45 protein-coding genes and 1 pseudogene (1 of these 46 only partly in view) are annotated in these 57,345 nt (G+C 68.4%); 30 read left to right on the forward strand and 16 right to left on the reverse strand.

What is annotated here, in order from left to right:
- Window positions 1–1,049: the 5' portion of a hypothetical protein gene (locus tag QHF89_RS01915; protein ID WP_136965358.1), read on the reverse strand. It extends 253 nt beyond the left edge of the window; 1,049 of the gene's 1,302 nt are visible here — the first part of the coding sequence; its start codon is at window positions 1,047–1,049; the stop codon falls past the left edge of the window.
- A gap of 603 nt (window positions 1,050–1,652) precedes the next feature.
- Between QHF89_RS01915 and QHF89_RS01920 the strand changes: the two genes are divergently transcribed.
- Window positions 1,653–2,360: a hypothetical protein gene (locus tag QHF89_RS01920; protein ID WP_136965359.1), complete on the forward strand. Its 708-nt coding sequence runs from the start codon at window positions 1,653–1,655 to the stop codon at window positions 2,358–2,360.
- Window positions 2,361–2,468: 108 nt separating this feature from the next.
- Window positions 2,469–3,095 (forward strand): Uma2 family endonuclease, encoded by a 627-nt coding sequence (locus tag QHF89_RS01925; protein WP_284719916.1) that lies wholly within the window; start codon window positions 2,469–2,471, stop codon window positions 3,093–3,095.
- A 12-nt stretch (window positions 3,096–3,107) separates the two neighbouring features.
- Here the strand turns inward: QHF89_RS01925 and QHF89_RS01930 are convergent, their stop codons facing one another.
- From QHF89_RS01930 to QHF89_RS01945, 4 genes are all read right to left on the reverse strand, one after another.
- Window positions 3,108–4,013 (reverse strand): TauD/TfdA dioxygenase family protein, encoded by a 906-nt coding sequence (locus tag QHF89_RS01930; protein ID WP_136965360.1) that lies wholly within the window; start codon window positions 4,011–4,013, stop codon window positions 3,108–3,110.
- A 19-nt stretch (window positions 4,014–4,032) separates the two neighbouring features.
- Window positions 4,033–5,013: a quinone oxidoreductase family protein gene (locus QHF89_RS01935; RefSeq protein ID WP_136965361.1), complete on the reverse strand. Its 981-nt coding sequence runs from the start codon at window positions 5,011–5,013 to the stop codon at window positions 4,033–4,035.
- Window positions 5,014–5,036: 23 nt separating this feature from the next.
- Complete coding sequence (locus tag QHF89_RS01940; protein WP_136965362.1) at window positions 5,037–6,095, reverse strand: beta-keto acid cleavage family enzyme; 1,059 nt, start codon at window positions 6,093–6,095, stop codon at window positions 5,037–5,039.
- A 61-nt stretch (window positions 6,096–6,156) separates the two neighbouring features.
- The gene (locus tag QHF89_RS01945; protein WP_284719917.1) at window positions 6,157–7,362 is read right to left on the reverse strand and encodes a choice-of-anchor L domain-containing protein; all 1,206 of its coding nucleotides are present in this window, start codon (window positions 7,360–7,362) and stop codon (window positions 6,157–6,159) included.
- Window positions 7,363–7,576: 214 nt separating this feature from the next.
- Between QHF89_RS01945 and QHF89_RS01950 the strand changes: the two genes are divergently transcribed.
- The 11 genes and pseudogenes from QHF89_RS01950 (at window position 7,577) to QHF89_RS02000 (ending at window position 25,625) form a co-directional block, all read left to right on the forward strand.
- Window positions 7,577–9,199: a hypothetical protein gene (locus tag QHF89_RS01950; RefSeq protein WP_136965364.1), complete on the forward strand. Its 1,623-nt coding sequence runs from the start codon at window positions 7,577–7,579 to the stop codon at window positions 9,197–9,199.
- Between the two features lie 20 nt (window positions 9,200–9,219).
- Window positions 9,220–9,621 (forward strand): hypothetical protein, encoded by a 402-nt coding sequence (locus QHF89_RS01955; RefSeq protein WP_136965365.1) that lies wholly within the window; start codon window positions 9,220–9,222, stop codon window positions 9,619–9,621.
- Window positions 9,622–9,625: 4 nt separating this feature from the next.
- On the forward strand, window positions 9,626–12,373 hold the full coding sequence (locus tag QHF89_RS01960; RefSeq protein ID WP_284719918.1) for an OmpA family protein: 2,748 nt from the start codon (window positions 9,626–9,628) through the stop codon (window positions 12,371–12,373).
- The gene (locus tag QHF89_RS01965; RefSeq protein ID WP_284719919.1) at window positions 12,370–13,128 is read left to right on the forward strand and encodes a hypothetical protein; all 759 of its coding nucleotides are present in this window, start codon (window positions 12,370–12,372) and stop codon (window positions 13,126–13,128) included. The genes QHF89_RS01960 and QHF89_RS01965 overlap by 4 nt, the downstream gene beginning before the upstream one ends.
- 40 nt (window positions 13,129–13,168) lie before the next feature.
- Window positions 13,169–13,771: pseudogene (locus QHF89_RS50105) on the forward strand (AAA family ATPase); the annotation flags it as partial.
- A gap of 2,039 nt (window positions 13,772–15,810) precedes the next feature.
- Window positions 15,811–18,399: a VWA domain-containing protein gene (locus tag QHF89_RS01975; RefSeq protein ID WP_136965368.1), complete on the forward strand. Its 2,589-nt coding sequence runs from the start codon at window positions 15,811–15,813 to the stop codon at window positions 18,397–18,399.
- 70 nt (window positions 18,400–18,469) lie between these two features.
- The gene (locus QHF89_RS01980) at window positions 18,470–20,872 is read left to right on the forward strand and encodes a type VI secretion system Vgr family protein (RefSeq protein ID WP_136965369.1); all 2,403 of its coding nucleotides are present in this window, start codon (window positions 18,470–18,472) and stop codon (window positions 20,870–20,872) included.
- On the forward strand, window positions 20,869–23,508 hold the full coding sequence (locus QHF89_RS01985; protein ID WP_284719921.1) for a DUF2169 domain-containing protein: 2,640 nt from the start codon (window positions 20,869–20,871) through the stop codon (window positions 23,506–23,508). Before QHF89_RS01980 ends, QHF89_RS01985 begins: the two co-directional genes overlap by 4 nt.
- Window positions 23,505–24,551: a pentapeptide repeat-containing protein gene (locus QHF89_RS01990; protein WP_136965371.1), complete on the forward strand. Its 1,047-nt coding sequence runs from the start codon at window positions 23,505–23,507 to the stop codon at window positions 24,549–24,551. The genes QHF89_RS01985 and QHF89_RS01990 overlap by 4 nt, the downstream gene beginning before the upstream one ends.
- Before the next feature lie 14 nt (window positions 24,552–24,565).
- Complete coding sequence (locus QHF89_RS01995) at window positions 24,566–25,228, forward strand: DUF3540 domain-containing protein (RefSeq protein WP_136965372.1); 663 nt, start codon at window positions 24,566–24,568, stop codon at window positions 25,226–25,228.
- Window positions 25,229–25,232: 4 nt separating this feature from the next.
- Window positions 25,233–25,625 (forward strand): DUF4150 domain-containing protein, encoded by a 393-nt coding sequence (locus tag QHF89_RS02000; RefSeq protein ID WP_136927428.1) that lies wholly within the window; start codon window positions 25,233–25,235, stop codon window positions 25,623–25,625.
- 9 nt (window positions 25,626–25,634) lie between these two features.
- On the opposite strand, the gene QHF89_RS02005 is transcribed toward QHF89_RS02000, so the two are convergent.
- The gene (locus QHF89_RS02005) at window positions 25,635–26,126 is read right to left on the reverse strand and encodes a cytochrome c oxidase assembly factor Coa1 family protein (RefSeq protein WP_136965373.1); all 492 of its coding nucleotides are present in this window, start codon (window positions 26,124–26,126) and stop codon (window positions 25,635–25,637) included.
- Window positions 26,127–26,412: 286 nt separating this feature from the next.
- Between QHF89_RS02005 and QHF89_RS02010 the strand changes: the two genes are divergently transcribed.
- From QHF89_RS02010 to QHF89_RS02035, 6 genes are all read left to right on the forward strand, one after another.
- Window positions 26,413–27,531 (forward strand): hypothetical protein, encoded by a 1,119-nt coding sequence (locus QHF89_RS02010; RefSeq protein WP_136965374.1) that lies wholly within the window; start codon window positions 26,413–26,415, stop codon window positions 27,529–27,531.
- A gap of 100 nt (window positions 27,532–27,631) precedes the next feature.
- Window positions 27,632–28,543 carry a sulfate adenylyltransferase subunit CysD gene (cysD, locus tag QHF89_RS02015; protein WP_136927534.1) on the forward strand — a complete coding sequence of 304 codons (912 nt, stop codon included), beginning with the start codon at window positions 27,632–27,634 and terminating at the stop codon, window positions 28,541–28,543.
- A 1-nt stretch (window position 28,544) separates the two neighbouring features.
- Entirely contained in the window at window positions 28,545–30,464 is a 1,920-nt protein-coding gene (gene cysN, locus QHF89_RS02020) for a sulfate adenylyltransferase subunit CysN (protein WP_136965375.1), read from the forward strand.
- 58 nt (window positions 30,465–30,522) lie between these two features.
- Window positions 30,523–32,097 (forward strand): DUF2330 domain-containing protein, encoded by a 1,575-nt coding sequence (locus QHF89_RS02025; protein ID WP_136965376.1) that lies wholly within the window; start codon window positions 30,523–30,525, stop codon window positions 32,095–32,097.
- 54 nt (window positions 32,098–32,151) lie between these two features.
- Window positions 32,152–33,045 carry a ferrochelatase gene (gene hemH, locus QHF89_RS02030; protein ID WP_136965377.1) on the forward strand — a complete coding sequence of 298 codons (894 nt, stop codon included), beginning with the start codon at window positions 32,152–32,154 and terminating at the stop codon, window positions 33,043–33,045.
- Between the two features lie 138 nt (window positions 33,046–33,183).
- A complete protein-coding gene (locus tag QHF89_RS02035; protein ID WP_136927422.1) occupies window positions 33,184–33,783 on the forward strand; it encodes an SRPBCC family protein in 600 nt (199 codons plus the stop codon).
- Window positions 33,784–33,832: 49 nt separating this feature from the next.
- On the opposite strand, the gene QHF89_RS02040 is transcribed toward QHF89_RS02035, so the two are convergent.
- A complete protein-coding gene (locus QHF89_RS02040; RefSeq protein ID WP_136965378.1) occupies window positions 33,833–34,777 on the reverse strand; it encodes a hypothetical protein in 945 nt (314 codons plus the stop codon).
- A gap of 347 nt (window positions 34,778–35,124) precedes the next feature.
- Window positions 35,125–35,358 (reverse strand): hypothetical protein, encoded by a 234-nt coding sequence (locus QHF89_RS02045; RefSeq protein ID WP_136927420.1) that lies wholly within the window; start codon window positions 35,356–35,358, stop codon window positions 35,125–35,127.
- 177 nt (window positions 35,359–35,535) lie between these two features.
- On the opposite strand from QHF89_RS02045, the gene QHF89_RS02050 reads away from it, so the two are divergent.
- The 3 genes from QHF89_RS02050 (at window position 35,536) to QHF89_RS02060 (ending at window position 37,168) form a co-directional block, all read left to right on the forward strand.
- Window positions 35,536–35,982, forward strand: a complete 447-nt coding sequence (locus QHF89_RS02050) for a hypothetical protein (protein ID WP_136965379.1) — start codon at window positions 35,536–35,538, stop codon at window positions 35,980–35,982.
- A 123-nt stretch (window positions 35,983–36,105) separates the two neighbouring features.
- Window positions 36,106–36,540: an STAS/SEC14 domain-containing protein gene (locus tag QHF89_RS02055; protein ID WP_136965380.1), complete on the forward strand. Its 435-nt coding sequence runs from the start codon at window positions 36,106–36,108 to the stop codon at window positions 36,538–36,540.
- A 13-nt stretch (window positions 36,541–36,553) separates the two neighbouring features.
- Window positions 36,554–37,168, forward strand: coding sequence for a hypothetical protein (locus tag QHF89_RS02060; RefSeq protein ID WP_136965381.1), 615 nt, complete (start codon window positions 36,554–36,556; stop codon window positions 37,166–37,168).
- Window positions 37,169–37,174: 6 nt separating this feature from the next.
- Here the strand turns inward: QHF89_RS02060 and QHF89_RS02065 are convergent, their stop codons facing one another.
- Window positions 37,175–37,858 (reverse strand): DJ-1/PfpI family protein, encoded by a 684-nt coding sequence (locus QHF89_RS02065; protein WP_136965501.1) that lies wholly within the window; start codon window positions 37,856–37,858, stop codon window positions 37,175–37,177.
- A 236-nt stretch (window positions 37,859–38,094) separates the two neighbouring features.
- On the opposite strand from QHF89_RS02065, the gene QHF89_RS02070 reads away from it, so the two are divergent.
- On the forward strand, window positions 38,095–39,057 hold the full coding sequence (locus QHF89_RS02070; protein WP_136965382.1) for a LysR family transcriptional regulator: 963 nt from the start codon (window positions 38,095–38,097) through the stop codon (window positions 39,055–39,057).
- A 6-nt stretch (window positions 39,058–39,063) separates the two neighbouring features.
- Here QHF89_RS02070 and ligD read toward each other — a convergent pair whose 3' ends face one another.
- Complete coding sequence (gene ligD / locus QHF89_RS02075; protein WP_136965383.1) at window positions 39,064–41,643, reverse strand: DNA ligase D; 2,580 nt, start codon at window positions 41,641–41,643, stop codon at window positions 39,064–39,066.
- A gap of 30 nt (window positions 41,644–41,673) precedes the next feature.
- On the opposite strand from ligD, the gene ku reads away from it, so the two are divergent.
- The 5 genes from ku (at window position 41,674) to QHF89_RS02100 (ending at window position 48,235) form a co-directional block, all read left to right on the forward strand.
- On the forward strand, window positions 41,674–42,585 hold the full coding sequence (ku, locus tag QHF89_RS02080; RefSeq protein ID WP_284719923.1) for a non-homologous end joining protein Ku: 912 nt from the start codon (window positions 41,674–41,676) through the stop codon (window positions 42,583–42,585).
- A 54-nt stretch (window positions 42,586–42,639) separates the two neighbouring features.
- Window positions 42,640–44,487 carry an ABC transporter ATP-binding protein gene (locus QHF89_RS02085; protein ID WP_136965385.1) on the forward strand — a complete coding sequence of 616 codons (1,848 nt, stop codon included), beginning with the start codon at window positions 42,640–42,642 and terminating at the stop codon, window positions 44,485–44,487.
- A gap of 42 nt (window positions 44,488–44,529) precedes the next feature.
- Window positions 44,530–45,324: a DUF4339 domain-containing protein gene (locus QHF89_RS02090; RefSeq protein WP_136965386.1), complete on the forward strand. Its 795-nt coding sequence runs from the start codon at window positions 44,530–44,532 to the stop codon at window positions 45,322–45,324.
- A 134-nt stretch (window positions 45,325–45,458) separates the two neighbouring features.
- Entirely contained in the window at window positions 45,459–46,445 is a 987-nt protein-coding gene (locus tag QHF89_RS02095; protein WP_136965387.1) for a hypothetical protein, read from the forward strand.
- Window positions 46,446–46,516: 71 nt separating this feature from the next.
- Window positions 46,517–48,235 carry an amidohydrolase family protein gene (locus tag QHF89_RS02100; protein ID WP_284719924.1) on the forward strand — a complete coding sequence of 573 codons (1,719 nt, stop codon included), beginning with the start codon at window positions 46,517–46,519 and terminating at the stop codon, window positions 48,233–48,235.
- Between the two features lie 4 nt (window positions 48,236–48,239).
- On the opposite strand, the gene QHF89_RS02105 is transcribed toward QHF89_RS02100, so the two are convergent.
- Complete coding sequence (locus tag QHF89_RS02105) at window positions 48,240–48,836, reverse strand: DUF938 domain-containing protein (RefSeq protein ID WP_136965390.1); 597 nt, start codon at window positions 48,834–48,836, stop codon at window positions 48,240–48,242.
- Window positions 48,837–48,867: 31 nt separating this feature from the next.
- Here QHF89_RS02105 and QHF89_RS02110 point away from each other — a divergent pair, with 31 nt between their 5' ends.
- The gene (locus QHF89_RS02110; RefSeq protein WP_136965391.1) at window positions 48,868–50,091 is read left to right on the forward strand and encodes a phage head spike fiber domain-containing protein; all 1,224 of its coding nucleotides are present in this window, start codon (window positions 48,868–48,870) and stop codon (window positions 50,089–50,091) included.
- Window positions 50,092–50,116: 25 nt separating this feature from the next.
- On the opposite strand, the gene QHF89_RS02115 is transcribed toward QHF89_RS02110, so the two are convergent.
- The 5 genes from QHF89_RS02115 to QHF89_RS02135 form a co-directional block, all read right to left on the reverse strand.
- A complete protein-coding gene (locus QHF89_RS02115) occupies window positions 50,117–50,485 on the reverse strand; it encodes a hypothetical protein (RefSeq protein ID WP_136965392.1) in 369 nt (122 codons plus the stop codon).
- Window positions 50,482–51,825 carry an amidohydrolase family protein gene (locus QHF89_RS02120; RefSeq protein WP_136965393.1) on the reverse strand — a complete coding sequence of 448 codons (1,344 nt, stop codon included), beginning with the start codon at window positions 51,823–51,825 and terminating at the stop codon, window positions 50,482–50,484. Before QHF89_RS02120 ends, QHF89_RS02115 begins: the two co-directional genes overlap by 4 nt.
- Complete coding sequence (locus tag QHF89_RS02125; RefSeq protein ID WP_284719925.1) at window positions 51,822–53,450, reverse strand: amidohydrolase; 1,629 nt, start codon at window positions 53,448–53,450, stop codon at window positions 51,822–51,824. The genes QHF89_RS02120 and QHF89_RS02125 overlap by 4 nt, the downstream gene beginning before the upstream one ends.
- A gap of 66 nt (window positions 53,451–53,516) precedes the next feature.
- Window positions 53,517–54,728 (reverse strand): DUF2062 domain-containing protein, encoded by a 1,212-nt coding sequence (locus QHF89_RS02130; protein ID WP_136965394.1) that lies wholly within the window; start codon window positions 54,726–54,728, stop codon window positions 53,517–53,519.
- Window positions 54,729–54,731: 3 nt separating this feature from the next.
- Window positions 54,732–55,487 carry a tetratricopeptide repeat protein gene (locus QHF89_RS02135; RefSeq protein WP_136965395.1) on the reverse strand — a complete coding sequence of 252 codons (756 nt, stop codon included), beginning with the start codon at window positions 55,485–55,487 and terminating at the stop codon, window positions 54,732–54,734.
- Window positions 55,488–55,588: 101 nt separating this feature from the next.
- Here QHF89_RS02135 and QHF89_RS02140 point away from each other — a divergent pair.
- Window positions 55,589–57,345: M23 family metallopeptidase (locus QHF89_RS02140; protein WP_284719926.1), on the forward strand; the 1,757-nt coding region annotated here is incomplete at its 3' end.

Below are 57,345 nucleotides of genomic sequence, written 5' to 3' on the forward strand. Positions count from 1 at the left end.
TCACCCATCTCGAATGCCCACTGGGCACCACAGATCTCGGCCTGTGCGGAATCCTTTCCCACCCCGAATTGCGAGCAGACGTGCAGGCATAACTCGATCAACTCGAGGACGTCCTCGTCGGGCTTCTGATTGCGCGCACGGAGCTCCGTCCACCGGCATAACGCGAGGTTGAAGAGGGCAGCTTGAAGCGATTGGTGGTCGCCTACCAGCCCAAAGAGAGCCGCCGCACGCATGTGATGCGACGTCGAAAGCTCCGTCTTGCCAGCACGACGAGCGAGAATACCCATGGCGTTGATGACGGTACCGAGCGACGCGATGTCCCCGCGGAGCTCCAGATCCGTCGCGAGCTTGGCAAGGGAAGCGAGGGTGGCTTCCGGGTCCTCGAAACGATAACGAAGGGCAAGAAGAGCGCGCAAGCGAGCGTGCACGGTCCTACCCGGCGCGTCTTTGCTGCGCGACCATTCGGTCACGAGATCGGATAGGACTTGATCATCATCGTCGTCTTCGTGTTGATATGCTGCACGCCCCCGAAGGAACGCCCTCCAGGCACAAATCGTGGGTTCTGTCTGCGACGCGGCGCAATCCTTGAGCCGATCGATGACATCCTCCGCCTTGCCCTGTTGCAGCATCGCCACACATTCGACCAGCGTACGCAGGTCCCCGACCCAGCCCTTCGGCGTGGAGAATTCTCTTGTCCTCGCCTCGATCCACGCGTGGACCTCGCTCGGGTTCGGCTTCAGGACGATCGCTTTCGCCGGCATCACGAGCTTCCATGCGATCGTCCTGCCCTGATGCTCGATGAGGTCACCCATCCCTTTCACGGCGAGGTCGCCGAGGTGGCGCGCGATCTCTTTGCCAACACTTTCAACCTTCTTGTGTTGCCACGCTCCCACCCTCGAGAGGGATTCCGCTGTCACGAAGTCCGCATCTCTGCGCTTCCCGGTTCGCGCGAGTGCGAGCGCCGCATAAAAGTCCAGCCACTGCCCCTTCAGCGGCGCCTCCTTCCCCAGCTTCACTTGCTCGAGTTCAATATCGACGATGAGCTTCATGGCCGTCCCTCACAGTTGGGCGGCGAGGACGGCGCGGAGGGGATCACGTGCTGGCTCCGTGGGGTGGAAAGGTGTGCACCCACGCTAACTCCATGCGGTCGTCCTTACAACAGGAACCTGTTGCTCCCGCTGGACCATGCCGCTCGCCTTGCTTCCCCCTCGTCTCCTCCTCTTCCCCCTCACCACGCGGCGACCCCCTCGCGCAAGGTCCACGCGCGCCCCTCGCCACGTGGCGACCCCCTCGCGCAACGGTCACCCGTCCCCCTCGCCACGCGGCGACCCCCTCCTGCAACGGTCACTCGTCCCCCTCGCCACGCGGCGACCCCCTCCTGCAACGCGGCCCCGTCCCCCTCGCCGCGCGGCGACCCCCTCGCGTCACGTTCTCCAGGGCCCCTCGCCGCGCGGCGACCCCCGCGCGCAACGGTCACGCGTCCCCATTGCCACGTGGTGACCCCCGCGCGCACCTCCGGCGTCGAATTCCTGCGCTCTTTTTTGCCCCAATGAAAACGCCCCATCTCCGTTCAACGTGCACCCGCCGGCGCGATGCGCTCGGCAGGATTGTCGGAACCAACCAGACCGGGCCTTGGGCCCAGGGAAGTCATCATGCGTAGTTATCGCAGCAATGCCGCGTCGGATGTCCGTATCGAGTATGGCATCGAGCTTGGCGAGGGCCTCGCGTTGTTCCCCGAGACGGCCTCGGCGGCCTCGGATCTCAGCACGATCAATGATGCGCTCGCGGCCCGGTACGAGAGCCGCCTCGTCCTCCGCATTCCGGTCCTCAGGACCCGCGCCGCGCTCCGCTTCGCCGAATTCAGCGTCGAGCGCGTCGTTCGCTCCGCGCTCCGCGCCGCCGAGATCGAGGATGGCGGCAGGCGCGCGCGGATCTGCGCGAGCGTCTTTCCGAAAGGTTGCAACCCGATCCTCAAGCCCGTCGGAAAACGCCAGGTCAAGCCGCTGAAGGACCTCGTCGAGCGCCTGGCGAAATCGCAGGTCGCCGGCATCGCCGCGTATCGCGCCGTGTGGCTCCCGAAGCTCCAGGACGCGCTCGCGAGCTTCGAGGCGGCCGTCGCCACGCACGTCGCCGCCCTCGCCGCGTACGATGACGTCTTCAAGGCCGAGCTCGCGCTCCGCGACGCGCACCACGACGCCGTCGACCGGGTCATGGGCCAGGTCCGCACCGCATTCCCGCGCGACCGCGCCCTTCAGGACGTCCTCTTCCCGCCCGTCGACGAGGCCGACGCCTCGACCACCAGCGAGGACGACGCGGAAGAACCGATCCCCTCGCATCCGCTCCCGCCCGCCAACGCCTGATCTCCATCGGAGAGGCGCGCGACCCGTCTCGTACAGTCGCGCGCCCTCCTCCCCGTCTGCGTCCCCCTCGCCTCGACACACCCATCCAGGTTCGGTAAACTTTCCCCCATGAGCTTCGTCGCGCACGACGCCGACCGTGCGTCCCCCCGGCGCATGACGATCGAGGAGTGGGCCGCGCTCCCCGAGGACGAGCCGGGGGAGCTCGTCGATGGCGCGCTCGTCGAGGAAGAGATGGCCGGGTACGTCCACGAGGTCGTCGTCGTTTGGCTCGCACACCTGCTTCGGTCCTGGGCGCTCGCGCATGGAGCGCGCGTCGCCGGGTCCGCGGGGAAGTTCGCGGTGTCGGCCACGCGGGGGCGCATGCCGGACCTCACGGTGTACCTCGCCGGATCACGCCGCCCGCCTGCGGAGGGGCCGATCCGCGTGCCTCCGAGCATCGCCGTCGAGGTCGTCTCGGCGACGCCCCGGGATGCCCGGCGCGACCGCGTGGAGAAATTGAAGGAGTACGCTGCGTTCGGCGTGAAATGGTACTGGATCGTCGATCCTGCGCTTCAATCGTTCGAGATCCTCGAACTCGGACCGGAGAGCGAGTACATCCACAAGGTCACGTCGACCGACGGGCGGATTGATTCGGTTCCGGGATGCGCCGGGCTCGTGATCGACCTCGACGCCCTCTGGGCCGAGGTCGCCGAGGTGCGGGCCGAGGGCGAGGTCGAGGCGCCGGAGAAAACCTGACCCAGATCCCCTTCACCGCGGCCGATCACCCACGATCGTCGCCCGCTCCATCCTCCGCACCGCCGGCCAATAATCTTGCACCGCATAATGCTGCGTGCAGCGATTGTCCCAGATCGCCACGCTGTTCTTCTTCCACCGAAACCGCACCTGATACTCGGGGATCTGCGCCTGGCTGATGAGATAACTCAGCAGATGGCTCGCGCCGGGCGCGAAGTCCTGGCCGAAGCGCACGTTGTCCGGCGTGTGGAAGTTGACGAAGTGCGTGGTGAACGCATTGACGAACAAGACCTTTTCGCCGGTCTCCGGGTGGGTGCGCACCACCGGGTGCTCCGCGTCGGGGTAACGAGCCGCGAGCGCTTGGCGTTTCTCCATGGGCATGGCCGCGCCGAAGGTCGCCTCGATGCTGTGCCTGGCGCGCAGACTGGCGATTTGCCGCTGGATGGGCTCGGGCAGGCGGCGATAGGCCTCGACCATGTTGACCCAGATCGTGTCACCGCCGACGGCCGGCGTCTCGACGCAGCGCAGGACGCAGCCCATCGGCGGCGCTTCGCGAAACGTCGTGTCGCAGTGATAGGCGTTCTCGTAGTGCTCGGGCGGGCTGTTCAGGTCCTTGTAAATGCGGACCAGCCCCGGATGGTCGGGATCGCTGGTGGCGACGGGGTGGTCTTCGAGCGCGCCGAAGCGCTTCGCGAAGGCGACGTGGTCGGCGCGCGTGATGTCCTGATCGCGCAGGAACAGCACGCGGTGTTTCAAGAGCAGCGCCCGGATCTCCGCAAAGAGCCCGTCGTCACGCGCAGCGTCGGCCAGGCTCACGTGTTCGAGTTCGGCGCCAATCGTGCAGGTCAATGGCGAGACCTGGAGGGAGCCGTGTATCGCATGGCGGGGAATCGTCGAACGGCTTCGTGCTGCGCTCGTCATGGCGGCGTCTCCTGGGTGTCTAGACGACGAAGATCGACGAACCGGTCGTCTTGCGTGCTTCGAGATCACGGTGCGCCTGCGCCGCGTCCTCCAGCCGGTAGCGTTGATGGATTTCGATCCGGATGCGCCCCGCGGCGACGTGGCCGAACAGCTCTCCGGCAAGCTCCGCCTTCTCCGCGGGATCGGCGATGTAATCGGCGAGCGCCGGGCGTGTGACGAAGACGGACCCTTTGACCGCGAGCTTCGCCACGTCGAGCGGCGGGACCGGGCCCGAACTCGTGCCCACACAGACGAGCAACCCGCGCCGCTTCAGGGAATCGAGCGAGCTCGTGAACGTGTCCTTACCGACGCTGTCGTACACGACCGAGACGCCTGCTCCGCCCGTCAAATCGCGCACCCGCCGGGCCACGTCCTCGCGGCCGTAATGGACGATGTGGTCGCAGCCGTGCGCGCGGGCGATCTCCGCCTTCGCCTCGGTCGACACCGTGCCGATCACCGTGAGGCCGAGGAGTTTCGCCCATTGCGACACGATCAGGCCCACGCCGCCCGCCGCCGCGTGGAGCAGGAGGACGTCGCCGGCCTTCAAGGGCCAGATGCGGCGCATCAGGTAGGCCGCCGTCAGGCCCCGCATGGTCATGGCCGCGGCGGTCTCGTAGGCAATGCCCTCGGGCAATCGAATCAGCGGCGCCGCTGGCAGCGTCCGCTCGGTGCTGTAGGCGCCGAGCGTGTCCCGAAAGCCGGTGTACGTCACGCGGTCGCCCGGCGCGACGTTCGTGACGCCTTCCCCGACCGCCTCCACCACGCCGGCGGCCTCCACGCCAATGCCGCTCGGGAGCGGTACAGGATAAAGCCCCGTGCGAAAATAGGTGTCGGCAAAGTTGAGCCCGACGGCGACGTGCCGGACCCGGGCCTCGCCCGGACCCGGGCTGCCGACGGCGACCTCCTCCCAGCGCAGGACGTCCGGTCCGCCGGTCTCGTGAAATCGGACCGCGTGTGCCATGAAAATGCCCCCCTTCGCCTACGCTAGGCCGCCCTGCGCCGCGGGACCCCGCGCTCGCCCGCCTCGCGATTGGGCGTATACCCGAGCTTCGATAGGGTTTCGTCGGCGTCCTTGTAAAACGTGCCGATCTTGTAAATGCGGCGGGCCTCCTTGCCGTCCGCCACGTCGCGGCCGAGCTCGCGCGCGATGCGGACGAGCTGCTCGATTTGCTGCACGGAGGTCCTCCGTTGCCCCTTGCGCCCCCAGAGCGTGTCCTCGATGCCGCAGCGGGTGTGCAGCCCCATCGCGATGGCCATCGTATTGATGGGGAGCACGTTCCGCATGACGCTCTCCAGCGTCAGGCAGGCGCCGTTCGGCACGCGGCGGATGAACTCCATCATGTTGCACGGGTTCGGCCCGTCGAATCCGCCGCCGATGGCGACCCAGGTGAGGTTGAGCGGCCCCGCATACGCGCCGTGGCGGATCAGGCGCTCCACCGTTTCGAGCTGGGGGACGCTGGCGAGCTGAAAATGGGTCTGGATGCCGGCGGCCGAGAGCCGCCGGAGGTGCTCCTCGACCCAGGCCGGGCCGGCCGGCACGGTCATTTCGCGGTAGGCGCTGTACACGTCGGGCCGCGCGAACGAGCTGCCGGCATAGTCGTCCTCGGTCATCAGCTCGACGATGTTCATCTGGCTCGTGTTGATCGCGATCGTGACCTGGTCGGGCTTCGGCGAGAGCTCGGCCAGCATGTGGCGCGTGTCGTCGCTCAGCCATTTCGCCTTCTCCCCTTCGCTCTCCGGGGAAAAGGAGATCGAGCCGCCGACCTGCAGAATCATGTCGGGCACCACGTCGCGCAGCCCCGCGAGCAGCTCGTTGAACCGGGACAGGCGCTTGGAACCCTTGCCGTCCGCCTCGCGCGCGTGCACGTGCAGCACCGTGGCGCCGGCGTTGTAGCAATCCACGGCTTTCTGGATCTGCTCTTCCATCGTCACCGCGATGTCTTGCGGGAAATCGGCCGGCTCCCACTCCGGCCCGTACGGCGCGACCGTGATGACGAGCTTGTCCTGGGTCTCCGGGAACAGAGAGTCGTCGAGAAAGTCCATGGGACCTTCGTGGTTCCCGGCCGTTTCGAGCGCAAGCGCGGCGATCCCCTCACGTCGCCCGTCAGTCGTGCACCAGGGCCACCCACGTATCCATCGCGCTGATGCTACAGCCGAATTTCTTGTGTCCCTCGCCGAGGCTGAGCGCCTCGATGATCTGCGCGCAGCTACAGCCGCCCGTGTCCACGATCGAGTACGACCTCCCGGGGCCGACGCCGCTCGGTGACGTCGTGTCGAACACGCCGTCGCCGTCCGTATCGGCCCACCGGTTGACCCCGAGCTTCACCGTCGGGACCGATTCGGGCAAGACGGTGTCGGGGCATTGGTCCGCGGCGCCGCATACGCCGTCGGCGTCGGGGTCCGGACAGCACACGTCACCCTCGTCGACCTCGCCGTCGCAATCGTCGTCGACCTCATTGCATGTCTCCGCGGCGCCCGGATGTACGGCAGGGTTCGCGTCGTCGCAATCGACGCACGAGTTCGCGCCGTCCCCGTCGTTGTCGATGAGGTCACAGGGCAACGTGCCGGTGCAGTTGTCCCCGACGCAGCCGTTCAGGCCGGCGATGAAGACGCCGCTGTCGAGGATCTGATCACCCGCGTCGCAGATGACGATCTCGAGCACGTTGCCTGTGGAGCCGCCGGCGAGCGGGGCTTGGGTCGTCAGGAGCTCCGTCGAGCCGTCGTATTCGGTCCCGGTCGCAGGCTCGATGATGACGGCCCCCGACGAGAAGAACGGGCCGTTGATCGTGATGGGGTCACCGCTGGCGTCGAAGGCGATCTGCGTGCCGTTGAGATACACGCCATACACATCGTTGAAGTTCGATCCGACGAACTCCGGGTACTCCTCGGAGCCGAAGATCGATTGGAACGAAATGCCGTCGAAGTTCGCCGCGAGGTCGAACGTGATCGTGAGCTTGGTCGCGTCGAAGCTCGTGAAGCCCGGGATCAGCGTGTTGCAGAGCGGATCGCCGCCAAGGTTGTTGTTCGTGCTCGTGCTCGGGCCGTCGCTCGGGGGAAGCGCGGACTCTGCGCTGCCCGTCGTGAAGAGGGCGCCGTTCGCAATGCCTTGCGGACCCTCCGTGTAGGTCCCCGCCGCAGCGGCCGCGCCGTTATAGACGACGGACGTGATGGTGATCGCGCTTGTGCTGCTCAGGAGCGCCGTCGCGAGGGCGTCGGGATCGTGGGTCGTCTGGATGGCAAGCTGGGCAGCGGCGCTCGAACCGTAGACCACGACGGACATCGCAGCAGATAGAACGAGGACAGGTCTCATGCATGTACTCCGGATCATCATCGATCGCCGCCATCCGATGCTGCGATAACCGCCGTGGTGCTGGAATCGGAGCAGGAATTTTTCGCTACCGTTGCGTGATGCGTTCGGGGCCGATCCGATCCGTTCCTGGACATTTCCGAAGCTTCGATCGTACGATGCGCAAAGACCGCTTCCGAGCGCCCACGCACACGCCGCCAGGAGAAATGGCCACGCCGTGAACCAGCTCCCTCCATTTCCGCGAAACGGCCGCGCCTTCCATCCCCTCACGGGCGCGCGCTTCGTGGCCCTCTCGCTCGCCGGGCTCCTCTTCGCCGCGCCCGCCCTCGCCCAGACGACGCCGGCCGCGGCGCCGAAGCGCACCTCCGGAATGTCCGTTCAGGATCAGCTCGACATGGATATCACGCCCCTGCCCACCGGGTACGGCGCCGTATTCGTGCCGAGCCCCGCGGGGAGGCTGCCCGGCGCGAGCGTGCTCGTGCAATACGACGGGGAGACCGTCGCGCGGGGATACATCGGCGAGCGGATCCCCGTGCCGCCGGGCCAGTACCGCGTGCTCGTGGGCTCCGGGCCCGAGGCGCTCCGGGCTTCGAGCGAGGTGACGGTGGTCAAGGGAATGACCGTCACCGCGGCGCAGAACTTCGGCGTGCTCCGCGTGAGCCTCGTCGACGATCGAAAGGCGCCGATCGAGGACAAGTTCGTCGTCGCGTCCGCGGACGGGGCCCGCGTGTATGGCCCCGTTTCGACCTCGGTCGACAAGGCGGCGAAGCCGGAAGCGCTCATCCTGCCGCCGGGCAGGTACATCCTCGCGCTCGGCACGAACCCGAACGCGACCGTGAATTCGATCGCGATGCAGGTCGGCGGCGGCGAGCTCATCGAATACCGCGTCGTCGTCGAGGATGGCAAGATCGTACGCACGGAGTTCGGTCGCCCCGAGGCCGAGTACGAGCCGAGCCCGTGGCGCGTGCAATGGGTCGTCGGCGGAGACGTGTCGTTCGCGCAGCGGATGAACCAGTTCTCGACGTACAACGGCGACGTCTTCATGGCGGGCGGGTTCACGAGCTTCGAGGGCGCTTACGACTCCGGCCGCCACCTCGCGCAGCTCAATGTTGGCATCGACGAGATGGTCCTCTCCTTGACCTCGCCCGTCGAGCAGGCGTTTCCGCTCCGCAAGGTCGTCGACGAGGTGAACGCGGAGCTGCTCTACAACTATCGTGTCGTCGGCATCCTCGGCCCCTACGCCCACGCCATGGGGTATACGACGCTTTTCAACACCACCTATCGGGACGAGCAGCCCTACCGCGCGACGACACGCGACGCGCAGGGGAAGGTGGTGAAGCAGGGGGATTATTTCGCCGGCGACGAGCTCGAGACGTTCGCCGGGGGGTTTCCCCTGTTCCTCCAGGAGGGCGCGGGGTTCGGGACACGTGTCGATTTCCTGGGCATCACGCTGGGCATCCGCGCCGGGGCCGCGATGCGGCAATCGTTTTATGGCGGCGGGCGTTACGTGCAGGGGCGCTCGGGCGCGAACCTCGATCTGATCACGCTGCCGGACGCCTTCGATTACGGCGCGGAGGCGTCGGGGCTCGTCGGGTTCACGCTCTTCAAGGTGCTCTCCGTGAAGAGCCGCCTCGACCTGTTCGTGGACTCGGATCAGTTCAGCGGGTTCCTCGGCGCGACGTACCGGCCCATCTATCGATGGGACAACATTGCGAGCCTGCGCCTCTCGCGGTTCGCCTCCGTGGTGTATACGGCCGTCCTCCGGCGCGACGCCGCCGCGGTCGTGCCGAACCAGTTCGCCCACACGTTCCGCCTGCGGCTCCAGGCGGCCATCTTTTGACCGGAGGCCTCGCGACGCCCATGCCATCGCTCGTTCGTCGCTCCCGAGGATTCATCCTGGCCGCGCTCCTCGGCGTCTCTCTGGTCGCGGGCTGCGGGCGCAATTACGGGCCTTATCCGGCCACGGCGCTCGAAGTGAACGAGCGGATCCTCCGCATCCGGGGGGCCTTCGAGAAGACGAAGGCCGATCCGCTCGCGAACGAGGTGCGGCTCGATTTGCAGCGGACCGAGACCTGGATCGTCACGGCGGAGGCCGAGGCCAAGGACGGGAAGGTCGACGAGCGGGCCGACCTCTACCTCACGACCGCCGAGGGGCAACTCTCGATGATCCAGACGCATTACGCGCGGCGCCGGGCGGAGGAAAAGCTGGCGAAGCGCAGGGAGCAGGCGCTCGCGCCGACGACCGATGAAACCTCGGAGTGATGGCATGAGACGATCACGCTTTCGTTTGCAGCTCCCGGGTGCCCTCCTCCTCGCGGCGCGGTTCGCGCCCGCGCTTTTCGTCGCGGCGTGCGCGTCGGCGCCGCCGCCGGTCCCGCTCGCCGAGGCAGATCGGCTGCTCGCGCGCAAGGATGTCGGGGATATCAAGATTGCCCGGCCCGAGCTCGTGGCGGAGGCGCGTGATTTGTTGCGTCGGGCGAAGGCGGCCCACAACCTCGGCGATTCCGAGCATGCGACGCTTTACGCGTACCAGGCCATCCAGCTCTTCACGTCGGCGAAGAACCTGGCCGAGCGCGACGAGGCGGAGCGGCTTTTGCGGGTCGTCGACAAGGCCGCGGGTGCGAGCGAGGAGGAGCGGCGGAAGGTCGAGCTGGAGGCGCGGCTCAAAAACCTCGAAGAGCAAAGCAAGAGCTCACCCGAGGCGGCCCGGGCGATGCGGGCGATCGACCGGGCGCACGAGAAGCAACTGGCGGCGCTCGAAAAAGGCGCGACCGGGGGCTCGGCAGGGGTTTATTTCCAGCAAGGGCAGGCCTTGCTGGAGGTCGCCCTCGACGCGTTCGAGGTGAAATCGTACGCGGAGGCGGCGAATGCGGGCCAGTCCGCGGCGGCTTCGTTCGTGTCGGCGATCGGCAGCGTGACGGAAAAGGACAAGGAGGCGGCGGCGCCCGGCGGCGAAAAGCCCGGGGAGCCAAGGCGAGCGGAGGAGACGAATCCGCCGCCCGTGGGCCCAGCGAATGTCGAGGCGCCGCGCGCCGCAGCGCCGCGTCCGCGGGCGGGTGGGGCGCGCGCGGATGCGCCGTCGATCGAGGCGCTCGCGGACAGGACGCTCGTGTCGCTGGAGTTGCGGCGCGCGGAGGCGCTCGGCGAGCTGAAGGATCAGCGATGCCCGGGGCCGTTCCGCGAGATGGACGCGATGCTCTTGCTGGCGCAGAAGCGGTTCCAGGCCGCCGATTACGAGCACGCGTACGAATATGCGCTGCGCGCCGACGAGCGGCTCCGCGCTTGTGACAAACCCGGGCTGGTCGCGGTGCCGATGCCGGCCGCAGGGACGCAGGCGGGCCAAAAGCGCGCGGAGGACGCGGAGGAGACGGCCCGCAAGAAGGCCGTCGTGGCGATGCAGAAGGCGCAGGTCGAGAGCGCGCGGGCGCAGACCGTGAACCCGAACGATCCGGGCGTGTTGCAAGGGAATTTGCTGCTCTCGAATGCGGATGCCTGGCTCGGGCGGAGGTCGTACGAGGAGGCGGAGGATTTCGCCACTCGTGCGCTCGCCGTGCTCTCCAAGGTGAAGGCGCCGGAGCCCGCGAAGGTCGCGGCGAAGCCCGCGGCGCCGGCCGCGTCGAACCCCGCGCCCGCACCCGCTGCGCGCCCCCCGAGCGCGACACAACCCACGCAGCCGCAGCCGCCGCAGCCCACGCAGCCGCAGGCCCCCGTGTATGTCGTCCAGACGCCGCCGCCCGTGCCCCCGGCGCCGCCGGGGACGACGGTGCGAATCGTCGACGAAAGGTCGGCAGCGCGCGAAGAGCAATTCCTCGCGGCCCGCTTGCAGCAAATGGAGCAAGCGCTCGTGCAGATGCAGCAGCAGAAGCAAGGGCCGGTCGATGCGTCCTGGCGACCGGCCTATGAGCGGGTGTTCCGGGCGCTCTCGCTGCGGGACCGGGCGAGGCTCCGGTCGCCGGACGCAAAAAAGCGCCTGGAGGAGGCGGATGCGCTCCTCGCGCAATCGCGCGCAGCCTGGCAGGCGAAACGTCACGCCGATGCGATGCGCCTCGCCGACGACGCGTCCGCGATTCTCGAACCGCTCGCGGAGGTGACGGCGGATCGGGGCAGCCCCGAGGAGCTCGAAGAGCGCACGAGGAAGGCCGACACGCTCATCCGGGAGGCGAGCGTGGGGCAGCAGGTCTGCGAGAAAGAGGCGTGCGGCGAGCGTGACCTCGCGGGGTACGCGAATGCGAAGGAGCTGCTCGCCTCGGCGCGCCAGGCCTACGTCGACAGGCGCTTCGGGTATGCGATCGAGCTTTCGGGCAAGGCCAAGGAGCAATTCTCGGCCGCGCTGCAGAAGCCAAGGAAGGACGCGTCCGATCCGAAGATCGCCGCCGAGAAGCTCGAAGCTTTGCGGGAGGCGGCGGACAGCTCGCTCCGCGAGGCGAACATCACGAAGAAGATCTGCGAGACCCGCAATTGCCGCGCGATCGACGGCGAGGCGTGGATCCGCGCGACCGAATACATGATCTCCGCGCAAGCGGCGTACGTCGACAAACGTTACGAGGTCGTGAAAGATCTCGCCGACAAGGCGGACAAGATCTTCAAGGACACGATCGCCAAGCAGCCGGAGTTCCTCCTGCCCGCCGGCGTGACGCGGGTGGCGCGCTTCGGCGCGCAGCTCCGATTGAATCCGCCCGTGAAGTTCTCGAAGGGAACGACGCTCACGCCCGCGAGCGAGGTCTCCCTCGACGAGCTCGCCAAGGTGCTGATCGAAAACAAGGCGGTGTACAAGCGGGTGTCGCTCCTCGGGTTCACGGATGGCTGGGGCGCCGCCGCGACGAACAAGAAGCTCTCGGCCGACCGCGCCGCGGCCGTGCGGGACGCGCTCATCCAGCGCGGCGTGTCCGCGGATTCTTTGATCGCCGAGGGGCGCGGGGCCGAGAGCCCGATCGCGAACAACAACACGCCGCAGGGCCGCGAGGACAATCGACGGATCGAGATCCACATGGAGCTCGTCGAGGGCATCAAATGACGAAAAGGATGAAGCGGCTCACCGGAAGTGCGCTCGCCGGCGCGGCCTGCGCCGCCGTTTCGCTCACGGCCGCGGCGCAGCCGGATCCTTTCGCCGATTACGAGGCGATGAAGCGCGGGCAGACGCCGCCGCCCCCGCCCGCGGCGTCGCTCCCCGCCGCCCAGCCGATCCCTTCGCCCGAGCCCGAGATCTCCACGGCGCCGTGGAAATGGAGTTTTGGGGGCCGGAGCGCGTTCAGCTACACGGGCATCTCGAACGATACGCTCCTCGCCCAGGAGCAGAGCAATACGACGCTCTTCTTCCGGCTGACGCCCACGGTGGGATTGACGGTGTACGAGCGGGTGCTCGTCTCCGCCTCGTTTGGCCTGCTCGGCAACAACCTCACGCGCGAGGACGGCAGCAATGCGACCTCGGTCGCGGCGCTGCTCGAGTTCACGGGCCATTACATCCTGCCCGTGACGCGGCGGCTCGCGTTTTTGCCAGGCCTCGGGATCGGTCCCTATTTCGGGTCGAACGACCGCAAGCTTCGGCTGCCCGACGGGCGCAAGGTCGACGAGGCTTCGAGCACGGTCGGCGTCGCGATGTCGATGTATGGAATGTTCGGGTATCAGGTCTCGCCGAACCTCTCGGTGCGGACCGGCATCGCGCTCTACAGCCTGTTCCAGACCGAGCGCGTCGAGAGCGCGAGCAAGAGCCTCGGGGCCTCGGCGGTGCACGTGGGGCTGCCGATCGAGCTTCACTTTCACGTCCTCTAGCCTTTACCTCGGCCCCCGCGAGCCGCTACCCTCGGCCGCGATGGTCGATCCGATCCGCCTCGAAGCCGCTTCCAATCGCTTCCGCGCCTTCTTCGACGAGCTCCATCACATTTTCCTCGAGCGCGACGACGTGCTCCTCCAGCTCGCGCTCGCGCTGCTCTCGCGCGAACACCTGCTCGTCACCGGCCCGCCGGGGACGGCGAAGAGCCAGCTTGCCTCGGCGGTGTTCGGGCGAATCCTCGACGAGGAGACGGGCGCGCCGAGCCTGTACGCGCGGCAGATCGGCGAGAGCACGGTCCAGACCGACCTCATCGGCCCCATCGATTTCAAGACGCTGATGGAGACGGGGCGCACCGAGCATTTCACCGACGAGGGGATGCTCGGCGCCGTGCACGCGTTTCTCGACGAGATCTTCGACGGCCGCGACATGTTGCTCCGCTCGGCGCTGAACGTGCTGCACGAGCGGGAGGTGAAGCAAGGCGGGCAGGTGAAGCGGGGGCGCATCGAGTGCGCATTGATGACGACGAACCGGTACATCGCCGACGTGCTGGAGAGCTCGCGGGAGACCCTGCTCGCGTTCGTCGATCGTATCGCGTTCGTGTCGTTCGTCCCGCGCGGGTTCGCCGATCCGAATCAGCTCGGTCTCGTGCTGCGCCGCCACGTCGGCGGGTCGTCCCGGCCGCTGCTCGAATCCACGCTGAGCGTCCAGGACCTCGACGCTTTGCAGCACCTCGTCGACGAGGTCTACGTCTCCGATCCGGTCTGCGACGGCCTCGCGACCCTGCTCGAACGTTTCGATCGCGAGCTCAACGCCGCCGTGCGCGCCGATCCGGCGTTCGTGCCGACGCGCTACATCTCCACGCGCACGGCCGTTCGTTCGGGCCGCGTGCTCCGGGCGGCCGTGGTCGCGGATCGTATCCTGCACAATCCCAAGCGATCGCTCGAGGTGCTGCCTTCCGATTTCAAATGGCTGCGGTTGCACCTCTTGCTCTCGGGCCCCACGCCGGATCAGACCGAGGCGCTGATCGGCCGCGAGAGTGATCCGAACGAGCGGCGGCAGCTCGGGATCGTGCGCACGGAGCGCTCGATCTTCGAATCATGCCTCGCGCAGATGCCGCCCATTCACGTAAAACCCCGGCCCGCCGCGGTCGATACGCCGCGGCCCGACGCCGTGACGGTGTCGGCGGACGCGGGCAAAAAGAAGAAGCGCAAATCCGAGCCGCCGCCGCCCGAGGACAAGCCACGCGTGATGGTCGAGCAAGCCATCGCCTCGAAAGACGCGACGCGCTTGCTCGTCGCCATGCGCGAGCTCGGGGCGCAGGCGCGCGCGGGCTCGATCGACGCGGCGCACGCGGGCGCGCTCGTGAAGGACGCGACCGGGGCGCTGACGGCGCTCGTGTTGCGCCGCGGGATCGACGCGGCCGCGGGCGGAGAGACGCGGCCGATCGGCGAGGTCGTGAGGGATCTGTCGCGGCTCGCCGCCGAGATCGAGGACGGCACGGCCGGGACACGCGCCGTCGCGCGGTGGCTGCGCGGTCGGGCGCTCGTGATGGTCGACGAGGCCGCGGGGCATGCGGCCGGCGCCTCCTCGACGGATCTCGTCGCGTCGATCATCGACGACGGCACCGAGGCGCAAAAGAGGGCGCGCGCGCGGATCGAGGCGCTCGAATCGCTCTACGAGCTGCGGCGCGAGCTGCTCGGCCAGGGCGCGGTGCACGAGACCGGCGAGGAAAAAGCCTGGCAGCGCGCGGTGGCCGCGGCCGAGGACGACATCACGATCCTGCTCGACATCTCGCTGCGCAGCGTGGTCACGAGCGCCTTGAAGAGCGCGCCCTCGCGCAGGCTCGCCGAGGTGCTCGCGGCGATCGCGCCCGAGCTCGATCGGCTCGACGCGATGGCGACGCGCCTCGCGGGCGTGCGCGGCGCGCCCTCGTCGCTGAAGGAGAAGGTCACGGGGCCGCGGCTCGGCGCGCTGATCGAGGTGGTGTTCAAGGGCTTCGACGCGCGCGACCGCGCCGCGCTGGTGCGCGAGGTCGAGGCGCTCGTCGCCGTGCTCGGGAGGGCGGGGCTCGCGCGGGCGATCGCCGCCGAGGCGTTCCTCGGCTGGTCGGCCGAGGCGCTCCTGCGCGGGGACGTGGCGCCGAATGTCGGCGAAGGAAAAACCCACGATTACGATGGGTATCGCCGCCTCCGCGGGACCGAGCGGCGTGTCTCCTCGGCCTACACGCTCGCCGAGATCGCGCTCGTCGTCGCCGCCGAGGGCGTGCGGGAAGCGCCCTCGCCCGCGGAGGCGGCGGCGGCGATCGCGGCCGCGTGCGGCAAGCTGCCGGAGGCGGTGCGCGGGCGGGTCGTCGCCGGGGATCTCGCGCGGATCGGGCGGTCGCTCGATTACCTCGAACGATTCTGGCGCGACCTCGAAAACCACGCGGACGGCGCAGAGGCGAGCCTGCGCGCGATCGTGCAATCGCGGTTTTTTGATCTTCTGTGGGACGAGGGGGCACTGACGCGGTTTGCCCTCGAAGCGCGGAACATCGCCGAGGTGTTTCCGGCGCATGCGGCCGAGGTCGACGCCGTGCGCCACCGCATCGATGCGCTCGACGCGAGGACACGCACGGCCGTGACCGAGCTCTTCCGGCAGCGCTCGGATGCCGCGTGGGCGCAAGCGCTGCGGACCGGGAACGCATGACGGAGAAAGCGCTCTCGTCGTTCGGCGAGCGTATCGAGCAGCTCACGGCGCGGCCGCACGACGTGCGCGCCCCGCTCGTGCGTCTCGCGCGGCCTTTGCTTCGGGCGCTCGGGTATCGCCCGCCTTTGCGCACGGCCCGCGTCGCGGCGCTGCTCGACGCGCTGCGCGCGCCCGGGGGCAAACCCGTGCCGGAGGAGCTGCTCAAGGGCGCCGTGCGCGAGCTCGAAGACAACGTGATCGCGCTCGAACGAACGCTCGTGGTGCACGGGCGGGTGCCGCTCGCGCACGCTGCGTGGGTGCGCCGGCTCTACGAGGTCACGGTGCGGGCGGCGCGCGCCGCGAGGGATCAGAAAAACGAGGCCGCGCGCCGCGTCGCCGCCGCGATCGATCCGGTGCGGATCGCGCCGCCGCTCGCGATCACGCCCCGCACGCCCGGGGGAACGGGCGAAAAGGGCAAACCCGACGCGGCCGGGAAAGGCGAGGCGGCCGCCGCGGAGGCCGCCGCAGCGGCCGAGAGCTTTTTCGAAACACCCCTTTCGGCCGAGGAGGAGCGCCTCGTCGAGGTCGAGCTGCTCGCGATCGATCACCTGCTCGACGCGGCGCGGGGCGAGACGGAGTTTCTCTCGCGCAAACGCCGCCTGCTCGAAGCGGCGCGCAAGCTCTTGCTCGACGCGTCCGCGGCGCTGCCGCTCGGCAAGGAGGGCGTGGAGGTGCGCAGGCGGCACCTCGCCATGGAGATCGCGCGGATCGATCGGCTCGAAGCCGCGGGGCTCTCGGCGCACCGCGGGCTCTTGCACCAGGCGAAGGACGCGCTCGCGCGGGGCGAACGGCAGAGGCTGCACGCGGCGCTCGTCGCGCTCGACGGCGCTTCGCTCGCGGCCGGCGACGAGGCGCTCTCCGCCGCGTCGTCGCGCGCGCGCCAGAAGCTCGGCGACGGCGAGGGCGAGGATCTGGAAGGGGACAAACTGCGCGGCTTGCGTCGATCGAGCGAGGAGATGTTCGGCGGCGCGGCGATGACCGCGATCGCGGAAGGGTACGTGAAGGCGCGCCGCGTGCAGGAGAAGGCGCCGAAGCGCGAGAGCGACGAGGATAAAAAATACCGCCTGCTCGCCTTGCAATGGCTCGCGCCCGAGAACGAGGCCGAGACGCACGCGGCGCTTTGCGCGATCGACGGCACGGTCGACGTCGGCGTCCCGCTCGCGCCCGTGCGCGTGACCGAGGTCGAGACGCGCGCGCGCCTCGTCCGCCACCCGACGCAGGATCTTTTGCTCATGCCCGCGCGCGACATGACGGATGTCCCGCACGCGGTCATCGAGGATCCACGCACGGTCTTGCTCGCGCTCGCCGAGGGGCGGCTGCTCGCGCGGCGGTACGTCGAGCAGGAGGTCAAGAAGCGGACGCGGACGCGCCTCGTGGGCGAGGCGCGTATCTACGTGCTCGACGGGTCGAGCTCGATGCTGGAAGACGGCAAGAAGGGCGCGCGCGCGCGGGTGCGGGACGCGATCCTGCTCGCGGAGCTCGGCATGCTGGTGAGGCGTTTCGCCGAGGGAGATCGGTCGACACGCCTCACGCTGCATTATCGATACTTCACGAAGAAGATCGGGCCGATCACGCGGATCGGCAATGGGAAGGAAGCGATCGCTGCGATGGCCGATGTGGTCGGCACCGTGCGCAAGGGCGGCACGGACATCGAGAATGCGCTTCTGTCGAGCTTCGAGCAGATCCGGGCGGCGAAGGAGGAAGATCCGGACCTCGCGCGGGCGCAGATCGTGCTCGTGACCGACGGCGACGCCGTGGTGCGCGAGGAGGTGATCCAGGCGGCGCGGGAGAAGGTCGGCGATGTGCCGATCGCCGTGAGCGTGGTCGCGCTCGGGGAGGAGAACGAGGCGCTGCGGGCGCTCGTCGCGCGGCAGCGGGCGCGCGGGGAGCGGGCTTTTTATCATTTCCTCGACGACGACGCGCTCGTCGAGATCTGCGAGGGCAAGCTCTTCACGGGGCCGAAGATCCACGTGGAAGGTCCGCCGGACGAGAAGGACCTTTCGGTCGAGGTGCGGGCGGCGCGGCTCCGGGCCGAGCTCGGCGGGCTCGTGGACGAGCTCGGAGCGCTCGCGGAGAAACGAAGCGCGGCGGCGATCGAAGCGCTCGCGGCGGAGGCGGACGCGAGCGCAGAGGCGGCGCGCGCGGAGGCGGCGCTCGGGGTCGCAGCGGACACGGCCGCGAAGGGGGAGGGGTCGCGGGCGCTGCGCGAGGTGGTCGAAAAGGATCGGCGCGCGCTCGAAGGGCGATTCCTGCGGTGGTTTCCAGCGCCGGCGGCCGAGATCGGCGAGAATGCCCCCACGGGCCGCTCGTCCGATTGCGAGGCCGTGATCGTCGTGCTCTCGACGATCGCCGAGGTGGTGGCCGATTTCGGCGGATCCGATCTCTCGCGGCGGGCCGAAGCGATCGATTTGCTGGAGCGGCTCCTGCCGGACTCGATGCTCACGCCGGCGCGGTGGTTCGCGGTGATGCGGGACGAGGCGGGCGCTGTCGCGCAGGCGATGCAGGCGGTGCACGCGGCCGTGATGGGCACACGACGCGTGTTCTAGAGCATCCATCGGGCGGCGGGTTTTCCCTTTTCATGCGGCTCGGGGGTGACCTATCCTCCCGCCCGAGCGTATGGCAGACCTTATCACCCTGGAATCGAGCGCACTTCCCGAGAACAGTCGCGTCGCCACGTTTCGAGGCGTGGAGGGCATCTCGCGGCCCTACGAGTTCGAGGTCATGGTCGTGGTCGAGGAGGCCGATGGCGAGGAAATCGATCTCGCGGACGGCATCGGCGGCAAGGCGCGGCTCGTGATCGACCGCGCGGACGACAAGCTGCCGCCCTACATCTTTGCGGGGATCCTCGGCAGCCTGGAGCATCTGCACAGCTACGGGGGCCGATCGCTCATCCGCGCCGTGATCGTGCCGCGCCTCTGGACGCTGGGGCTCTCGCGCCACTCGCGCATCTTCACGAAGAAGAGCGTGCCCGAGATCCTCCAGGCGATCCTCGAAGACAATGGCTTCACCTCGGACGACTTCGAGATCCGGCTTTCGGGGTACGCCAAGGAAGACCACGTCTGCCAGTACCACGAGAGCGATCTCGCGTTCATCTCGCGGTGGATGGAGCGCGAGGGCATTTATTACTATTTCGAGCACTCGGAGAACGGCGAGAAGCTCATCCTCTGCGACGCGGAGTCCTACCCCGAGGAGCCGCTCGGCGCGCCGGTGCGGTATTTCCCGCAGACGGGCATGGATCGCAGCGCGGGCCCCTCGTTCCGCACGTTCCGGGCGCGCCACGCCTCGCTGCCGGCCGTGGTCAAGCTGAAGGACTACGATTACGCCAAGCCGAACCTCGACGTGTCGGGGCAGGCGAACGTCTCGCAACACGGGACGGCGGAGGTGACGGTCTACGGCGCCCGGTTCTTCTCGCCGAGCGACGGCAAGCGGCTCGCGCAGATCCGCGCCGAAGAGATGCTCGCGCGCGAGGTGGTCTTCCGGGCGATGGGGACGCGCTCGCACCTGCGGAGCGGCTACACCTTCGAGCTCGACGAGCACCCGAAGGCCTCGTTCAACAAGAAGTACCTGGCGATCGAGGTGCACCACCACGGCAACCAGGCCGCGGGGCATACGCAGTGGAAAGAGCTGATGGAGATCGAGCACGACGAGGTGTACTTCGTCGAGGTCGACGCCATCCCCGCCGATACGCAGTTCAGGCCCGAATCCCGCACGCCGTGGCCGCGCATCTTCGGCGTGGAGAACGGGGTCATCGACGGCGCGGCCGACAGCGAATACGCGCAGATCGACGATCAGGGGCGCTACCTCGTCAAGTTCAAGTACGACGAGAGCAACCTGAAGCAGGGCAACGCCTCGACGTACGTGCGCATGATGCAGCCGCACGGCGGCGGTATCGAGGGGTTTCATTTCCCGCTGCGCAAGGGGACCGAGGTGGTGTTCACGTTCCTCGGCGGCGACCCGGATCGTCCGGTGATCAGCGGCGTCGTGCCGAACGCGCTCACGCCGAGCCCGGTGACGAGCGGCAACCACACGAAAAACGTCATTCAGACGGGCGGCAGGAACCGGCTGGAGCTCGAGGATCTCGCCGGGCAGCAGCGCGTGACGTTGTCGACGCCGTATTCGAACTCGTACCTGCGGATGGGCTCGCCGAACGACGGTCACGAGGTCATCCTGCGGACGGACGACAACACGCTGCTCGATTTCGGGAGGAACTTCGATCTGGACGTGGGCCTCATGGGCGGCGGGACCTGGACGGTTGATGTGGCGACCGACTGGAAATCGTACATCCGGGGCGGGATGGGGCTCGGCGTGGGCGTCGGGTATGGCCCGACCGGGGCCGGATGCATCGGGATCACGGCGAACCAGAGCATCAGCATGACGGCGAACCACGGCAGCTACTCGCTCACCGTGACGGAAGGGCCGTGGACGACGCGCGTGCCCGCGAACACGATGTCGACGACGACGAAGGGCGATTACACGGTCACCGTCACGACGAACAACACGAAGTTCGATACGAAGGGCAAGACCGAGATCCTGAGCGAGGGATTGGTCAAGGTCGAGTCGACCACCGCGAAGATGGACCTCCTGAGCAAGGGGCTCATGCACATCCACGGAGATGCCGGCGTCAACGTGGATACGCCCCAGGGGATGGAGATCAAAGCCACGAAGGACATCCTGATCGAGGCCAACAAGGTCGACGTGAAGAGCAAGTCCGAGTGGAAATGGGAGGTGCTCGGCTGCGAGGTGAGCGTGAAGGGCTCGCAGTCGGAGACCTATCTCGGGCTCAAGAACGAGAACATCGTCGGCCTGAAGGTGGAGTCGCTCGTGGGCGGCAAGATCGAGGGCGTCCTCGCCGCGGAGGTCCGGTTCGGCGCGACGTTGTCGCTCGTCGACAAGGTCGCCGAGTTCGAGCTCAAGAAGGGCAAGATCGTCAAGAAAGAGGCCGAGCTCGGCTCGGTGAGCATCACGCTCATCCAGCAGAGCGTGACGATCACCCAGGTCGGCATTTTCATGCTCGCATGAAGACGATCAAACCCCTGCGCCTCGGCGTCATGACGGGCGTGTTCGAGGCGCGCCGCGAACCCCATTTCGTCGTCTCGCTCCTCGCGGGCTTCACGCTCGACGAGGAGGCCTCGCTCGTCCCCGAGGCCGCGCTCTGGCTCTCCATCACGAAGGAGCTCGGCCCGAACGTGCCCCTCGATGTGTGCCGGCCCAAGCCGAACGGCGAGGTGTTGCTCAGCGGAAAAGCGTATCCGCCCGGCGGTCCGGCGCCGGTTTGTCCGGTGCGGCTCAAGGTCGGCTCCGTCGACAAGCGGCTCGCCGTGTTCGGGGATCGCTCCTGGAAGCTCGGCGTGCCCTCGCAACCCGCGCCATTCACCGAGATGCCGCTGACGTGGTCGAGGTCGTTCGGCGGCAAGGGGTTCACGAAAAACCCCGTGGGCCGAGGAGTTGCGCCGGAGAAGGCCGAGGGCGGCGGCGAAGTGCATTTTCTGCCGAACGTGGAGAACCCGAAGCGGCTCGTGAAGGCGCCCGGGGATCGGCCCGAGCCGGCGACGTTTGGTCCCGCTGACCTCACCTTGCCGGAGCGGTGGGCGAACTCGGGCACGTACGACAAGAAGTGGCTCGACAACGAGGCGCCCGGGATGCCGAGCGATTTCGACTGGAGCTTCTTCAACGTCGCCCCGCCCGATCAACGCATCGAAGGGTTTTTCTCGGGCGGTGAGGCGATCGAGCTGGAGAACGTGCACCCCGAGCGGGCGCGGATCGTCTCCCGCGTCCCCGAGGTCGTGGGCCGCGCGTTCCTCACCCAGCGGAAGGCCAGCGGAGAGGAATGGGTCGAGGTGCCGTTGCGCATGGAGACGGTGCACCTCTTGCCCGGCGCGCTGCTCGGGATCCTGATCTTTCGCGGGGTCGTGCGGATCGCGGAGGACGACGCGAAGGACGTGCTCCATTTCCTCGGCGCGCTCGACGCGAAGGATCAGAAGCGCTCCTCTGCGTATTACCAGGAGGTCTTCGCGCGCCGCATCGACAAGGAGAAGGGGCATTTGCACGCGCTGCGCGACCGCGAGCTTTTGCCCATCGGCGCGTCGTACGCGGCGTTTCGCGCGGACGAGGTGGGGTTGCCCGGGACGACGACCGAGCGGCTCGTCTCGAAAAACCTGCGCGCCGGCATGGAGGCGCGGCTCGCCGCGGTGGAGGAGGGCCTCGACGATTTTCCCGACAGCAAGAAAAACGCGAACGTGCCGAAGGCACTGCCGCCCGAGGCCCCGCTGCCCGACGTCGACGACATGGCCGAGCACGTCGAGCAGATGGAAAAGGAAATGGAGAAGGCCCGCGAGCAGGTGAAGAAGCAGCGGGAGGAGGCCCTCGCGAACGTGCGCGCGCGGTGTGAGGCGGCCGGGCTCGATTACGACGAGCAGATGCGCAAGGCCCAAGCGGAGGCGGCCGGGCCGCCGAAGTTCTCGGCGGATGCGCAGCTCGCCGAGCTCCGGGCCCTCGCGACCCGCTATCGCGCCGAGGGGACGCCGAACGAGTCGTTCGAGGCGTACCTCGTGGATCCCGAGTTCGAGAAGAAGCTCCGGTTCACCGAGCAGAAATTGCGGGAGATGTACCAGCGGTTCGCCCATCACTTCCCGCCGGCAGGCGCGCTCGCCGGCGAGCCAATGGCGCGTGCGCGTGCGGTCGTGCTCGAAGCGCGGGCGACGGGGCAATCGCTCGCGGGGCGGGATCTCACGGGCGCGTCGCTCGAAGGAATGGATCTCTCGGGCATGGACCTCGAAGGCGCCATGCTCGAAAACGCGAACCTCCGGGGGACCGTGCTGCGAAAAGCCAGGCTCGGCGGCGCGGTGCTCGCGCGGGCAGACCTCACCGGGGCCGATCTGGAAGAGGCGCAGCTCGTCGAGACGAACCTCGGATCGGCCACGCTCACGGGCGCGAAGTTCGGCAAGGCCGCGCTCGCGCAAGCCACGCTGGACAAGGCCGACCTCGCGGGCGCGGATTTCTCGGGCGCGGATCTTTCGGACGCGTCGCTCCACGAGGCGAGCTTCGGCGACGTCGTGTTGCGGCGGGCCACGCTCGCGGGCGCGCGGCTGCTCGAGGCGAAGCTCGCCGCGGTGGACTTCTCCGAGGCAGATCTCTCGGGCGTGACGTTCCTCGAATGTGATCTCTCGGGAGCGCGGCTTTCGGGGGCGAAGCTCGTCTCGGCCGTGTTTTTGCGTTGCAAGGCGAAGGGCGCGAACCTGGAGAAGGCGGCGCTCGACAATGCTCGGTTCGTCGAGGAGAGCGACTTTTCGGGCGCGTCGTTCAAGGGAGCCACGTTCGTCGAGGCGAACTTGCGCGGGACGTCGCTCGTCGAGGCGGATCTCACGGAGGCCAAGATCGATCGGGGTGACCTCAGTGAGTGTGATCTGCGGGGCGCGAAGCTCGATCGGATTCGCGCCCGCGATTCGCGCTGGGTGCGGACGAACCTCGACAAGGCGACGTTGCGAGGGGCGGATCTGATGCACGCCGTCATGCAAAAGGCCAAGGTGGCCGGGGCCGATTTCCGCGGGGCGAGCCTGTTCCGGGCCGATCTCGCGCGGATGAAGGGCGACGACAAGACGAGCTTCGATGCGGCGAACGTCATCCAGGTGCGCTTTTCACGGGAGGGCGGCGCGTGAACAAGGAAGAGCTCGAGCGCCTCGTCGGGCGCGGAGAGGTTCTCAATCGGCTGGATTTCTCGGGGCTCGACCTGCGGGGCGCGTCCATCGGGGGCCTCATCGCCGAGGAGAGCAAGTTTTCCGGGGCGAACCTCGCGGGGGCGAACCTGCGCGAGGTCATCGTGCATCGCAGTGATCTGCGGGGCGTGAACCTCGCGGGCGTGGACGCGCGTCACGCGTCGTTCGTGGAGTGCAACCTCGAAGGCGTGTCGTTCGAGGACACGAATCTCTCGTTCGCGAATTTCAACAAATGCAACCTCGCGGGCGCGAAGTTCGAGCGCACGAAGGTGCACAATACGAACCTCCTCGAAGGGAAGCTCGAAGGCGCGAGCTTCGTGGACGTCGTGCTCGACCGGTCGGCCCTGGTCGCGTGTGACCTTTCGGGGCTGCGGTTCACGCGCAGCGCGCTCAAACAAACGGCCGTGCTCAAGACGGATCTGCGCAAGGTCGTCCTGGAAAAGGCGCGCTTCGAGACGGCCGTGCTGGTCGGCTCGAACCTCGCGGGGATGTCGCTCGCCGGCGTGGAGCTTGGCCTGACGCAGCTCATGGAGTGTGATCTCCGCGGGACCGATCTCTCGGGCGCGTACCTCGTGCAGGCGAATTTCAAGGGCGCCGATCTCTCGGGTGCGAACCTCGACGACGTGAACGCGAAGAACGCGCTCTTCGTGGAGGCGAAGCTCGTCTCCGCGCGGTCGCGCCGCGGTGATTTTCATCAGGCGGTCTTCGCCGACGCGGATCTCTCCGGGGCAAACTTCGCGAAGGCGAAGCTCGGGCAGTGCAACTTCCACCGCGCGCGCTGCGTGGGAGCACTCCTGCCTGCCGCGGACCTCACGTACGCCGATTTCTCGAACGCCGATGTGTCGAAGGCCGACTTCTCCGGCGCGACCCTGTTCCGGGCCAAGTTCCACCGCACGGTGGAGACCCAGGCCATTTTCACCGATCGTGCGCTCGCGCTGGGTGACGATCGTGAGCTCGCAAAGGCGGAGAGCTTCGTTCCAAGCTGAAGGAGTGGTTTGTCATGCATATCGAGCCGCAACGAAAGCGAGCCAAATCCCCCCGAGGTCGCGCCGTCCAGGAGGTCGGGACGGTGCACGCCATCGAGGGAGAGCTCATCCGGGTCGAGGTCGCCGACGACATTCTCCTCGCGCGGCGCGCCGCGAGCTGCTTGCTCGCGCCAGCGGCGGGCGACGCCGTGCTCGTCGTGCTTCTGGAGAGCGGCGCGGCATACGTGCTCGCGGTGCTCGAACGGGACGCCGAGGCGAGTTCGCGGATCGTCTTGGAAGGGGATGCCTCGATCGAGGCGCCTTCTGGCAAGGTCCGCGTGCTCTCGCGCGAGGGCGTGGAGATCGTGACCGAGCAGGAGATCAGCCTGATCGCCGGGCGGGCCACGATCCAAGCGGCCGACACCGCGGTGTCCGCCGAGCGCCTCGGCGTCTTCAGCTCCGCGGTGCATGCCGAGGTCGGCGTGGTGAAGGTCGTGGCCGAGGCGCTCGATTCGATCGCGGATCGGATCTTCCAGAAGGCGAAGCGCGTCTATCGGGTCGTGACCGAGCAGGACAATCTCCGCGCCGAGAGCATCGACCACGCGGCCAAGCGCACCCTGAGCATGCGCGCCGAGCACGCGATCGTGATGGCGAAGGAGCTCGTGAAGGTCGACGGCGAGCAGATCCACCTGGGGTGATGCCATGTTCGCGAATACGCAGATGATGGGAATGGATCTCGGGTTTCCGGACGTGTGCCTCACGCCCATGCCCGCGCCCGCGCCGGTCCCTTATCCGAACATCGCCGTCGGGGTGATGGCCGTATCGGCCTGTTACAAGGTCCTCTTCACGTGCACGCCCTCGCACAACATGACCACGTGTATTCCCATGACGAACGGCGACAACGCCGGCGTGGCGATGGGCGTGGCGTCGGGGACGGTGATGGGGCCGGCGCGGCACTTGACGGCCGCATTTCGTGTGCTCGTCGGCGGTATGCCGGCGACGCGCATGACGAGCATGGCCCTGCAGAATTCGACGAATTGCCCCGGCATGCGGATCGTGCCGAGCCAGCCGAAGGTGCTGCTCCTCGCGCCGTGAGGCGCGGGATCAGGGCTTCTTGACGCGCGGGGTGCCGTCGCGCGCGAAATCACCCTCGATCAGGGTGCCCGTGCCTTCGGCCTTGTACGAGCCGCCTTCGAGGACCTGCCGCCCTTCCGTCGTCACCGAGAACGTGCCCGCCCAGCCCTGGCCGTCGTGGTTCGCCGCGCTGAGCCGGAACCAGGCCTCGCCCTTCGGGCCCGATGCTTTCGCGAGCACCGTCACGTTGTCCTGACCCTGCATCGCGCGGATGAAGTCGCGACGGAGGGTCTTCGTCACGGCCATCGAGACCGAGACCGGGCTCCCGAGCGCCGCCGCCACGGCCGGCTCCTTCTCCAGGAGCTCGACCGTCCGGGTGATCGGCGGCGCCGAGACCGTCCAGAGGTGCTTGCCCACGCACGAGGACAGGACGAGCGCGAAGAAAAGGACCACGCCCAGGGTGACCATGACTTTGCCGGCAGACGACTTCGCAGGCTGGCGGACAGGCTGCATGCCGTTCATGAAAGGCGCGTAACCGAGTCGTGTCAAGCGCCCTCGACGTGCGCCCCTGGACCGGACATTCTCTGTCCCATCCAGAGGGTCAATTTCGTTGCCATTCCAGGGTGGATCCCGTAATGATCGAATCCACCGAGCGTTGACGTCCGCAGCGCTCGGCCACAATCGAATGCAGCACCCGCGGGGCTGGGAGACCTTGCCCCGATAGCGCCTCTCCGGGGGCGCACGCCTCTTCGGAGGCCATTTCGCCAGGCAATGCCTGAACACGGACGAAACTTGAAAGGCGGCCCTCATGAGCGCCCTCGCTCTTGCATGGCCAGCCGCCCCGGGCGGCGGGCCGAGCGCTTTTCTTTGCGACGAATTCCTGGCCCCGCGCGAAAGGTCGCCGCGCGGGCCGATCGAGCCCGCGTGCGTGGAGATCACGGCGCGCCTCGATCGCGCCCTCGAAGCGAGAGAGAGCCGCCTCCCGGATCTCGCCCTCTGCTTCGAGGAGTCCGCCCGGCTCGCGTCGCTGCTGGGCCGCCTGATCGACGCGCGGCGCCTCTACCGCGCGTCGATCGCGCTGCTCGCTTCATCGTTTGATCAAAATGGCGATCTCACGGCGCTCGCCCTCGCGCTCCGCGCCGCGCTTGGACTCGGTCGAATCGAAGGTTCACTCGGCCACGACGACGAGGCGCTTTTCTTATTCGAAAAGCTCGCGGCCTTGCCGCTCGGCGGCTCGCTCGAAGCGGGCCCGCTCGTGGTGACGGCCGCAAGGTGGGCCGAGGTGCGGGCGTTTGCGCCTCTGCTCGGGCCGAAGCTCGCGGCCGAGGCGATCGCCGCGGCGCTGGAGACCTTGATCACCGGCGCGCGGTACGACGTGGCCCTCGCCGTCGCCCGTGTTCGCGAGGCGAACGATTCCCCTGCGCTCGACGCCTTCCGCCGCGAGGCGACGGCGACCGCGCTCGGTCGGATGGGCCTCTTCGGCGAGGCGCTCGTGTTTCTCGCGTCGGCCATCGCGCGTGAGCCTCTGCCCACGCGGCCGATCTTCGAGCAAAAGCGGGCCGAGGTGCTCGCGGCTTCGGGGCAGCTCGACGCGGCGCGGGCGCGCTCCTCGTTCGTCGTGGAAGCCCTCGAAGACCGCTTCCGGGCTTCTCCTGCGTCGCTCGACGATCTCGCGCTCGCGGCGCGCGCCTTGCGCCTGCTCGCGATGCTCGGCCAGGTCCCCGCCGCGTTTGCCGTGCGCGCGTTCGAGCTCGCGGGCCTCGTCGGCGATGTGCCGCTCGAAGCCGAGCTCGCGCTGCGGGTCGTCGCGAGCGACGCGCCCCGCGCCACGCGGGAGCGCGCGGCGAACGTGGCCGTGTCCCTCGTCGGGCACCACGCGCCTTCGTTTGCCGCGCTCCGCGATCGATTGTGCTCGATCGCGGCGTGAGCCGGCTCGCCGCGCAGGGCGCGACGCCCTTGACAGACGCCGCGTTCGCGCGATGTTCTGCTCCGACGCTCGGGCGTTGACCCAGCGCGTCGAGACCAGCATGGCCCAGGGAAAGCTCACGCACCTCAAGATGCTCGAGGCCGAGAGCATCCACATCCTTCGCGAGGTCGTCGCGTGCTTCGAGCGACCCGTGATGCTCTACTCGATCGGGAAGGACAGCACGGTCCTCCTGCACCTCGCGCGGAAGGCGTTCCACCCCGCGAAGCTCCCGTTCCCGCTGCTCCACGTGGACACGACGTGGAAGTTCCGGGACATGTATGCCTATCGCGACGGCTACGTGAAGGGCGAGCTCGGCGTGGATCTGCTCGTCTACACGAACGAGGAGGGGCGGCGCGCGGGCGTGGGTCCGATCACGCACGGGAGCAAGGTGCACACCGACGTGATGAAGACGCAGGCGCTCAAGCTCGCGCTCGACCAATACGGCTTCGACGCGGCGTTCGGGGGCGCGCGGCGCGACGAGGAGAAATCACGGGCGAAGGAGCGCGTGTTTTCGTTCCGCGACAAGAACCACCGCTGGGACCCGAAGAACCAGCGCCCGGAGCTCTGGAACCTCTACAATACGGAGGTCCACAAGGGCGAGAGCATCCGGGTGTTTCCGCTGTCGAACTGGACCGAGCTCGACGTCTGGCAATACATCCACCAGGAAAAACTGCCGATCGTGCCGCTGTATTTGGCGGCGCCGCGGCCGGTGGTGGAGCGCGACGGCGTGCTGCTCATGGTGGACGACGAGCGGCTGCCGCTGCGGCCGGGCGAGGTGCCGATGATCAAAAACGTCCGGTTCCGGACGCTCGGCTGTTATCCGCTCTCGGGCGCGATCGAGAGTGAGGCGACGACGCTGCCCGAGATCATCCAGGAGATGCTCCTCGCGAGGCAGAGCGAGCGCCAGGGCCGGCTGATCGATTTCGATCAGTCGGGGAGCATGGAAGAAAAGAAGCGCGAAGGGTACTTCTGAGATGAGCCACGAAGAAGACCTCGCCCAGACCGATATCGAGGCCTACCTCGCGCGGAACGAGCGGAAGGAGCTCTTGCGCTTCCTCACGTGCGGGAACGTCGACGACGGCAAGAGCACGCTGATCGGCAGGCTGCTGCACGACACGAAGGGCATTTACGAGGACCAGCTCGCGGCCGTCGCGAAGGACAGCAAGGTCTTCGGCACGCAGGGCGGCGCGATCGACCTCGCGTTGCTCGTGGACGGGCTGAAGAGCGAGCGCGAGCAGGGGATCACGATCGACGTCGCATATCGGTATTTTTCGACGCCGCGGCGCAAGTACATCATCGCGGATACGCCGGGCCACGAGCAATACACGCGCAACATGGCCACGGGCGCGAGCACGGCCGAGCTCGCGGTGATCCTGATCGACGCGCGCAAGGGCGTGACGACGCAGACGAAGCGGCACGCGTTCCTCACGAGCCTGCTCGGGATTCGCAAGGTCGTGGTGGCCGTGAACAAGATGGACCTCGTCGGGTATTCGCGGGAGGTCTTCGAGGAGATCCGGCGCGCCTACCTCGATTTCGCGGCGCTCTTGCCGGACCGGCACCACTGGTTCCTCCCGATGAGCGCGCTCGCGGGCGACAACGTGGTCGAGAAGAGCGCGGCCATGCCGTGGTTCGAGGGCGAGCCGCTGCTCGAATTGCTGGACACGGTGCCGCTCGACGAGGCGTCGAACACGGTGGACCTGCGGTTCCCCGTGCAATACGTGAACCGGCCGAGCCAGGCGTTCCGGGGGTTTGCCGGGACGATCGCTTCGGGATCGGTGCGGGTCGGCGACGAGGTGGTGTCGCTGCCGTCCGGGCGCACGAGCAAGGTCGCGCGGATCGTGACGTGGGAGGGGGATCTCGCGGAGGCCGCGGCGCCGATGTCGGTGACGTTGACGCTCGAAGGCGAGATCGACGCGAGCCGCGGGGATGTCTTGTGCCACGCGGACAACCGGCCCGAGATTTCGACGCGCGTGCTTGCGATGCTCGTGTGGATGGACGAGCGGCCGATGGTGCCGGGGCGCGAATACTGGATCAAGCACGGGCCTTTGCGCACGCCGGGCAGCGTGACGCGGATCGTGCACCGCGTGGACGTGAACACGCTGGAGAAGAGCGACGCGCCGGCGCTCGCGCTGAACGAGATTGGGCGCGTGGAGCTACGCACGAGCCGGCCGCTTTTGTTCGACGCGTACACGAAGAACCGGGCGACGGGCGCGTTCATCGTGATCGATCGCGTGACGAATGGAACCGTCGGCGCGGGGATGATCGTCGAGAGCGGGGAAGGGCGCTGGGACGATCCGGCGCAAGGCAGGCTCACGCGGGCGGAGAGCGCGGTCACGGGCGAGGAGCGGGAAAAACGGTATGGGCAGCGGCCCACGACGATCCTGATCACGGGGCTCGCGGGGTCCGGAAAAACCAGCGTGGCGCGGGAGGTCGAGCGCAGGCTTTTTGATCTCGGCCGCGCGGTGGTGGCGATCGACGGGCAATCGATGCGGCACGGGATGAACCGGGACCTCGGCTTCTCCGCGTCGGACCGCTCGGAGAACCTGCGCCGCTCGATGGAGGTCGCGAAGCTCCTGAATGACGCGGGTCTGCTTTGCGTGGCGTCGTTGGTCGCGCCGGAGGACGCGGTTCGGCAGCGCGCGCGAGAGCTCGTGGGCCCGGAGCGGTTTTTCCTGGTGCACCTCGCTGCGCCGCTCGAATGGTGCCGCGAGGTCGATCGGAGCGGGATTTATCGGGATGCCGCGGCGGGCAACGTGTCGAACGTGCCGGGGCTCGATTTCCGGTACGAGCCGCCCGAGGACGCGGATCTCGTCCTGCCGAGCCATGAATTGAGCGTGGCCGAATGCGCCGAGCGAATCGTGCGGGAGCTCGGACGGCGAGGGCGCATCGTGTAGGTGCGTAGCACCACGTCGTCGGCGTTGACAGGCGTCGGGAGTGTGTTCCGATGGCGTCATGCGTCGTGCCCCCGTCTACATCCTTTCCGCCTCTCTCTTTGCGCTGGCCGCCGGGCATGCCCCCGCTGCGACGGCGACGAGTGGGTATTTCGTGTCGGCGCTCGGGTCCTCGAAGGTCACGCGGCACCGCACGCTGCTCGTGTCTTCCGCGCAGAAGACGACGGTCGTCGATCAGGTCGAGTTCGCGCCCGTCCCGGAGTCGTTCGCGTGGGTCTTGCCGGTGCCGGCGTCTGCCACGATCGATCTCTCCTCCGACGCACTTTTCAACAATCTCGACGTGGTCACGGAGACGGTGATTGCGCCGCCGCCGCTCGTTTGTCCACCCTCGGACTGCGGGACGGGGGGCATGGGCGGCGCAGGGGGCGGGGGCGGTGGAATGCCCGCGGAGGCCGTTTCCGCGCGGGAGACGGTCGGGCCCTACAACACCGCCTTCCTGCAACCCGGCGACCCGCAAGCCCTCAAAGATTGGCTTGCGACCAACGGGTTCGCCGTGGATGCCGGGACGTCGACGCTCATCGATTCCCTCGCGATCGTGCAGGGATATGGCTTCTTCGCGCTGAAGGTCGTCCCGCCCGTGGGCGTGACGGTGACGCGCCCGATTCGCGTCACGCTGCAAGGCTCGGTTCCCACGTTGCCGATGCGCTTCTCGCGGGCCGGTGCGCCGATGGCCCTGCCGACGCGGCTCTACGTCGTCGCCAGCGCACGCGCCGATACCCAGAACATGCCCTCGGTGACCGTTTCTCTGGACAATCTCCTTTGGAACTGGGACACGGGGACGAGCAACTACATGTCGCTGCGACAGGATGCTTTCAACGTCGTCGGTGGGAAGGGGTGGGTCGTCGAGTATGCCGCGCCTTTCCCGGTGAACACGTTCAAGAGCGACATGCTCGCCTTGGCCACCTCGCAACCCGCGGCGAGCGGCTGGGGGCAGGACGTGGCCGAGGCTTCGAGCGGCTGCATGGCTGACCTGGATGCGATTTTCGGGGGGCTCGACCCAAACGCGACCTGGGTGACGCGATTCGAAGGAAACCTTGCGCCCGACGGCCTGATGACGGACCTCACCGTGGGAGCATCGGCGAATCAAACTGCCGTGCCGAGCACGATCGTGGTGAAGGACGGCGCGACCGAGGGGACCCCGCCGGCATGCCCTGAGCCCTGTGGGACCGGCGGTATGGGCGGTATGGGCGGCCTGGGCGGTATGGGCGGTATGGGCGGCCTGGGCGGTATGGGCGGTATGGGTGGCCTGGGCGGCATGGGGAGCAGCAGCGGCGGCACGGGAGGAATGCCGAGCGGAAACGGGGGGAGCGGCGGCATGGGGGGCAGCGGGGCAAACCCCGGGGTGTGTATTCCGGGCGAGCAGGTCGAATGCGCGTGTCCGGGTGGATCTCCAGGGGCGCAGGCCTGCAATCAGAACGGGACCGGATACGAGGCTTGCCAATGCAGTGCGCTCGAGGAAAACGGCGGATGCGGCTGCGAGGCGGCCGGGGCCGGCACGGGCTCGGCCGGCATGGCCCTCGGGTTTTTGGCGGTGGTCGGAGGCCTGTTCAGGCGCAGGCGGGCGGGCCGGTCGTAGACACGCGCTCCGGCCGCTCGCCAGCGGACTTCGTTCGCCTTATACACACGCCCCATGTCGACCGCCGTCCTCGTCTCCTGCCACGGCACCGTCTCCCGCACCGCCGACATCCCCGCGTTCCTGAACAACATCCGCCGGGGCCGCCCGACGCCGCCCGAGCTCCTCGCAGAGGTCACGCACCGGTTCGAGGTGATCGGCGGCTCGCCGCTCATGGCCATCACCGAGGCGCAGGCGCGCGCGCTCGAAGCGCGGATCGGCATTCCGGTGGTCGTCTCGGGCCGGCTCTGGCATCCGTATCCGAGCGAGGTCCTGCCCGGGCTCGTCGCGAAGGGCGTGCGGACGATCGTGTCGCTCCCGCTCGCGCCGCAATCGGTCGACGTGTATCACGGGCCCGTTCGCGAGGCCGCCGCGAGCCACCCGGAGCTTTCCATCCGCGCGGTGCCGGCCTGGGGCATGGAGCCCGCGCTGATCGACGCGTTCGTCGAGACGATCGACGAGGCGCTCGCTGCCGTGCCCGAGGCAGAGCGGACGGCGGTGCCGATCGTCCTCTCGGCGCACAGCCTGCCGCGCCGGGTGATCGCCATGGGGGACAAGTACGAAGCACAGTTCCGCGAAATGGCCGGCGCCGTGGCGGCGCGGCTCGAAGCGCGGGGTTTTTCCGCGCGTATCGCGTTCCAGAGCCAGGGCGCGAGCGCCGAGCCGTGGCTCGGGCCGGACCTCGCCGAGACGTTCGCCGCTCTCGCGGCCCAAGGCGCGACCTCGGTGCTCGTCGCGCCGATCGGGTTTCTCGCCGAGCACGTGGAGACGCTCTACGACCTCGACATCGAGGCGCCGAAGATCGCCGCGAAGGCGGGGCTCGGGCGGTTCTACCGGGCCAAGGCGGTGTGCGACCGGCCGCGTTTCGTCGACGCGATCGAGGCCGTCGTGCGGCGGGAGCTCGACCGGTAGGGTTTGGCGGCGACAGCCCTCCGGAAAACGTACATGGCGAACGGTCGGGAACTTTGCGTGCTTCCGTGCTGCAAGGGCTTGTCCTGGATGCGGCTCCGCTGGTAGTTCTCGATCTGTCACGATCGGAGGCCCGCACAGATGGAACGCGAACGAACGTCCCTCTTCGCGCGTCGCGCCCTCGCGCTTCTCGGAGGCGCCGCCCTTGTCGGCATGACCTTGCTCGGACCCGAAGCCGCCGCCGGAGGTTCGGCGCCGCCCGACATCCGTATGGTCGAGGTGAAAGGCAGCGACACGCCGAAGGTCGTGGCGAAGGCCGTGATCGATCAGCCGCCCGAGAAGGTGTGGCAGGTGGTCTCGGAGTGCGCGAGTTACAAGAAGCGCATGCCGCGCATTGAGGCGTCGAAGCTCGTCAAGCAGGACGGGAACAAGCACACCTGCGAGGTGACGATCGCGATGCCCTTCCCGCTCTCGAACCTGACGGCCGTGACCGAGGCCGTGCACGAGGTGAGCGACAAGGGGATGTCGCGGCGCTGGAAGCTCCTGCGCGGCGACTACAAGTTCAACGAGGGGAGCTGGGAGGTGAAGCCCCACGACGGCGGCAAGAAGAGCCTCCTCGTGTACACGGTGCACGCCGAGCCGAACACCGCCCTTCCTGGCTGGATCCGCGAAGCCGCACAGAAGAAGGCGATCCCGGAGCTGTTCGAGCGCGTCGGGGACGAAGCGGCGAAGCTGAAGTAATCGGCGGGGTACGGTAGGCCCCGGGGGGTTTGGGGGGCAGAGCGCAGCGTTAGCTGCGCGAGCCCCCCAACGTAGATGACGCGAGGAGCGCGCATCGACCGAGGAGCCCGCGCTTCGGATCGCGCAGCGCATCACGCTCCGGTACGTCCTCCGCGGGGGCGAGCGCGAGGAAGCGGCGTTCTTCCAGGCGCAAGAGTGCCGTGTCGAGCGCACTGCGGGAGACCTCCGGCATGTGCGCTCGCAGCGCCGAAAGCGGAATGCCGCCCGCGGCGCGGTCCTCCGACTCCAGCGTGCCGAGGGCGTCGAGGATCCTCGCTTCGGCGTAGGCCTCGGGGCCGAGCTGGCGCAACGAGACCACGCGCTCGATGTGCGATGCGAGCACCTCGAGGTCCGTGTCCTCCATCGTCCATACGAGGTCCGCGAGCGCGCGCGCCGTGCTCCGCGCGTGCGAGGCCGCCGGGTTCGGCGGCGTACGCTTCATCGCGAGGCGCGCGACGAATTGCTGCACACGTCCCCAGATGGAAGGCGAGGAGGCAGGCGGCTCCTCGGAGGCCGGGATCGGGGTTTCGTCCCAGGAGGTCGCGGGTTCGTCCGCGCACATCGAGGTTTCCCAGCCGAGGTCGGCAAATGGGCCCGGAGCCCGGGGCTCGCCGAGGTGGGTAAAGCGTGCCGAGGGTAACGTCTTCCGATCAGACCGTATTGACAATTCGGCGAGGGCAGCGAGCGCCGCGTCGTCATCGTCGGAGTCGGCGAACGCCGCGGGGAGGACCGGCTCGGCGGGTTCGTCGTCGTCCCAGGCCTCCGCGTCGCCTCCGTATCGACCTTCTTCGTGCCCGAGCAGCGCCGTCTCCCGTTCGTCCGGGCTCATGGCGCGGGTCGCGGGGCCGTCGCTCGACGCGACTTCGTCGGCGAAGAGCCCTTCCATCGCGCGCTTCGTGGGTGCGTCGTGGCGGGTGTCGGGCGGCTCGTCGTGGGGGAAGGGGTCGAAGGTCATGGCGTCGTACAGCGCGTTGGACGGGGCAAACCTCAGGAAGGTTTCACTGTCCCAAAGGCCGAGGCAACGAGACTCTGTTCGGCGTATGCACTTTTTGGTTTGGCCAGGTGCACAGCGGCGAGTGGATCGTGACCAGGGCGGTAGGACGGAACCGCCCTCCTGGGGGCTTGCTCCTAAGGGAGGCCGGGCCGGCGTGCGCCGATCAGACCTCCCCTGCTTTCCTAGATGCATGTGTCGAGAAGGCCATTCGTCCGAACGAAAGCGACGAGGCCGTTCTTTTTTCGACGCGCGTGGGTTTCGTGCTCCAAACCACCGCGCGGGTCCGAGGGGCGGACGGGTGGGGAGAGTTACTCGGAGCAGATGTACTGGAGCGGGCAGGACTCGGCGATGGCACAGGTGTCGCCGCACTCCTCGAAGCAGCTCATGCACTGCTGGTAGGCCGCGTCGTTCATGCAGGCGGCCTTGGCGGTGCGTTCGAGGTCGCACTTGGTCTGCGCCTCCTCCTGCGAGTAGCCGCCGCAGGCAGCGAGGACGAGGCCAAGGAAGGACGTGAGGACGATGGTTTGGAGGGCGCGTCGCATGATGATCTCCTCGTTGGGTGCGTTCGCCCCCCTCATACCACGACCGCGTGAATCCACGGGCAGGCGTTCCGGCGGGTGGGCACCCGAGTTTCCACTTTGCTAGCCCGCGTACGCTGCAAGTCGGTATCTTCCCTCGCGCGGACGAGGTCTCACGGTACGCGGAAGGTGCGCCGAGGCATGGTCAAGCCGGAGGTTCGTGAGGATTGGTGGCCGCTCCGGGCGGGGCGTCCGCACGGGTTTCGCTTCGAGGCGCCGGACCTCTTCGTCAGCCGTGTTCAGGGCGACGTCTCCGGCGTCGATGTGGCGCGTATGTTCGAGCTCGTCGAGGAGCTCGCGACGCGCACGGGGAGGCAGCTCTTCTGGATGGCGGACATTTCGCGGCTCGGGAAGCTGCGTGAGGAGGTCGGCAAGCTCTCCCTCGAGCGGAACCTCAAGCCGCTCCTGCGCGGGGTCGTCGTTTACGGGGGCAGCTTTCACCAGCGGCTCCTCGCGACCATGGTGACGAAGGCCCTGCACGTCCTGAAGCCGGAGCGGGGGACGGACAAGGTCGTCTTCTGCGCCACGGAGGCCGAAGCGAGGGCGATCGTCGAGGCGCAGCGGCGTTCTCAGAACGGCGCGTCGTAGGGGCGTTCTTGCGGCGGCCGCATTCCTGCTTTGCTGGCCGGCCGTTGCGCAAGTCGGTATGTTTCCCGAGGGGGGGAGGGGTTCCAGGTATGGGGGGAGGGTACGTCGAGGTATGGAGGCGCGGTGAAGGAAGAGTCGTCGGAGGATTGGACGCCGCTTGGGGCGCATCGGTATCGATTCGAGGCGCCGGACCTCTTCGTCATTCGTGTCGTGGGCGACGTCAGCCTCTCCGATACGCAGGCCATGTTCGAACGGATCGAAACGCTCTCCGGCAAAGCGGGGCGGCCGATCTTCTGGCTCTCGGATATCTCGGGTCTCGGGCAGGTGACCCCGGACGCCCGCAAGTTCCCCCTGGCGCTCGACGCCACACGGTGGCTCCGGGCCACGGTCGTGTTCGGGGGCAACTTTCACCAGCGGCTCGTGGCGAACCTCGTGATGAAGGCGATCCCGCTTCTGCGTCCGAGCCGGCAAATGAGGCCGCTTTCTTTTTTCCCCACCGAGGCCGAGGCGCGGGCATACGTCGAGGCGGAGCGGCGAGGCGGGGGTAGCTCGTCATGAGAGGCAAGGGGCCATGAGGTTTTTCGTTTTGCAGAGCGGCGCCGGGTCGAGCCACGAGACGGCCTTCGTGCCGCTCGAACCCTCGTTCAAAGAGGGGCTCACGTGCCCGGCCTGCGGGCGTGCGCTCACGGAAAAGGAATGGATCCCGCCGCTCCGCGCCGAGCTTTTGGCGCGCGGCGAGGCGCTCGGGGACGTGGCGTTCGCGTCGGGCCTCGATTTGCTGATCTCCGAGCGTTTCCTCGAAGCATGGCGCGCGGAGAAGCTCTCGGGGCTGCACGGGCTGAAGGAGGTCGAGATCCGGAAGGTGCACCCGGAGTCGGCCGCGCCGCATGCGCGGTATCACCTCGCGATGGCTGGATACGGAATGACGCAGATCGACCCGAAGCGGAGCCGCGTCGTGCGCGAGGGCGAACCCGATTGCCTGCAATGCATGGGAGGCGCCGAGGTCATGCTGGTCGAGGGAATGACGATCGACGAGCCGACGTGGAGCGGCGAGGACGTCTTCGTGCCCTGGGGATTCGGCGGTTGCCTCGTGGCGACCGAGCGGGTGCTCGCCCTGCAGGACAAGTACGGCCTGACGAACGTGACGCTCGTGCCAACGGAGGCCTTCGCCTGGAAGCGGCCTTGAGGGGGATCAGGGCGTCTTTTCTTTGCGCAGGAGCGTGACGATGGCCTCGGCGACGCCGGCCGCGGACGCCGGGTTCTGTCCCGTGACCAAGCGGCCATCCACCACCACCTGCTTCTGCCATTTCGGCGCGCCGACGAAGCGCCCGCCCCGCGCGACGAGGCGATCTTCGAGCAGGAAGGGCACCACGTTTTCGAGCTTCACCGCGCGCTCCTCCTCGTTCGTGAAGCCATTCACTTGCTTGCCGGCGACGAGGTACGCGCCATCCGAGAGGCGCACGTTCACGAGCGCCGCGGGGCCGTGGCAAACCGCACCCACCACGCCGCCCGCCTCGTAGATTCGCGCCGTGGCCTTCACGAAGCTCGGATCGTCCGGGAGATCCCACATGGCGCCGTGCCCGCCGGCGAAAAAGATGGCGGCGTAACGCGAGGGATCCACCGCGCTCGACGGCAAACTCTCGTGCAAGCGTCGCGTCGCCTCGGGATCGTCGAGGAAGGCGGCGTTCACCGCGTCGGCGCGGTCGATGCCGTCGAGCGGGACACGCCCGCCGCGCACCGAGGCGAACTCGACGACGAGGCCCGCCCGGGTGAACACCGCGTACGGATGCGCGATTTCGGGCAGGTAGGCGCCGGTGCTCTCGCCGGTGTCGCCCTTCTTGTCGTGGCTGGTCATCGCGAGCAAAACAGGCTTCATCACGGGGTCCTCCTTGGGTTCCGGTTTGTCGGGAACGACGTCCTTCGCGGTCGCGGAGGACGTGGCCGGTCCGCCGCACGCCGCGAGCAGGGCCGCGGCGAGCAGCCACACGGGCCGGGTGCGACCAGCGACCGGCTGCTCCGTTTCGGGGTTCGACATGCCCCTCTTGATAATCGCCCCCGTGGGCGTTCGGTAGACGACCCCGCGTCGAAGCATTTGTACTATCGTGTTGAACGATGACGGCGCCGAGCCTCGCGGGCACGCTCCCCAACCTCGAAGCCTTTTGCCGCACGTACGAGACCGGCAGCTTCACCAAGGCCGCGCGTGCCCTCTCCGTCACCCCGCAGGCCACGAGCCGGAGCGTCGCCCGGCTGGAGCGCGCCCTCGGCGTCACGTTGTTCCGCAGGACCACCCGCAGCCTCGCGCCGACCGACGCGGCGCGCCGTTATTATGACCTCTGCGTGCAGGCCCTCTCGCTCCTCTCCACGGGCGAACGCGAGCTCGCCAGCGGAAAAAAGGCCGTGGAGGGGCGCGTGCGCATCAGCGTGCCCACCACGTACGGCCATCACCGCCTGCTGCCCTCCCTCGGCACATTTCGCGAGCGGTATCCCGGCATCGGCGTCGAGGTGAACGTCTCCAACCAGAACGTGGACTTCGTGCGTGACGGCTTCGATCTCGCCATCCGGATGGGCACGATCGACGACAAGACCCTCGTCGCGCGCAAGCTCGGCGATTTTGCGCTGGGCGTGTATGCGAGCCCCTCGTATCTCGCCCGCCATGGCGCGCCGCGCACGCCCGGCGAGCTCGACGAGCATACCTGCGTGGCGTTCGTCATGCCGCGCTCGGGCCGCGTGCTCCCGTGGACCTTCGTGCCCGCGCCGGAGAGGTTCGAGCCGGAGGCGCCTTATCGATGTTCGGACGACGTGCTCGGCATCATCACGCTCGCGCGCGCCGGGGTGGGGCTGGTGCAGGTGTACGACTTTCTGGTGGAGGAGGACGTGGCGCGCGGCGCGCTCGTCGAGGTGCTGGGTTCGTTTCGCGGCAAGAGCCGCCCGTTTTCGCTGCTCTACCCGAAGAGCGTGGAGCCCTCGCGCCCCGCGCGCGCGCTCATCGATTACATCGTGGCGACGGCGCGCGAGGGGCGCGGGAGCCCGGGGGCGCTCGTGTCGACGGAGCCGTCCGCGCGGAAGCGTCCGTGAGGGGGATCAGGCGACGTGGCGGCCGAGGGCGAGTTTTTCGAGCCGCTCGATGGCCGCGAGCACGGAGGGGGTTTCCGTGAGCAATGCCGCCATGGGGTCGAAGATGCGCGCGACGCGGCGGGGGACCGTGCGGATGTCGAAGGCGCGCGGATCGAGGGTGTCGTCGACCTCGTCCCAGGTGAGCGGCGTGGAGACGCGCGCGCCGGGGACCGCGCGTACGGCGTAAGGGGCGACGATGGTGCGCGACGCGCCGGTTTGTCCGGTATCGACATAGACGCGCGGGCCGCGGCGCTGCTTCGAGCGCTCCATGGTGGCGATGTCGGGGTGTCTCCGGACGAGCATATGCCCGAGCAGATCGGCGAGCGCGCGTGCCGTCTCGTAAGAGATCGCGGGGCCGAGCGGGACGAGGACGTGCAGGCCCGATTGGCCGGAGGTCTTGGGAAAACCCGTGAGGCCGATCTGTTTCAGCAGATCCATGAGCGAGCGCGCGAGGGTGATGACGTGGGTGAAGGTCCCGCCGCTGACGTCGAGGTCGATGTTGAAGAAATCGGCCTCTTCGAGGTGCGGGACGCGGGAGGCGATCACGTGCATGGGGATCGCGCCGAGGCTCGCGACGTAGAGGAGCGTGGCCTCGTCGCGGATGTGGAAGACTTCGAGGAGGTCCTCGCGCCCCGGCAGGCGGACGCGGAGCGTGGGCACCCAGGCGGGCAAGCCCGCAGGGACGTTCCATTGATAAAAAAACTTGCCGATGATGCCGTCGGGATACCGCACGAGCATCACCGGCCGGTCGCGGAGGTGCGGCAGGAGGACGGGCGCGACGGCAGCGTAATAATCGGCGATGTCCTGCTTGGTGATGCCGTCCGCGGGGAAGAGGACCTTGTTGGGATTGGTGACAAGGACCCGGGCCGGTTCGTCCGCGGCGCCGCCCGTCGGGGTGGATTCCGCCGCGAGGCGCTCGATCTCGGCCTCCTCCCGATCGGCGTGCGGCGAGGCCACGCACTCCTCGGGCGCGACGTCGTCCCGGATCCCGCGAAACACCGGGAAACGGAGATTGCCGTCGTCGGTATACCCGGAAAAACGCACGGACACGACGAGCTCGGGGCGGACGTGGACGCGGCCGCGCGGCGCGGCGTTGTAAGGGCCACGCGTGGTGGGTTTGTCCGTGCGCAAGGGGGTGAGGCGCGCGAGCAGGGCTTCGATGGAATTCGCGTCGAGGCCGCTGCCGACCTTGCCGCGGTAGCGCAGCTCGCCGGCCTCGTAGGCCGCGACGTCGAGCGCGCCGAGCCGGGCGCGGCCGCCTTCGCCGAGGGTGTAGCCGACGACCACGAAATCGTCGTCGCGCTCGCACTTGAGCTTGATCCAGTCGTACGAGCGCGAGGGGCCGGGGCGATACGGGGCGTCCCGGCGCTTGGCGACGAGGCCTTCCATTCGGCGCTCGCGGCAGAAATCGAAGAGCAGGGTGGGGTCGCCCTCGATCCTGTCGAGGGTGCGGATCTCGCCGGGCGCGCGGACGAGGCTTTGCAAGAGCTCCTTGCGCGCGTGGAGCGGGAGGCGGCGCAGGTCGCGGTCGCCGATCGCGAGCAGGTCGAAGACCACGTAAAGGACGGGGATCCGGGTCTCGGCGCGGCGGATGTCGTCGCGATTCGCGAGGTGGATGCGCTGGGCGAGGCGCTGGAAGCTCGGCTGGCCGGCCTGGTCGAGGGCGATGAGCTCGCCGTCGAGGACGAGGCGGGCGGCGGGGAGTTTGTCGACGGCGCGCGCGACCTCGGGATAGACGCGCGAGACGTCGCGGAGGGTCCGCGATTGGAGGAGGACGTCCGCGCCGTTTTTCCGGGCAATGCAGCGGACGCCGTCCAGCTTGAGCTCGAAGATGTAGTTCGAGCCGAGCAAGCCCTTCGGCGCCGGGCAGGCCCGCATGGGGACCATGGTTGTCTCGATGGAACCGACGGGCGCGCCGAGGGCCGCGGCGCGCGCTTCGAGCTCCGAGGCGATGTCCGAGGCATGGCCGAGCTCGCCGATGTCGAGGCCGGAGAGGACGGAGCGGGGTTTTTCCTGGACGATGTCGCGGCCGGGCGCCGCGAAGGCGTCGTGTTTCTTGAAGAGGAGCCAGTCTTTCTCGGAGTCCTTCAGCCGGATCAGGAGGAAGCGGCCGTGGAGCTTGTGGCCCGAGAGCTCGAACTCGAGTTTGCCCTTGTGTAACTGTTCCTCGGCGGGTTCGTCCAGGTACCGAACGCTGCCGGCGTCCCACACGATCATGGGTCCGGCACCGTAATTGCCCTCGGGGATGACGTCCTCGAAATGGAGATATTCGAGGGGGTGCGGCTCGGTGCGGACGGCGAGGCGGCGCTCGCCCGGGTTCAGCGTGGGCCCCTTGGGCACGGAGAAGCTCTCGAGCGCGCCGCCTACCTCGAGGCGCAGGTCGTAATGGCGGCGGCGAGCGTCGTGTAGATGCACGACGTACGCGCCTTCCCGCGTCGCGCCGGGCGAGCTGGCCGGCCCTCCGAAAGGCTCGGGGGTTTGCCCGGGATCACGCTTTTTCCGGTATGCGTCGAGCTTCGCCGATCCGTCCACAGGGTCCTTCGGCATCGTCCACGACCTTTGCAAGGATCGATGCGTATGGCTGCGCGATCCACGGGTACGGGGACCATCTCGTTTGGCCTGGTTTCCATTCCGGTCAAGATGTACACGGCCACGTCTTCCCACGGCGTCGGTTTCCACATGCTTCACAAGAAATGCGGGACCCGGGTGAAGCAACAATTGTTTTGCCCGTACGACCGCGAGGTGGTCGAGCGATCGGACACGATGCGGGGGTTCGAGTACGCGCGGGAGCAATACGTCGAGGTGACGGACGAGGACCTCGACGCGGTGCGCGCCGAGCGGACGGACCGGATCGATATCGTGGAGTTCGTCCCGGCCGAGACCGTCGACCTGCTCTACGTCGACAAGACGAATTACCTGGGCCCGGACAAGGGCGGCGCGCGGGCGTACAAGCTGCTCGCGGGCGCGATGGAGCGGACGAAGAAGTTCGCGGTCGGCCGGTATGGCGTCCGCGGCAAGGATCAGCTCGTCCTTTTGCGGCCGTACAAGGGCGGGCTCCTCATGCACCAGGTGTATTACGCGGACGAGGTGCGGCCGTTCGAGGAGATCGCGTCGCCGGCCAAGGTGGATTTCCGGCCGCAAGAAGAGGATCTCGCGGACCGGCTCATCGGCGAGCTGTCGACCGATGCGTTCCACCCGGAGAACTACCACGACGAATACCAAGAGCGGTTGATGGGGCTCATCGAGAAGAAGGCGGCAGGGCAGGAGATCTCGCTGCCGCCGGCCGAGCCGCAGGCGCAGATCATCGATCTGTTCGAGGCGTTGAAGCAGAGTTTGTCTGCAAAACAAAAGGTCCCCGCGGCCGCGCCGAAGGAAGCGGAGCAGCCTGCGGCCGAGGAGGCACCTGCCGAGGAGGAGCGCGCGCGTCCGTCGGTGAAGAAGGCCGCGCCGAGGCGCGCGCCGCGCGAGCGCGTGAGGAAAGCAGGATAACGAAGAGCGAGCAGCGTCGTCGGCGGGCGGGCTCCGTGGTACATAGGCCGGATCATGGGAGATCCGGACAAACCTGCCGCCAAGGATGCGTCGCTCGGCCGCTTGCTCGGGCTCGCTCGTCCGGAGACCGCTCGGCTCGCGGGCGGGACCGTGTTCCTCGTCATCGGCACGCTGATGGGGCTGCTCGTCCCGCAGGCATTCCGGGTGATCTTGGATCGCGCGGTGGGCCAGGCGGGCGGCTTCTGGACGATCGATCGCGCGGCGCTCGCGCTCATCCTGGTGGCGGCCGTGCAGGCGGGCGCGACGGCGCTGCGTTTCGTGCTCTTCACGAGCGCAGGCGAGCGGGTGGTGACGCGCCTGCGGCGGGATCTCTTCGAGCACCTGCTCGCGCAGGAGATTGCGTTCTTCGACGAGCGGAAGACGGGCGAGCTGACGAGTCGGCTCGCGGCGGACACGACGCTCGTGCAAAACGCGGTGAGCGTGAACATCTCGATGGGCTTGCGTTTCGCGGCGCAGGTGCTCGGCGGCGTCGGCTTCCTCGTCTACACGTCACCCATTCTCACGGCCGTGATGCTCGGGGTGGTACCGCCGGTGGCGCTCGGCGCCGTGGCGTATGGGCGCCGGGTGCGCAAGCTGTCGCGCGAGGCGCAGGACGCGCTCGCCCGGGCGAACGAGGTCGCGGAGGAGACGATCGCGGGCATCCGGACGGTGCGGGCGTTCGCCGCGGAGACGACGGAGGCGAAGCGATACGCGGCGGCAGTATGGGACGCATTCGCCGTGGTATGGCGGCGCATCGTGACGAGCTCGGTGTTCATGAGCGTCTCGTCGTTCGCGGCGTTCGCGGCGCTCGCGCTGGTGCTCTGGTACGGCGGGCGGCTGGTTTCGCAGGGAGCGATGACGCCCGGCGGATTGACGTCGTTCTTGATTTATACGCTGATGGTGGCGTTTTCGCTCGGCGGGATCAGCGAACTGTGGGCTGACCTTATGCGGGCGTCGGGCGCGGCCGAGCGGGTCTTCGAATTGATCGATCGTCCCCCGACGATTCCGCTCACGGAAGGCGCGCGGCCGGGTTCGGTGGAGGGGCGTATCGAGCTCTCGCGCGTGAGCTTCGCGTATCCCTCGCGGAAAGACCTGCCCGTGCTGCGGGACCTCGACCTCGTGATCGCGCCGGGCGAGGTGGTGGCGCTCGTGGGGCCGTCGGGATCGGGGAAATCGACGATCGCGGCGTTGCTCCTGCGTCTGTACGATCCGACGGACGGGCGGATCGCCCTCGACGGAAAGGATTTGCGAGAGCTTTCGCCGGAATGGCTGCGGCGTAACGTGGGGGTTGTGTCGCAAGAGCCGATGCTGTTTTCGTGCAGCGTGGCGGACAACGTTCGGTATGGCCGGACAACCGCGACGGAGGCCGAGGTGGAGGCAGCGGCGCGAGCGGCGAATGCGCACGAGTTCGTGTCGAAGTTCCCCGAGGGATATGCGACGCTCGTGGGCGAGCGGGGCGTGAAGTTGTCCGGCGGGCAGAAGCAACGCGTGGCGATCGCGCGCGCGGTGCTGAAGGATCCGCGGATCCTGGTGCTCGACGAGGCGACGAGCGCGCTCGATGCCGAGAGCGAGCACCTCGTGAAAGAAGCGCTCGACCGATTGATGAAGGGGCGAACGACGCTGATCATCGCGCACCGATTGTCGACGGTGATGGGGGCGGATCGGGTGGTGGTGATCGAGGACGGAAAGATCGTCCAGAGTGGGGACCACGCGACACTGATGCAGCAAGGCGGGCTTTATCGGAAGCTCGTGGAGCGGCAGCTCGAAGGTGGGCGAGACGGGGCGAGGGGGGAGGTTGTGAAGGCGCCGTCGGTCAACGCATTGGCGATCGTCCCGACGGTGGAGGGAGCGCAGGTTCTTTGAGCTTTCGCCGCGAGACTCGTGGTAGTCTCATCTTGAACCATCATGCCCGGATGGGAACTCCACGACGGCGAAAAGAAGCTCGGCCCGATGAGCGAGGAGGCCGTGCGCTGGGCCATCATGCGAGGTTTGCCCTCGGCGACGCGGGTGCGGCCGGAGGGGCAGGAGGCGTGGATCGCGCTCGATGATCACCCGGCGTTCGCGGACGAGCTCGTCGCGCGGAGTACGCGCGAGGGGCGAGCGCCGCGGCGCGGTCGGTGGCTCGCGTATACGCGGATGGAACTCGTACGCGTGGCCGTGGCGCTCGCGTCGGTCGTCGTGGCGGTGGTGGCGTATGGCCACGTCGCCGAAAACAAAGACGGGATCGTGCGCGAGATCGAGGATCGGTGGCGCGAGAGCACCACGCAGAGTGCATCTGCGGAGCCGGCGCGCCCCGCGGTGTCCGTGGAGGCGCCGGGCGCGGTCGAGCAGGCGATCGAGGCCGCGAACGCCGCGCAGCTCTCCACGAGCGAGCGGATGAAATTGGCGAGCGCGGCGCTCGCGGATGCGCGGATGGATGGGCGCGCGGCGGTTTGCAAGGCGCGGGCGCTGCTCGAGACGTTGCCTTCGGCGGAGAAACGAAAGCCCGAGGTGGCGCGGACCCTCGCGCAGCTCTCGTCGAAGGAGCTGCCGCTGTTGCGGGCCGAGCAGGCCGAATTCGAGAAGACACGCGGGATCCTCTGCGGCGACGGTACGAAGCCGAGGGATTGTCCCTGCCACGGGGCCCACGAGGCCTGTTGCGTGCTCCACAAAGGCGTGGCGCGGTGCGAGCCATTGCCCACGCGCATTCGTTGTCCCTGAGCGTACCTAAAAATTTCGCGCAACTGCCGAGGGGGTCGCGTCGATGAAGGGGCATGACGCGAGTGGCCATCGTTGTGCTTGGGGTGCTTGGGGTGCTTGGGGTATCGGCGTGTCGGGAGGGAAATCCGTTGGAGGTGAAACGTATTTCTTCCACGGAGGAAGCGTGGTATGGTGTGGGGTTTGGCCTGCAGGGGGAGGTCGTGGTCTTTGAGGGGAAGACCGGGGCCGTGACGAGTTCGGCCGAAGGGGGCGGCGGGACGCCGCGCGACGTGGCGGTCGATCCGGGCGCCTCGCGCGTGTGGGTGCTCGAAGAAAACGAGGATGCGTCGGGCGGCGAGATCCGGGTGTGTCCGCTCGACGCGGGCGCCGTGGGGGCGTGCGCGCACGCGGCGTGGGTGGATGGAGGAGCCGCGCTTTTCGCGACGGACGAGGGGCTGTGGGTGTTCGAGCAGGGGACGTACGGGCCCCGGTGGAAGGTGCTGCGGGAAGGCACGATCGCAAAAGGGGTCTACGCGCCGCGGCCCGCTTCCGTGTGGAGGGAGGGGGACCGGATGGAGGTGCTTTCGTACGGCGTGAACGAGGACCGATTGACGCGGATGTCGGGGAAGCTGACGGAAAACGGGTTGGTCGTGACGACGGGCCTCGACCTCGGGGCACCGGCGCTCCAGCCGCCGACGGCGCGATTCGTTCCGCTGTCGGCCGAATCCGGGCTGCTCTGGGACGTGGTGGGAGGTGATGTCGCCGCGCGGGAGGTGGGCGCGGAGGGCGCGGGGGCAGCCGTGATGCTCGGGGTCGGGCCGGGAATCGAGAGGATCGAGGCGGCGGCGGTGCTCGGCGGGGCGGCGCTCGTGCTGTCGACGAATACGTTGTGGGTCGTGGAACTCGGGAAGGAAAACGGGGGCTTCGATGTGACCGCGGTCGCGCTTGAGGGGGAGGTTCGTCGGGCTGGTACGTTTTTCTCGCGCGACCTGGCCACGGCCGGGGACCGGGCGCTCGTCGCGACCGACCAGGGCGTGCGCGCCATCATGGTGGAAAAGGACGGCGGGCCTGTCTTCCTCGACGAACGGTTCGAGGGCAGCTCGTTGCGGGGTCCACTTTGGGTGGGGCGCGCTGCGAATTGACGCATCGCGTGCCACCAAGATGTCACGAAAAACGGAGTGCGGTTTGGAGGGAGAACCTGTACATTCGAGCCGTGGCCTCCTCCCGAACCTTCATCCTTTTGGCTCTTGGGTTGGTCTCGGTCGTGGGTTGCTCGGACGAGCCGGTGCTCACGCCGAGCAACCCCCTTCCGGTGGACGACGAGGGCAATGGCGGTAGCGGCGGCGACGCCGGGTCGGGCGGCGTGGGCGGCGTCGGCGGCGTGGGCGGCGTCGGCGGGACAGGCGGCGCGGGGGGAATGGGCGGCGTCGGGGGAATGGGCGGCGCGGGCGGAGCAGGGGGCGCGGGCGGCAGCGGCGGCGGCGACGGGGTCCCGGTCGAGACCGATTGCACCGCCGACCTGGGTACGCCCGAGGTGTCCAAGGTGGGGGTGCCCGGGAAGCTGCGGCTCATCGGGTGTGTGGTCACCCCGGACAAGGCATTCGCGGGCGAGGTGCTCATCGAGAGCGATACGCTGACGTGCGTGGGCCCGTCGTGCGAGGGGGCGCCGGGCGCCGCGGAGGCGACGGTCGTCAAGACGCACGGGATCATCCTGCCGGGGATGATCGACACGCACAACCACATCCTGTTCGACATTTTCGACGAGTCGGACTGGAGCCCCTCGAAGGCGTACGGCAACCACAACCAGTGGCCGAACGAGCCGCGTTACCAGGCGATGGTCGACGCGAAGCAATACCTGAACGGCGAGGGGACGCCGAACCTCGACCCGGGCTTCGGCTGCGAGATGAACAAGTACGGCGAGATGAAGGGCCTCGTCGCCGGGACGACGAGCATCGCCGGCGCGGCGAACCCGATCGACAAGACGTGTTATGGGTCGCTCGCCCGGACGATCGATCAGAAGGCGAACGATCTCGGCGCGGACAAGGTGCAGGTCTCGACGTTGTTCCCGCCGTCGAGCGGCAGTGCCGTCTGTGGCAACTTCCTCGTCGACAAGACGGACGCGTACGTCATTCATTGTGGCGAGGGCGTGGACGAGACGGCGAAAAAGGAGTTCACGACGCTCGGGACGACGACGAACCCGAACGGCTGTCTCTACGCCGCGGAGACGACGATCGTTCACGGGACGGCGTTCGGGGCCGACGAATTCGGGGTGATGGCGGACAGGGGCATGAGCCTCGTGTGGTCGCCGCGGTCGAACGTGTTTCTGTATGGGGGCGGGACGGACTTCAATAAGACGACGAACGTGCCGCTGGCCTTGTCGCTGGGCATCAACGTGGCGCTGGCGCCGGATTGGTCGCTCGGGGGCAGCCAGAACCTGCTCGACGAGCTGCGCTTCGCCAACATGGTCGACAATGAGGCCTTCGGCGACGTGCTCTCGCCGGCCATGCTGGTCCGCATGGTGACGGTGAACGCGGCGAAGGCGCTGGGGCTCTCGGAGGTGCTCGGGTCGCTCGAGGTCGGGAAAAAGGCGGACGTGACGGTGATCACGGGGGACGGGAGCGTGCCGTTCGATACGGTGCTCGCGGCGCGGCCGAAGGACGTTTCGCTCGTCGTGGTGAACGGCGTGCCGCTTTATGGGGATTCCGTGCTCGCGGCGATCGGGCCGCAAATGCCGGGATGCGAGGCGCTCGATATCTGCGGGGCCGCGAAGTTCGCGTGCGTGGCCGAGACGGGCGGCAACACGACGAACAAGTTTGGGCAGACGTGGGCCGAGATTACGCAGATCCTGTCGTCGGAGCTCAAGACGTACGACGATATGAACCTGACGCAGTGGGATTTCGCGCCGCTTGCGCCGCTCGTGAAATGTGAATGAGCGCTCAGGCCGTTTTGCGGAAGACGAGCGAATGATTGTTGGCAGGCATGGGGACGGTCTCCTCGTGCATGAAGCCCGTTTGCCGCGCGAGGCGCTGGAGGTCGTCGAGGTCCCGCACGCCCCAGGACGGGTCCCTTTCCCGTAACGAGGCGTCGAAGGCCTCGTTGCTCGGCGCCGTGAACGAGCCCGAGAATCGATAAGGGCCGTACGTGAAGAGCACGCCGCCCGCGGGGAGGATGCGCGCGGCGCCGCGGAAGAGGCCCTCGCACGCGCGGAAGGGGGCGATGTGGATCATGTTGATGCAGACGACGGCGTCGGCGCGCGAGACGGGCCAGGAGTCCTCGGAGGCGTCGAGCTGGAGCGGGCGGAGGAAATTCGGGAGGTCGAGCTCGGCGCGATACGCCTCGATGCTGGCGAGCGCGTCGGAATCGGGGTCGGTCGGCTGGAACGTGACGCCGGGGAGGTGCGTCGCGAAGTGGGCCGTGTGCTGACCCGAGCCGCTCGCGATTTCGAGGGCAAAGGCGCCGTCCGGGAGGAGACGTCGGAGGACGTCCAGGATGGGATCGCGATTTCTCTCGGCTGCAGGGGCGCGTCGCTTCATGGGGGCCTCCGGGTCGTGTATCCTCGGACGCGTGGAGCTTAGCAAGATGCGCGCGTGGAAAGCAAAACGAGCTTTGTGGATCGGGCTCCTCGGGGCCTCGTCGTTTGGCTGCCAGATCGTGGGCGGGCTGCCCGGCGAGCTCTCGCTCGACGAGGACCCGGGCAGCCTGCCGCCGCGGGATCCGCTGGTGTGGGAGGCGATCGAGCCCGGGCCGGAGATGGTTTACACGATGCCCGATTGGCTCATTTACATCAATAAGACCGATACACCGCGCACGTCGCAAGTGGGTCCGAATACGCTGCGGATCGGATACCAGAAGAACGAGGCGAGGCCCCGCAACGTGGGGACGGGCTGGGGGCTCGCGATGGAGACGGAGCGGACGAATTTGAATCCGCGGAGCAGGTGGGGCGGCGCCGGGTGGGTCACGCCGGCCCAGGCGATGGTGGCCACGCAGGACGCGCCCGATCCCGCAGGCGGGATGGATGGCGTGGCCCTGCTCTCCGCAGGAAAGCAGTCCTCACCCGGGATACCCGTCGATGGTGCGATCGCCTCGGCGTGGATCGCGGGCGCGCAGGGAACGGGGCCGTTTGCGTATTTCGCGTATGGCAATGCTTTCGTGACCGTGGGCGACGCGGCATGGAAGCGCTACGAGGTGAGGACCGTCGAGGAGCAGCCCGTCCTTCGATTGACGACGGAGGCGGTCGGGGCGGAGCCCGCCATCGAGCAGCCGACGGCGATGACCGTGTATGCGGCGCAGGTGGAGGTGGGGACCTATCCTTCGAGCTTCCTTCCAACGACCGGGGCGCCGGCGCTCCGGGAGGCGGACCTCTTGCACGTCGAGATGGAGACGCTGGCCCCGTCGGGGTATTTCGACGTGACGATCCGGTACGCGCCGCATTACGCTCAGAATGAGCAGGTCGTCGATCAAGATCTCGTCGCGCTGGAGGACGATAGCGTCTTTTTTCGGATGAAGGCCGGAGCGATGGGAGGCACGTTGACGCTGCTCAAGGTGGGCTCGTCGGACAACCTGCGGATCGAGGGGCTCGACTGGGCGCGGGATCAGGAGCTCGAGGTGCGGGCGCAATACCTGCCGAACCGGCGGCTGATTTCGATCAAGGGCGCGACGAAGGGAGATACGACCGTGTCGAAGCTCGGGCGGGTCGAGCCCGTCGGGAAGGACGAGACCGCGTGGTTGCTCGGCGACAACGACGGTCCGCAGGAGAGCGTGGATTTGCGGTATATCGAGATTCGGTAGGATCTTGTCCCGCCAAACGGATCCCTCAGCGCAAGTAGAGCCAGAGCCAGCTCCCCGCGCCGAAGAGGACGCCCGTCCCGAGGAGCACGCCGAATCCGCCGAGGAAGATCCATTGCCCGCGCTTCTTCTCCTGCGCGAGCCCCCACGCGAGCGCGAAGAGGTGCGCGAGGACGAACACCACGCCGGAGGGCCACGCGACGAGGCGGACGACGAGCTGGCCCATCGCCTCGGTGTCGTGCTCGATCGCGGAGAGGCGCTCGAAATGCAGGTGGATCGCGAGCGGCATCGAGGCGACAGCCCACACGAAGGCGAGGGGGTAACCGAAGACATGCCCGACGACGAGGCGTTCGAGGAAGAGGCGGACCCGAAACCGAGGCGGGGCGGGCGCGTTCACCGGGCGATGGGGAGTTTTCGGTAGCGCGTGAACAGAGCCGATTGGCGGTTCCCGAGGTCGACCTTTTTGCCGCGAATGACGACGGCGAGCGGGCGCGAGGCGATTTCGAGAGGATCGCCGGACCAGACGACGAGGTTCGCCACCTTGCCCGGCGCGAGCGTGCCGTATTTGGCGCCGAGCCCGAGCGCCGCGGCCGGGGCGCTCGTGATGGCCGCGATGGCCGCCGCGTGCGGCAATCCCGCGCGGACGGCGTTGCCAGCGACCTGGCGGAGCTTGCGCGCATTGTGGGTGTCGTTCGTAGTGATGACGACGGGGACGCCGGCGGCGTGGAGGAGCGCGGCATTGTCGTTCCGCATGCCGAGGGTGTCGAAGGTCGTGGGGCCGGGTTCGAGGGGATTGACGATCACCGGGACCTTGGATTCGGCGAGGCGAGGCGCGATCTTCCAGGCCTCGGCGCCGCCCGCGATGACGGGGCGGAGGCCGAACTCCTTGGCGAGCGCGACGGCGGCGAGGATGTCGGAGGCGCGATCGACGTGGAAGACGACCGGGACCCGGCCGGCGAGCGCGTCGCCGACGGCTTCGAGGTCGAGCCGGCTCGCCGCGAAAGGTCGGCTTTGGTTGCGTTCCCAGGCAGCGCGGTTTTTCTGGAACGTACGGGCGTCGTCGAAGACCTCCCGCGCGAGGTGCAGGGCCGCCGCAGGGCCGCCGCGATCGCCGTCGAGGCTGCCGTCGAGGTGGACATGGAGCGCGAGGGGGCCCGCGGTGAGCGCCGATTCGCGGGTATCGCCGTCGAAGTCGGCCCAGGCGGATTGTCCGGAAAAAAGGCCGCCGAGCGGGACGACGGCGGCGGAGGTGACGCCCTCGGCGCGCGTGATGCCGACGACGGTGGAGGCGGGATTGTAGCCGTCGGCGGCGCGGAAGGCCGCGCGAATGGGGTCTTTGCCGCCGCGGTCGTCGTCGTGCGTGGAGTCTTCGAGCGAGATCTCGACGAGGCCGATGGACGTGAGCGCGTCGACGAAGCCAGGCGTGACGATGGCGCCCTTGGCGTCGATGGTCGTGACGCCGGCCGGGACGGCGAGGCCCTTGCCGATTTTCTGTACGAGGCCTTTTTCCACGAGGATCGTGGCGTCTTCGAGGACCTCGCCCGTGCCCGTATGAACACGGCCGCCGACGATCGCCAGGGGCGCGGTGGCGGCAGGAGTGGCGGCCTTCGCCGCCGCGGGGGCCGGGGCCGGCGCGGGGCGGGCGGGCTGCGCGAGGGCCTCCGTCGCCGCGAAATGGGCGATCAGGACGAACAGGGACGAGACAAACGTTTTTTGCAAGGATCGGGGGTTCGTCACGGCGCACCTCCGGGCAGAAGGGTCGTGGGCCGGCCGGTGTCCTGGCCGAGTTCGAAATCGCTCCAGGGGGGGCGTTGGTTGCCTTTTTGATATACGGTGGCGCCGTCGATCCAGACCTCCTCGGCCGAGGCGTAGACCGAGAAGGGATGGCGGTCCCAGAGGACGACGTCCGCGTCCTTGCCGACTTCGAGCGTGCCGACGCGTTTTTCAATGCCGAGGGCCCAGGCCGGGTTGTGGGTGAGCCAGCGAATGGCCTCCTCGTCCGTGAGGGGCATGCCGGCGCGCCGGCCGCTGGCGAGCGCTTTGCTCGCCTCCTGGTTCATGCGCTGGACACCCTCGGCCGAGTCGGTGTGCACGATCGGGAGGGCCCCCGATTCTTGAAGGAGCGCGATGTTCTCGGGGATGCCGTCGTACGCCTCCATTTTGAAGCCCCACCAATCGGCCCAGGTGGAGACGGAGACGTTCTTTTTCGCGAGGATGTCGCGGATCTTGTAGGCCTCGAGGGCGTGGTGGAAGCTGCGCACCTGGAAGCCCACCTCGTCGGCGAGCGCGAGCATGGCGAGCATGTCGTCCGCGCGATAACAATGGATGTGGACGAGGACGCGGCCGCGCATGGCGCCGACGAGCGTCTCCTTGGCAAGGTCCCGCGCGGGCGCGGCGTCCGGGTCGCTCGGCCGCGGGGGATCGAGGGGTTTGTCCCAGCCTTTTTGCCATTCGGCGCAGGCAGAGAACGAGGGGTCGTCGTTGCATTGCGCCTGCTGCTGCTTTCGGGACGCGACGTCGGCCTCGTAGGCGGCGCGCTTCTTCTGGTCGTCGCGGAGGCGGTTCGCCTCGATGGTGCGATGCTGTTGCCAGTCGTCTTCGTATTTTTTCGCGTCGAGGAAGGCCTTGCGTTGCATGGCGAGGTTGCCCATGCGCGTGCCGGGCGCCGCGTGGCGGCCCTTGCCGTAGGTGCGCTTGGGATTCTCGCCGCAGGCCATCTTGAGGCCGTCCGGCGCGCCCGGGAAATGCATTTGCCGGGGCGAGAGGGCGGGGCGGAGCTTCAAGGTGACGGCGCGGCCGCCAATGAGGTTCGCCGAGCCGGGGAGGATCTGGAGCGTGGTGACGCCGCCGGCGACGGCGCGCTCGATGGCCGGATCCTGGGGCCAGAAGCCGTCGACGGTCTGCACGTCGGGCGTGACGGGTGAGCTCGCCTCGTTGCCATCGAGGTGCGCGACGGCGTCCGGCATCGGATAGACGCCAATGTGCGAGTGCGTGTCGATGATGCCGGGCGTGACGAACTTGCCGGCGGCGTCGAGGATTCGCGCGCCCTCGGGCGGCGTGAGGTCACCCTCGGCGACCTGCGCGATCTTGCCATTCTGAAGGAGAATGCTGCCGCGCGGGATCGTCTTGCCCGTGGCGAGCCAGAGCGTCGCATTGCGGATGAGGACCGGCGGCGACGCGGCGGCAGGCGTCTCGATGCCCGCGGCCGTGGAGGGGCGCGCCTCCCAGGGGAAGGGGACGGCGGGCAAAGGCGCCTCGGCCTTCGCAGGCAAGCTCGGAGGCGCGGAGGTCGAGGAGGAGGCGCAGGCGGGAAGAGCGAGGAGGAGCGGCGAAAGGAGCCGGAACGCGCGGCGGGAGAACATCGGGCGGGACGGTATCACACCCGGACGAACGCATGCGGCATCCACGTATCGCGGCTTGCTGCGAGATCACGCTGCGGGGGCATTCTCCAGCGCGGGTCGTCGCGCAACGATGAGCACGTTGGAGAAGGGCGTGGAGCCCCACGCCGGCAGGACGTCGCAGTGGAAGCCGCGCGCTTCGAGGAGCGCGGTGATGCTCTGCGCGGGCCGGAAACGAACACGCTCGCCGCGGTTGAACCGTACGGCCGTGAAGATTTTTTCTTCGAGCAAGGTGGCGAAGCTGCGGACGCCTCGCTTGGTGTCGGCCTCGCGCACGAGCAGGCGGCCGCCGGGGTTCACGTGGTCGGCGGCGCAGTGGAGGATCGCGTCCTGCTCTTCGATCGTGAAGTAGTGGAGGAGGTCGATGAGGAGCACTGTGTCGGCCGGCGTGGCCTCGAAGCGGCGCGCGTCCTCGCGGGCAAACGTGGCCGCGGCGGGGCCGGCGCCCTCGGGCCGCGTGGCGGCGGCGCGACGCGCGGCCTCGATCTTGGTCTCGTCCCAGTCGAGGCCATGCGCGCGCGTGGCGCGGCCGAGATCGAGGAGGAGGATCGGGAGCTGGCCGCGGCCGGTGCCGATGTCGAGCACGTCGCCGAGCGCGCCGTCGCGCGGGCCCTCGATGTCGGCGATGAGGCGCGCGACAGGGTCGAGCGAGAGCTTGATGCGAACGTAGTGGAAGAGGCTCTTGTCGGCAGCAGAAGGGCTCTCGGGCGAGGCGAAGCGCGAGGCGACGCGCTCGGCGGCGACGATCCAGGGAGGCGCGTTCGCGGGGAGGCGGTAGGGCGGGAGCGCGCCGGAGGCAGGGCGGATGGCGCGTTTGGCGAGGACAAACGCGACGGTGAGGGCGAAGCCCGCGGCGGCGAGGGCGAGGCCGACGAGGGGAGCGCCGACGAGCATGTAGCCGGCGAAGTCGACGAGGGCGCGGTAGCCGGCTTCGATCGGGGCATCGAGGCGGAGCCAGGCGCCGGTGCGGAGGCGCGCGCCGACCTGGATCTCCGCGGTGATGAGGAAGGGCGCGAAGAAAGGGTTCGAGACGTTCGCCGCGGCGTACGCGAGCACGGCGTGCAGGCGGAGCCTCAGGCAGACGACGAGGACGAGGAGGAGGTGGAAGCCGAAGACGGGGAGCGAGCCGATGAACAGGCCGATGGCGACGGCGGCGCCGAGCCGCGCGGGAGAGAGGTCCTCGCCTTGGAGGTCACGGAAGGCGCGCCGGAGCTCCTCGCGCCAGAGGGAAAAGGTCGCCAAAACTTAGGTGGGAGTTGATGCGCCCTCGCGGGGGCGTCGGGTCTGCTTGGCCGCGCGCGCGTTGCGCTGGGCCTCGACCAGGCGAAGGTACATCTTCGCGCTCTTGTTGTCCGGGTCGACCGAGAGCGCCGCGCGGAAACAAGTGATGGCCTGATCCGGGCTGCCGAGGGCGAGCATCGTGAGGCCGAGGAGGACGTGCGCCGGTGCGTACCGCGGGTTCGCCTCGATGGCCGCGGTGTAGTGCTCGCGGGCGAGGGCGTGGTTGCCCTGGTCGCGGTAGAGGTTGCCGAGGCGAGCCTGCAAATCGGGGAAACGCGGGCAGAGATCGACGGCGCGCCTCAGCTCCGCGATGGCGTCGCGCGGGCTGTCGGCGTCGAGGTAGGCCTGCGCCAGATCTGCGTGCATGTTGGCGATTTTGCCGCGGACGAAGGGGTCCGACGTGGTGCCCGTGTGCTCCGACTGGATGCGCCGATAGACCTCGCGCGCGGCCTCGTAGTCGCCGAGGTCGGCGTGGGTGACCGCGAGGTTCATGAGCGCCTCGGTGTAGGCAGGGTTGATGCGCGCGGCGTTCGCGAAGTGAAACCGCGCGCCCACGAGATCCGCGCGATCATGGAGGATCACGCCCAGCATGTCGTGCACGTCGGCGAGCTCGCCGTGGAGCGCGAGCGCTTCTCTCAGGGCGGGCTCGGCGCGGTCGTAATCCCGTCGTTGGTAGTGCTCGCGCGCGACGCGGAGCAGGTCCTTGAGGCGCTCATCCATGCCCCAAAGCTTACGTCGGCCAGGCCGACTCGGCGATGTACGACGGCAAAAAAGCCTACGTTTTCCAGTACTTCGACCGAGGCGGAAGCCTGGAGGTGCGCATGCACGCCGCTCTTGCCGCCTTCGTCTGCTCGGGGTACGTGCATGCCGTGGCGGACGTCCCGGAGCCGATCATCCCCGTCGAAGAGCGTAGAGGTCCGCAGGGGCCCGAGCTCGACGACATGAACGATCCGTCGCCCGAGCCGGGAGGGAGCGTCGCGGACGCTTCGAGGTCCAAACGTCCACGGCTCGTCGTGCCGCTGCGAAGGCGCGAAGCCGAGGGGCCGCCCGCCGCGCCACGAGGGCCGCTCTCGGGGCTCTCGGGCGGCGGCGCAGGTCCGTCGCCGTCGTCCGGGCTCGAAGGCCCGTCGGCGAGGCCGCTGCCCCGCGCGCACGGAGGCGTGTACCTCACGCCGCGCATGACGGCGATCTTCGGCGGCCTGTTCGGGCTCGCGACGGTGACGTCGATCATCGCGCTCCTGATCCAGGTGGTGCCGCCGCGCAACGAGCGCGCGCTCATCGCGGGCGCCGGGCTCACGCAGGCCTCGACGCAGGAGAGCGCGAAAGGCGGGCCGAACGCGCAGCCGATGAAGCGCAAGCGCGAGCCGGTCCCGGGTCCGTGGCGGCTGTCGGAGCTCGCGAAGGATCCGTCAGTGCAGATCGTGTCGGGCACGATCGATCGCAAGAGCTTCGTGGAGGCGCTCGCGGAGAAGGACGTCCCGAAGGCCCAGACCTACCGGATCATGAAGGCCTTCGAGGGGACGCGGAAGTTCGACAAGTGCGGCCGCAAGGACAAGTTCTTCGCAGCGCTCGATCGCGCGACGAAGCGCGTGCGCGCCTTCGAGTACGAGATCTCGTCGCTCGAGGTCTACCAAGCGCGCGAGGATCAAGGCGGCATTCTCGCCGGCACGCGGCTCGACATGAAGGTCGCCGAGGCCGAGGTCGTGGGCGCGTTCTACGTGAGCAAGGACGTCGTCGCGTCGTCTCTGGCCGGCGGCCTGGAGGACGGGATCCTCACGACGATCGACGACGCGCTCGGCGGTCGTATCTCGTCGGAGGCGTTCGAGGAAGGCTCCACGGTGCGTGTGATCGCGGTGGAGGAGACGGCGCTCGGGATGTTCGCGCGGTACAAGAAGATCGTCGCGCTCGAGTACAGGCCGGCCGATCCCGCGGAGAAGCCGATCCGCATCTATGCCTTCCACGGGCAGGAGGCGCGCGGCTACTGGGATGATCACGGCAAACAGCCCTACTCGGGCGGCTGGCGTTCGCCGCTCCCGGGCGCGCCGGTGACGTCACACTTCAACCCGAAGCGATTGCACCCGGTGCTGAAGAGGCCGATGCCGCACAACGGCACGGACCTCGGCGCGCCGACGGGGACGCCGGTGTACTCGGCCTACAAGGGCACGGTCGACTGGGTGGGGCCCGCGGGGCCGAGCGGGAACCTGGTGACGATCATGCACCCGAACGGCGTCCAGACGGGCTACGCGCACCTCTCGCGCTTCGCGGCCGGCATCAAGGTCGGCATGAAGCTCGGCGTGCACCAGCTCGTGGGGTACGTCGGTTCGACGGGCCGATCGACGGGCCCGCACCTGCACTTCAGCGCGAAGAAGGACGGCAAGTTCTTCGACGCCTTGACGCTGCAGATGGACGGCGAGCGCGTGTTGCCGCCGATCGATCGCGCCGCGTTCCTGGAGGCGAAGGCCGAGCTCGATCGGCGCCTCGACGCGATCCCGCTGCCGGAGCCGCCGCCCGAGAAGCCCGCGCCCGCGGCCGCCGCGCCGGGCGCGCCGCCGTCGCCCGCGGGGAGCGCCGCGCCTGC

Origin of the sequence: Polyangium sorediatum (genome assembly GCF_029946465.1) — a bacterium.
GTDB lineage: Bacteria > Myxococcota_A > Polyangia > Polyangiales > Polyangiaceae > Polyangium > Polyangium fumosum.

Excerpts from the sequence above, each read along its gene's own strand:
- QHF89_RS02070 (WP_136965382.1), top strand. The coding sequence starts at position 38,095 with ATGACGGCGCCGAGCCTCGCGGGCACGCTCCCCAACCTCGAAGCCTTT.
- cysN (WP_136965375.1), top strand. The coding sequence starts at position 28,545 with ATGAGCCACGAAGAAGACCTCGCCCAGACCGATATCGAGGCCTACCTC.
- QHF89_RS01925 (WP_284719916.1), top strand. The coding sequence starts at position 2,469 with ATGAGCTTCGTCGCGCACGACGCCGACCGTGCGTCCCCCCGGCGCATG.
- QHF89_RS02040 (WP_136965378.1), bottom strand. The coding sequence starts at position 34,777 with ATGACCTTCGACCCCTTCCCCCACGACGAGCCGCCCGACACCCGCCAC.
- QHF89_RS02010 (WP_136965374.1), top strand. The coding sequence starts at position 26,413 with ATGAGCGCCCTCGCTCTTGCATGGCCAGCCGCCCCGGGCGGCGGGCCG.
- QHF89_RS01955 (WP_136965365.1), top strand. The coding sequence starts at position 9,220 with ATGCCATCGCTCGTTCGTCGCTCCCGAGGATTCATCCTGGCCGCGCTC.
- QHF89_RS01960 (WP_284719918.1), top strand. The coding sequence starts at position 9,626 with ATGAGACGATCACGCTTTCGTTTGCAGCTCCCGGGTGCCCTCCTCCTC.
- QHF89_RS02035 (WP_136927422.1), top strand. The coding sequence starts at position 33,184 with ATGGAACGCGAACGAACGTCCCTCTTCGCGCGTCGCGCCCTCGCGCTT.
- QHF89_RS01965 (WP_284719919.1), top strand. The coding sequence starts at position 12,370 with ATGACGAAAAGGATGAAGCGGCTCACCGGAAGTGCGCTCGCCGGCGCG.
- QHF89_RS02125 (WP_284719925.1), bottom strand. The coding sequence starts at position 53,450 with ATGTTCTCCCGCCGCGCGTTCCGGCTCCTTTCGCCGCTCCTCCTCGCT.
- QHF89_RS02000 (WP_136927428.1), top strand. The coding sequence starts at position 25,233 with ATGTTCGCGAATACGCAGATGATGGGAATGGATCTCGGGTTTCCGGAC.
- QHF89_RS02005 (WP_136965373.1), bottom strand. The coding sequence starts at position 26,126 with ATGAACGGCATGCAGCCTGTCCGCCAGCCTGCGAAGTCGTCTGCCGGC.
- QHF89_RS01940 (WP_136965362.1), bottom strand. The coding sequence starts at position 6,095 with ATGGACTTTCTCGACGACTCTCTGTTCCCGGAGACCCAGGACAAGCTC.
- QHF89_RS02045 (WP_136927420.1), bottom strand. The coding sequence starts at position 35,358 with ATGCGACGCGCCCTCCAAACCATCGTCCTCACGTCCTTCCTTGGCCTC.
- cysD (WP_136927534.1), top strand. The coding sequence starts at position 27,632 with ATGGCCCAGGGAAAGCTCACGCACCTCAAGATGCTCGAGGCCGAGAGC.
- ligD (WP_136965383.1), bottom strand. The coding sequence starts at position 41,643 with ATGCCGAAGGACCCTGTGGACGGATCGGCGAAGCTCGACGCATACCGG.
- QHF89_RS01920 (WP_136965359.1), top strand. The coding sequence starts at position 1,653 with ATGCGTAGTTATCGCAGCAATGCCGCGTCGGATGTCCGTATCGAGTAT.
- QHF89_RS02065 (WP_136965501.1), bottom strand. The coding sequence starts at position 37,858 with ATGAAGCCTGTTTTGCTCGCGATGACCAGCCACGACAAGAAGGGCGAC.
- QHF89_RS02090 (WP_136965386.1), top strand. The coding sequence starts at position 44,530 with ATGCCCGGATGGGAACTCCACGACGGCGAAAAGAAGCTCGGCCCGATG.
- hemH (WP_136965377.1), top strand. The coding sequence starts at position 32,152 with ATGTCGACCGCCGTCCTCGTCTCCTGCCACGGCACCGTCTCCCGCACC.
- QHF89_RS01930 (WP_136965360.1), bottom strand. The coding sequence starts at position 4,013 with ATGACGAGCGCAGCACGAAGCCGTTCGACGATTCCCCGCCATGCGATA.
- QHF89_RS02135 (WP_136965395.1), bottom strand. The coding sequence starts at position 55,487 with ATGGATGAGCGCCTCAAGGACCTGCTCCGCGTCGCGCGCGAGCACTAC.
- QHF89_RS01945 (WP_284719917.1), bottom strand. The coding sequence starts at position 7,362 with ATGAGACCTGTCCTCGTTCTATCTGCTGCGATGTCCGTCGTGGTCTAC.
- QHF89_RS02025 (WP_136965376.1), top strand. The coding sequence starts at position 30,523 with ATGCGTCGTGCCCCCGTCTACATCCTTTCCGCCTCTCTCTTTGCGCTG.
- QHF89_RS02105 (WP_136965390.1), bottom strand. The coding sequence starts at position 48,836 with ATGAAGCGACGCGCCCCTGCAGCCGAGAGAAATCGCGATCCCATCCTG.
- QHF89_RS01935 (WP_136965361.1), bottom strand. The coding sequence starts at position 5,013 with ATGGCACACGCGGTCCGATTTCACGAGACCGGCGGACCGGACGTCCTG.
- QHF89_RS02050 (WP_136965379.1), top strand. The coding sequence starts at position 35,536 with ATGGTCAAGCCGGAGGTTCGTGAGGATTGGTGGCCGCTCCGGGCGGGG.
- QHF89_RS01975 (WP_136965368.1), top strand. The coding sequence starts at position 15,811 with ATGACGGAGAAAGCGCTCTCGTCGTTCGGCGAGCGTATCGAGCAGCTC.
- QHF89_RS01995 (WP_136965372.1), top strand. The coding sequence starts at position 24,566 with ATGCATATCGAGCCGCAACGAAAGCGAGCCAAATCCCCCCGAGGTCGC.
- QHF89_RS02085 (WP_136965385.1), top strand. The coding sequence starts at position 42,640 with ATGGGAGATCCGGACAAACCTGCCGCCAAGGATGCGTCGCTCGGCCGC.
- QHF89_RS02060 (WP_136965381.1), top strand. The coding sequence starts at position 36,554 with ATGAGGTTTTTCGTTTTGCAGAGCGGCGCCGGGTCGAGCCACGAGACG.
- QHF89_RS01985 (WP_284719921.1), top strand. The coding sequence starts at position 20,869 with ATGAAGACGATCAAACCCCTGCGCCTCGGCGTCATGACGGGCGTGTTC.
- QHF89_RS01980 (WP_136965369.1), top strand. The coding sequence starts at position 18,470 with ATGGCAGACCTTATCACCCTGGAATCGAGCGCACTTCCCGAGAACAGT.
- ku (WP_284719923.1), top strand. The coding sequence starts at position 41,674 with ATGGCTGCGCGATCCACGGGTACGGGGACCATCTCGTTTGGCCTGGTT.